At 71.8% G+C, this 57,671-nt stretch carries 44 protein-coding genes and 6 pseudogenes (2 of these 50 running past the window's edge); 29 read left to right on the top strand and 21 right to left on the bottom strand.

Going from position 1 to position 57,671, the window contains the following annotated elements; all coding sequences use genetic code 11:
- Nucleotides 1-1,071: the 5' portion of a mechanosensitive ion channel family protein gene (locus tag ACQEV8_RS11455; RefSeq protein WP_432959496.1), read on the bottom strand. It extends 60 nt beyond the left edge of the window; only the first 1,071 of its 1,131 coding nucleotides appear in the window; its start codon is at nt 1,069-1,071; its stop codon lies beyond the left edge, outside the window.
- Between the two features lie 108 nt (nt 1,072-1,179).
- On the opposite strand from ACQEV8_RS11455, the gene ACQEV8_RS11450 reads away from it, so the two are divergent.
- Nucleotides 1,180-1,749: a dienelactone hydrolase family protein gene (locus tag ACQEV8_RS11450; RefSeq protein WP_432959495.1), complete on the top strand. Its 570-nt coding sequence runs from the start codon at nt 1,180-1,182 to the stop codon at nt 1,747-1,749.
- A gap of 6 nt (nt 1,750-1,755) precedes the next feature.
- Here the strand turns inward: ACQEV8_RS11450 and ACQEV8_RS11445 are convergent, their stop codons facing one another.
- From ACQEV8_RS11445 to ACQEV8_RS11425, 5 genes are all read right to left on the bottom strand, one after another.
- The gene (locus tag ACQEV8_RS11445; protein WP_432959493.1) at nt 1,756-3,426 is read right to left on the bottom strand and encodes an alkaline phosphatase D family protein; all 1,671 of its coding nucleotides are present in this window, start codon (nt 3,424-3,426) and stop codon (nt 1,756-1,758) included.
- Nucleotides 3,427-3,981: 555 nt separating this feature from the next.
- Nucleotides 3,982-4,326, bottom strand: a complete 345-nt coding sequence (locus tag ACQEV8_RS11440; RefSeq protein WP_432959492.1) for a hypothetical protein — start codon at nt 4,324-4,326, stop codon at nt 3,982-3,984.
- Nucleotides 4,327-4,540: 214 nt separating this feature from the next.
- Nucleotides 4,541-5,365 carry a thioredoxin domain-containing protein gene (locus ACQEV8_RS11435; RefSeq protein ID WP_432959490.1) on the bottom strand — a complete coding sequence of 275 codons (825 nt, stop codon included), beginning with the start codon at nt 5,363-5,365 and terminating at the stop codon, nt 4,541-4,543.
- A 76-nt stretch (nt 5,366-5,441) separates the two neighbouring features.
- Complete coding sequence (locus ACQEV8_RS11430; protein WP_432959488.1) at nt 5,442-6,140, bottom strand: hypothetical protein; 699 nt, start codon at nt 6,138-6,140, stop codon at nt 5,442-5,444.
- Between the two features lie 81 nt (nt 6,141-6,221).
- Nucleotides 6,222-7,547: a DUF2252 domain-containing protein gene (locus ACQEV8_RS11425; RefSeq protein WP_432959486.1), complete on the bottom strand. Its 1,326-nt coding sequence runs from the start codon at nt 7,545-7,547 to the stop codon at nt 6,222-6,224.
- A 216-nt stretch (nt 7,548-7,763) separates the two neighbouring features.
- Here ACQEV8_RS11425 and dnaE point away from each other — a divergent pair.
- Nucleotides 7,764-11,305 (top strand): annotated as a pseudogene (gene dnaE, locus ACQEV8_RS11420) (DNA polymerase III subunit alpha).
- A gap of 96 nt (nt 11,306-11,401) precedes the next feature.
- Here the strand turns inward: dnaE and ACQEV8_RS11415 are convergent.
- Nucleotides 11,402-11,569: a hypothetical protein gene (locus ACQEV8_RS11415; protein WP_251057969.1), complete on the bottom strand. Its 168-nt coding sequence runs from the start codon at nt 11,567-11,569 to the stop codon at nt 11,402-11,404.
- 222 nt (nt 11,570-11,791) lie between these two features.
- On the opposite strand from ACQEV8_RS11415, the gene ACQEV8_RS11410 reads away from it, so the two are divergent.
- The 4 genes from ACQEV8_RS11410 to ACQEV8_RS11395 all read left to right on the top strand — a co-directional run bounded on the left by ACQEV8_RS11410 (nt 11,792) and on the right by ACQEV8_RS11395 (nt 15,797).
- On the top strand, nt 11,792-13,000 hold the full coding sequence (locus tag ACQEV8_RS11410; RefSeq protein ID WP_432959484.1) for an NYN domain-containing protein: 1,209 nt from the start codon (nt 11,792-11,794) through the stop codon (nt 12,998-13,000).
- Nucleotides 13,001-13,123: 123 nt separating this feature from the next.
- On the top strand, nt 13,124-14,098 hold the full coding sequence (locus ACQEV8_RS11405; protein WP_432959483.1) for an ABC transporter ATP-binding protein: 975 nt from the start codon (nt 13,124-13,126) through the stop codon (nt 14,096-14,098).
- 107 nt (nt 14,099-14,205) lie between these two features.
- Nucleotides 14,206-15,027: an ABC transporter permease gene (locus tag ACQEV8_RS11400; protein ID WP_432959481.1), complete on the top strand. Its 822-nt coding sequence runs from the start codon at nt 14,206-14,208 to the stop codon at nt 15,025-15,027.
- 56 nt (nt 15,028-15,083) lie between these two features.
- The gene (locus ACQEV8_RS11395) at nt 15,084-15,797 is read left to right on the top strand and encodes an AAA family ATPase (RefSeq protein WP_432959479.1); all 714 of its coding nucleotides are present in this window, start codon (nt 15,084-15,086) and stop codon (nt 15,795-15,797) included.
- A 172-nt stretch (nt 15,798-15,969) separates the two neighbouring features.
- Here ACQEV8_RS11395 and ybaK read toward each other — a convergent pair whose 3' ends face one another.
- From ybaK to ACQEV8_RS11375, 4 genes are all read right to left on the bottom strand, one after another.
- Entirely contained in the window at nt 15,970-16,473 is a 504-nt protein-coding gene (gene ybaK, locus ACQEV8_RS11390; RefSeq protein WP_432959477.1) for a Cys-tRNA(Pro) deacylase, read from the bottom strand.
- A gap of 11 nt (nt 16,474-16,484) precedes the next feature.
- Complete coding sequence (locus ACQEV8_RS11385) at nt 16,485-17,225, bottom strand: LON peptidase substrate-binding domain-containing protein (protein WP_432959476.1); 741 nt, start codon at nt 17,223-17,225, stop codon at nt 16,485-16,487.
- 11 nt (nt 17,226-17,236) lie between these two features.
- Nucleotides 17,237-18,268: a hypothetical protein gene (locus tag ACQEV8_RS11380; RefSeq protein ID WP_432959474.1), complete on the bottom strand. Its 1,032-nt coding sequence runs from the start codon at nt 18,266-18,268 to the stop codon at nt 17,237-17,239.
- Nucleotides 18,269-18,389: 121 nt separating this feature from the next.
- Nucleotides 18,390-19,967 (bottom strand): oxidoreductase, encoded by a 1,578-nt coding sequence (locus ACQEV8_RS11375; protein WP_432959472.1) that lies wholly within the window; start codon nt 19,965-19,967, stop codon nt 18,390-18,392.
- Nucleotides 19,968-20,163: 196 nt separating this feature from the next.
- Here ACQEV8_RS11375 and hisD point away from each other — a divergent pair, with 196 nt between their 5' ends.
- The 8 genes and pseudogenes from hisD (at nt 20,164) to hisF (ending at nt 25,873) form a co-directional block, all read left to right on the top strand.
- Nucleotides 20,164-21,489, top strand: a complete 1,326-nt coding sequence (gene hisD / locus ACQEV8_RS11370; protein ID WP_432959470.1) for a histidinol dehydrogenase — start codon at nt 20,164-20,166, stop codon at nt 21,487-21,489.
- Nucleotides 21,486-22,598, top strand: a complete 1,113-nt coding sequence (locus ACQEV8_RS11365; RefSeq protein WP_432959469.1) for a histidinol-phosphate transaminase — start codon at nt 21,486-21,488, stop codon at nt 22,596-22,598. Before hisD ends, ACQEV8_RS11365 begins: the two co-directional genes overlap by 4 nt.
- Nucleotides 22,595-23,188 (top strand): imidazoleglycerol-phosphate dehydratase HisB, encoded by a 594-nt coding sequence (hisB, locus tag ACQEV8_RS11360; protein WP_030248649.1) that lies wholly within the window; start codon nt 22,595-22,597, stop codon nt 23,186-23,188. The genes ACQEV8_RS11365 and hisB overlap by 4 nt, the downstream gene beginning before the upstream one ends.
- Nucleotides 23,185-23,349, top strand: coding sequence for a hypothetical protein (locus ACQEV8_RS11355; protein ID WP_355826654.1), 165 nt, complete (start codon nt 23,185-23,187; stop codon nt 23,347-23,349). Before hisB ends, ACQEV8_RS11355 begins: the two co-directional genes overlap by 4 nt.
- Nucleotides 23,340-23,989 (top strand): annotated as a pseudogene (gene hisH, locus ACQEV8_RS11350) (imidazole glycerol phosphate synthase subunit HisH). The gene ACQEV8_RS11355 and the pseudogene hisH overlap by 10 nt, the downstream one beginning before the upstream one ends.
- A 17-nt stretch (nt 23,990-24,006) precedes the next feature.
- Nucleotides 24,007-24,729, top strand: coding sequence for a bifunctional 1-(5-phosphoribosyl)-5-((5-phosphoribosylamino)methylideneamino)imidazole-4-carboxamide isomerase/phosphoribosylanthranilate isomerase PriA (priA, locus tag ACQEV8_RS11345; protein WP_432959466.1), 723 nt, complete (start codon nt 24,007-24,009; stop codon nt 24,727-24,729).
- Nucleotides 24,726-25,121 carry a RidA family protein gene (locus ACQEV8_RS11340; RefSeq protein ID WP_432959465.1) on the top strand — a complete coding sequence of 132 codons (396 nt, stop codon included), beginning with the start codon at nt 24,726-24,728 and terminating at the stop codon, nt 25,119-25,121. Before priA ends, ACQEV8_RS11340 begins: the two co-directional genes overlap by 4 nt.
- Nucleotides 25,118-25,873: an imidazole glycerol phosphate synthase subunit HisF gene (gene hisF, locus ACQEV8_RS11335; protein WP_432959463.1), complete on the top strand. Its 756-nt coding sequence runs from the start codon at nt 25,118-25,120 to the stop codon at nt 25,871-25,873. Before ACQEV8_RS11340 ends, hisF begins: the two co-directional genes overlap by 4 nt.
- A gap of 50 nt (nt 25,874-25,923) precedes the next feature.
- Here the strand turns inward: hisF and ACQEV8_RS11330 are convergent, their stop codons facing one another.
- A complete protein-coding gene (locus tag ACQEV8_RS11330; protein ID WP_432959462.1) occupies nt 25,924-26,559 on the bottom strand; it encodes a TIGR03085 family metal-binding protein in 636 nt (211 codons plus the stop codon).
- Between the two features lie 84 nt (nt 26,560-26,643).
- On the opposite strand from ACQEV8_RS11330, the gene hisI reads away from it, so the two are divergent.
- The 11 genes from hisI (at nt 26,644) to lgt (ending at nt 35,363) form a co-directional block, all read left to right on the top strand.
- On the top strand, nt 26,644-27,039 hold the full coding sequence (hisI, locus tag ACQEV8_RS11325; protein WP_432959460.1) for a phosphoribosyl-AMP cyclohydrolase: 396 nt from the start codon (nt 26,644-26,646) through the stop codon (nt 27,037-27,039).
- Nucleotides 27,040-27,050: 11 nt separating this feature from the next.
- Complete coding sequence (locus tag ACQEV8_RS11320) at nt 27,051-28,532, top strand: anthranilate synthase component I (RefSeq protein WP_432959459.1); 1,482 nt, start codon at nt 27,051-27,053, stop codon at nt 28,530-28,532.
- Between the two features lie 41 nt (nt 28,533-28,573).
- Complete coding sequence (locus tag ACQEV8_RS11315) at nt 28,574-29,215, top strand: TIGR02234 family membrane protein (RefSeq protein WP_432959458.1); 642 nt, start codon at nt 28,574-28,576, stop codon at nt 29,213-29,215.
- A gap of 119 nt (nt 29,216-29,334) precedes the next feature.
- Nucleotides 29,335-29,586, top strand: coding sequence for an HGxxPAAW family protein (locus tag ACQEV8_RS11310; RefSeq protein WP_432959456.1), 252 nt, complete (start codon nt 29,335-29,337; stop codon nt 29,584-29,586).
- An 82-nt stretch (nt 29,587-29,668) separates the two neighbouring features.
- Nucleotides 29,669-30,103, top strand: coding sequence for a DUF2752 domain-containing protein (locus ACQEV8_RS11305; protein ID WP_432959454.1), 435 nt, complete (start codon nt 29,669-29,671; stop codon nt 30,101-30,103).
- A gap of 138 nt (nt 30,104-30,241) precedes the next feature.
- Entirely contained in the window at nt 30,242-31,051 is an 810-nt protein-coding gene (gene trpC, locus ACQEV8_RS11300; protein WP_086601770.1) for an indole-3-glycerol phosphate synthase TrpC, read from the top strand.
- A gap of 21 nt (nt 31,052-31,072) precedes the next feature.
- Complete coding sequence (gene trpM, locus ACQEV8_RS11295; RefSeq protein ID WP_432959452.1) at nt 31,073-31,240, top strand: tryptophan biosynthesis modulator TrpM; 168 nt, start codon at nt 31,073-31,075, stop codon at nt 31,238-31,240.
- 108 nt (nt 31,241-31,348) lie between these two features.
- The gene (gene trpB, locus ACQEV8_RS11290) at nt 31,349-32,635 is read left to right on the top strand and encodes a tryptophan synthase subunit beta (protein ID WP_432959450.1); all 1,287 of its coding nucleotides are present in this window, start codon (nt 31,349-31,351) and stop codon (nt 32,633-32,635) included.
- Nucleotides 32,632-33,450, top strand: coding sequence for a tryptophan synthase subunit alpha (gene trpA / locus ACQEV8_RS11285; protein ID WP_432959449.1), 819 nt, complete (start codon nt 32,632-32,634; stop codon nt 33,448-33,450). The genes trpB and trpA overlap by 4 nt, the downstream gene beginning before the upstream one ends.
- Nucleotides 33,451-33,536: 86 nt before the next feature.
- Nucleotides 33,537-34,313 carry a DsbA family protein gene (locus ACQEV8_RS11280; RefSeq protein ID WP_432959448.1) on the top strand — a complete coding sequence of 259 codons (777 nt, stop codon included), beginning with the start codon at nt 33,537-33,539 and terminating at the stop codon, nt 34,311-34,313.
- A gap of 84 nt (nt 34,314-34,397) precedes the next feature.
- On the top strand, nt 34,398-35,363 hold the full coding sequence (gene lgt, locus ACQEV8_RS11275) for a prolipoprotein diacylglyceryl transferase (RefSeq protein WP_432959447.1): 966 nt from the start codon (nt 34,398-34,400) through the stop codon (nt 35,361-35,363).
- 65 nt (nt 35,364-35,428) lie between these two features.
- On the opposite strand, the pseudogene ACQEV8_RS11270 reads toward lgt, so the two are convergent.
- The 6 genes and pseudogenes from ACQEV8_RS11270 to ACQEV8_RS11245 all read right to left on the bottom strand — a co-directional run bounded on the left by ACQEV8_RS11270 (nt 35,429) and on the right by ACQEV8_RS11245 (nt 42,279).
- Nucleotides 35,429-36,252: pseudogene (locus ACQEV8_RS11270) on the bottom strand (HpcH/HpaI aldolase/citrate lyase family protein).
- Entirely contained in the window at nt 36,249-37,442 is a 1,194-nt protein-coding gene (locus ACQEV8_RS11265; protein ID WP_432959446.1) for a CaiB/BaiF CoA transferase family protein, read from the bottom strand. Before ACQEV8_RS11265 ends, ACQEV8_RS11270 begins: the two are co-directional and overlap by 4 nt.
- Nucleotides 37,439-38,803 (bottom strand): ADP-ribosylglycohydrolase family protein, encoded by a 1,365-nt coding sequence (locus ACQEV8_RS11260; RefSeq protein ID WP_432959445.1) that lies wholly within the window; start codon nt 38,801-38,803, stop codon nt 37,439-37,441. The genes ACQEV8_RS11265 and ACQEV8_RS11260 overlap by 4 nt, the downstream gene beginning before the upstream one ends.
- A complete protein-coding gene (locus tag ACQEV8_RS11255; protein WP_432959444.1) occupies nt 38,791-39,960 on the bottom strand; it encodes an ADP-ribosylglycohydrolase family protein in 1,170 nt (389 codons plus the stop codon). Before ACQEV8_RS11255 ends, ACQEV8_RS11260 begins: the two co-directional genes overlap by 13 nt.
- Nucleotides 39,961-39,967: 7 nt before the next feature.
- Nucleotides 39,968-41,221, bottom strand: a complete 1,254-nt coding sequence (locus tag ACQEV8_RS11250; protein ID WP_432959443.1) for an ADP-ribosylglycohydrolase family protein — start codon at nt 41,219-41,221, stop codon at nt 39,968-39,970.
- The gene (locus tag ACQEV8_RS11245) at nt 41,218-42,279 is read right to left on the bottom strand and encodes an ADP-ribosylglycohydrolase family protein (RefSeq protein WP_432959442.1); all 1,062 of its coding nucleotides are present in this window, start codon (nt 42,277-42,279) and stop codon (nt 41,218-41,220) included. Before ACQEV8_RS11245 ends, ACQEV8_RS11250 begins: the two co-directional genes overlap by 4 nt.
- 214 nt (nt 42,280-42,493) lie before the next feature.
- Here ACQEV8_RS11245 and ACQEV8_RS11240 point away from each other — a divergent pair, with 214 nt between their 5' ends.
- From ACQEV8_RS11240 to ACQEV8_RS11230, 3 genes and pseudogenes are all read left to right on the top strand, one after another.
- Nucleotides 42,494-43,225 carry a VIT1/CCC1 transporter family protein gene (locus ACQEV8_RS11240; RefSeq protein WP_432959441.1) on the top strand — a complete coding sequence of 244 codons (732 nt, stop codon included), beginning with the start codon at nt 42,494-42,496 and terminating at the stop codon, nt 43,223-43,225.
- Between the two features lie 384 nt (nt 43,226-43,609).
- Entirely contained in the window at nt 43,610-48,208 is a 4,599-nt protein-coding gene (gltB, locus tag ACQEV8_RS11235) for a glutamate synthase large subunit (protein WP_432972610.1), read from the top strand.
- Nucleotides 48,201-49,663: pseudogene (locus ACQEV8_RS11230) on the top strand (glutamate synthase subunit beta). The gene gltB and the pseudogene ACQEV8_RS11230 overlap by 8 nt, the downstream one beginning before the upstream one ends.
- A gap of 135 nt (nt 49,664-49,798) precedes the next feature.
- Here ACQEV8_RS11230 and ACQEV8_RS11225 read toward each other — a convergent pair.
- From ACQEV8_RS11225 to ACQEV8_RS11215, 3 genes and pseudogenes are all read right to left on the bottom strand, one after another.
- A pseudogene (locus ACQEV8_RS11225) lies at nt 49,799-50,754 on the bottom strand (ABC transporter ATP-binding protein).
- Entirely contained in the window at nt 50,751-53,486 is a 2,736-nt protein-coding gene (locus tag ACQEV8_RS11220; RefSeq protein ID WP_432959439.1) for an ABC transporter permease, read from the bottom strand. Before ACQEV8_RS11220 ends, ACQEV8_RS11225 begins: the two are co-directional and overlap by 4 nt.
- Before the next feature lies 1 nt (nt 53,487).
- Nucleotides 53,488-56,822, bottom strand: a pseudogene (locus tag ACQEV8_RS11215) (FtsX-like permease family protein).
- 137 nt (nt 56,823-56,959) lie between these two features.
- Between ACQEV8_RS11215 and ACQEV8_RS11210 the strand changes: the two are divergent.
- Nucleotides 56,960-57,671: the 5' portion of an ABC transporter ATP-binding protein gene (locus ACQEV8_RS11210; RefSeq protein ID WP_432959437.1), read on the top strand. Its footprint extends 20 nt past the window's final position; the window shows 712 of its 732 coding nt (coding positions 1-712); it begins with the start codon at nt 56,960-56,962; its stop codon lies off the right edge, out of view.

Genomic DNA, 57,671 nt, shown 5'->3' with positions numbered 1-57,671 from the left:
CGACGGGCGGTGGCCGTTGCCGTTCGAGGACGGCGGCAGGATCGCGTCCGCCGTGTTGACCCGGGGCAGGGCGTACGGATGCTCGTCGGCCAGCCAGCCGACCATCTGCTCGCGGACCGCGACCCGCACCGTCCAGATGTCGTCCGCGTCCTTGGCCGTCACCAGGGCCCGCACCTGCATGGTGCTCGGGGTGCTGTCCGTGACGCACAGGTTGTAGGCGCGCCCGTCCCAGGCCGGGCACTCCCGCAGGATGTCGCGGAGCTTCTCGCGCATCGCCTCCACGGGGGCGGAGTGATCGACGTGCCAGAAGACGATGCCCGTCATCTGCGGGGTGCCGCGCGACCAGTTCTCGAACGGCTTGGACGTGAAGTACGAGACCGGCATGGTGATCCGGCGCTCGTCCCAGGTGTGGACGGTCAGGAACGTCAGTGTGATCTCCTCGACCGTGCCCCACTCGCCGTCCACCACCACGGTGTCCCCGATGCGCACCATGTCGCCGAAGGCGATCTGGAACCCCGCGAACATGTTGCTCAGCGTGGACTGGGCGGCGACACCGGCGACGATGCCGAGGATGCCGGCCGAGGCCAGCAGCGAGGCCCCTGCCGCCCGGAACGCCGGGAACGTCAGCAGCATGCTCGCCGCGGCCACCACGCCGACGACCGCGGACACCACCCGCATGATCAGCGTCACCTGGGTGCGCACCCGGCGGACCCTGGCGGGGTCGCGGTGGGCCCGGGCGCTGGCGTACCGGCTGTAGGACGTCTCGACGATCGCCCCCGCGATACGGATCACCAGCCAGGCGGCCGACCCGATGAGCAGCAGCGTCAGCGCCTGTCCCAGGCCCTCGCGGCGGTCCTCCAGCAGTTGCGCCGCGTCGTACGACCCTCTCAGGAGGGCCGCGAAGAGCACGAGCTGGTAGGGGATGCGGCCGCGGCGGAGCAGACCCCACAGCTGGGTCTCGTGGTGTCGTTCGTCGGCCTTGCGCAGCAGGTAGTCGGTCGCCCAGCCGATCACCACCGTGAGGACGACCGAGCCACCGACCACGATCAGCGGTCGCAGCAGGTTCTCCATGCCCCCGAACCTAACCGGCTCCCGGCGGACATGAACATGTGACTTCCGTCCGGTCGTGGGTACTGCCGTGAAGTCGGGGTGTCACACCCGGCTGGCACCATGGCTTCCATGAACATCATGCTCTTTCACTCGACCCAGGGGTTGCGGCCCGCGGTGCTCCAGGCCGCTGACCGGCTGCGCACGGCCGGACACGAGGTGTGGGCGCCCGACCTCTTCGAGGGGCGCACCTTCGAGACGGTCGAGGAGGGCATGGAGCAACAGGAGAAGATCGGCAAGGACGAGCTGCTGAAGCGGGCCGTGCTGGCCGCCGCGCCCTATTCCGAGCGCGGGCTGGTGTACGCGGGGTTCTCGCTCGGCGCGTCGATCGCCCAGACCCTCGCCCTCGGCGACGACAAGGCCCGCGGGCTGCTGCTCCTGCACGGCACGTCGGACATCGCGCCGGATGTCACGGCGGACGACCTGCCGGTCCAGCTGCACGTGGCGGAGCCGGATCCCTTCGAGACGGACGACTGGCTCAGCGCCTGGTATCTGCAGATGGGCCGGACCGGCGCGGACGTCGAGGTGTACCGGTACGCCGGGGCCGGCCACCTCTACACCGACCCCGACCTGCCGGACTACGACGAGGAGGCCGCCGAGTCCACCTGGCGGGTGGCGCTCGGCTTCCTCGAAACCCTGTAGCGGCGGTTACACCGGGTCGTAGGAGCGCTCGACCTTCTGCGTACCGCTGCGGGTGCGGTACGAGCGGGACCACTTGGCGGTCGCGTCGCGCTTCGTGCGGTCGGAGACGACGTAGTAGTCCATCTGCGCGCGCTCGGCCGTGATGTCCAGGACGCCGAAGCCGTGCCGGTCGGTGTCGACCCAGTGGACATGGCGGTTGGCGGCACGGATGACGGGGGAGGCGACCGCGGAGACCGTGCCCTCCGGGACCTTGACGATGTCGTCGAGGTTGTCCGAGGTGACCGACGTGACGACGAACTCCGTGGCGGCCGACGGGGACAGCGGGTACGTGCCGGCGTCCACCGGCACGTCGTTGGCCCAGGCCATGTGGATGTCGCCGGTGAGGAAGACGGTGTTGCGGATCGCGTTCGTCCGCAGATGCGCGAGGATTTCGCGGCGGTCGTCGGTGTAGCCGTCCCACTGGTCGGTGTTGAGGGCTAGGCCCTCCTGGGGCAGGCCCAGTAGCTTGGCCAGCGGCTTCAGCAGGTCGGCGGAGAGCGAGCCGATGGCGAACGGCGAGATCATCACCGAGTTGCCGACCAGCCGCCAGGTGGTGTCGGAGGACTTCAGCCCCGTCTTGAGCCAGTCCAGCTGGGCGCGGCCGGTGAGCGTGCGGTCCGGGTCGTCGACCTCGCCGTTGCCGACCTTGACCTGCTGCGAGCGGAAGGAGCGCAGGTCCAGCAGGGAGAGGTCGGCGAGCTTGCCGAAGCGCAGCCGGCGGTAGGTGGTGCCCGCGATCGCCGGGCGCACCGGCATCCACTCGAAGTAGGCCTGCTTGGCGGCGGCCTGACGGGCGGACCAGGTGCCCTCGGCGCCCTCCGTGTGGTTCTCCGCGCCGCCCGAGAAGGCGTCGTTGGCGAACTCGTGGTCGTCCCAGATCGCGACGACCGGGGCCGTGGCGTGCAGCGCCTGGAGGTCCGGGTCGGCCTTGTAGTGGGCGTGCCGGGTGCGGTAGTCGGCGAGCGTGACGATCTCGTGGGCCGGGGCGTGCGGGCGGACGACCTTGCCGCGGGTGCCGTACTCGCCGGTGCCGTACTCGTAGATGTAGTCGCCCAGGTGCAGCCAGGCGTCCAGGTCGCCGCGGGCCGCGAGGTGGCGGTACGGGGAGAAGTAGCCGGCCTCCCAGTTCGCGCAGGAGACCACGCCGAAACGGAGGCCGGGGACGGCTGCGTCCGCCGCCGGCGCGGTGCGGGTGCGCGCCGCCGGGGAATCGGTGCCGCCGGCCGAGAAGCGGAACCAGTAGTCGGTGGCCGGCTGCAGGCCGCGGATGTCGGCCTTGACGGTGTGGTCCGAGGCCGCGGTCGCGGTGGTGGAGCCCTTGGCGACGACGTTGCTGAACGCCTTGTCCCTGGCGACGACCCAGCTCACCTCGGTGTCGGGGCCGGCGCCGGAGCCGGGTATCGCCTCCGGGACAGGGGTGACGCGGGTCCACAGCAGGATGCCGTCGGGCAGCGGGTCACCGGAGGCGACGCCGTGCAGGAAGGCGGGGGCCTGGTCGACGGCGCGCGCCGGCAGGGTCGCCGCCAGCGGCCCGGCCAGGACAGCGGTCGCCGCCGCGGCCTTGACGACCGTACGGCGGCGGGGGGCGAGGGAGTTGAGGCCCTCTGACGATGTGGAGGATCTGTATCGACTGGTCACGGCGCATCAGGTTACTGATGGGTATGCCATGCGCGCGAGTGAACTCCCACATGTGCCCCTTGTTCGGTTGGGGTTTCCGAGGAATCCAGATCGACATCGAGCCAGGTACCGTTCCGGACGATGATCCGGGTGCCGTCGGGGTGACCTTCCAGGTCGAGCATGCCGGTCAGCTCCGCCACCTCGGCTGAGCCGCGCAGGGATCCGTCCTGACCCAGGGTCCGGGTGCCAGACCTGCTGGGGCAGGGGCCGGATCGCGCGGCGGACCGGTTCGGTGACCGGATGCCCGACGGAGAAGGAGGCGGGGAGGCCGCGGGTGCGCAGGGACCGCACATGGGCCCCGGATCCAGTCGGCCCTGCCGGATTCCACCTTTCCGCGCCCCGCCCCGCTGTCGGTCCATCATGTACAGCGGAACGTGATCTGTGTCACGGTTCGCATTCGCCGTGCGGTGCCGCTCCCACCACGACGAAGCGCCCCCTCGGCCTTGTTGAAGGAATTCCGAGGGGGCGTTTCAAGTAATTGCGGAACTGGCCGGACGTCAGCCGATTCGGGCGCGGTCAGCAGTGCTTCACCGTGCCCGACTTGAGAGCCAGGTGTCCATTGTAGATCCACCCCTCGCTCACGCGGGTCCACTGGTTGCCGTATTGATTCGTGATGTAGCACCAGGCGTTCAGGTCGTGGCCCGGCGCCATGCTCTTCACCGCCGTGCACTTCGACGAGGGCTCGTTGTACGCCTTCGCGCCGCCCACGACCACGACAACCCCGTTGGATATGTTCTTCGCCGACACATGATCGCAGGCTGCAGCAGCCGCCGTGCCCGCGGTCGCCACGTTCAGCGCGATGCCGCTCATGGTCAGCGCGGTCGCTCCCAGTGCCGCCGCCAACTTCTTGTGGAACCCCATGTGTACCCCTCGTGGTCTTACCAAGATCGTTTTGCAAACCTTGATTCAACTGGCAGTCGATGGAGTCCACCACAGGGTTTCCGGAAAACATCTGGCCGAAATTTTGCCTGGCGGGAGCTGGATGGCGGACATATCGGGTGACGATGGGGCGTGTTGTGTCCCGGGACTGAAGCCGGCCCGGGACACTTCCCCTTCTTCACGTGGGCTGTCGGAACTAAGACTTGAGAGCCTTCTGTATTGCCGTATTGAAGTCGGGGACCGACATGGGCGCGCTCTTGCCGTCGCTGCCGGTGACCTTCTTTCCGTCCATCACCAGCGACGGCGTGCCCTGGAAATCGTACTTGGCGCCGTCGGTGTCGAACTTCTTGCTCATGACCAGCGCCCACTTGTCGTACGTGCCGTCCTTCACGGCCGTCTGGAACTTCTTGTTGCCCTTCAGGCCGTCGACGGAATTCGCAACGTCGATCAGGTAGTCGTCGTCCTTGAACTTGTCTTCGGTCTCTTCGGGGTGGTACTTCGTCGAGTAAAGCGCGGACTTGTACTTGAGGAAGGCCTCGGGGCTGACATTGAGGGCGGCCCCCAGCGCGCTGAGGGCGTTCTTGGAGCCCACTCCCGGAACGTTGTTGTCGATGAACGTCGCGCCGACGAACTGGATCTTGTACTTGCCGTCCTCGACGTCCTTGTCGAGGGTCGAGCCGACGGTCTGCTCGAACTGGGCGCAGGCCGGGCAGCGTGGGTCCTCGTAAACGGCCAAGGTCTTCTTGGCGCTGTCCTTGCCGATGACGACAGTGGTGCCGTCCTTGCCCGAGCTGTTGGCCGGCTTGACGAGCTTGGCGTTCTTCGCGGCCTCCCAGCTATCGGGCTTGTTGGCCTGGACGATCGCGTAACCCACGCCGCCCGCCGCCGCCAGGACGCCGACGACCGAGAGGGCGACGACGACCTGCCGCTTGGTCTTGGCCCGCTTGGCCTCGCGCTCACGCTCGATGCGCAGTCGCTCTCGGGCCGCCGTCTTCGCCGCCTGGCTGTTCCGCTTACTCATGTTGGTGATCTCCGTGGGACGAGCACACAGGTGTGTGCGGGATACGTATGGGTGGGCCGTCGTGCTCAGGTGCTGTTCACGCGCGGGTGAACGCGGGCGAGCACGGCGGACCACGCCGTCCCAGGGAGTACACGAGGAGGAGACTGCGGGCGGAGGCCGCACGGTGGGCGGGGCGGGGCAGGCGCCGGACCGGAGTGGCCCGGCGCACGGTCACCGCGGCGACCGCCAGCAGCAGTGGACGGAACGTGGTCGCCGCCACTGCCCGCACCAATTGGGTCAGTGCCCGCTCCCCACGGCGCAGCCACGCGGCGGCGACGAGTCCGACGCCGACGTGCGCCCCGAGCAGGAGCCAGGCTGTGGCCGGGTCGGCGTGGGCCAGGAGACCGCCGAGCCTGTCGGGTTCGGCGCCGGCGACCTGCGCCAGCGGGGTTCCCACCCGGGTTCCATCGCCGCACAGCACGTCCCAGCCGACCGAGGCCAGCGGGCCGGCGACCGGCCCGCCCGCCTTGCCGTAGCAGACGTGCTGGCCTGTGGTGAGGATCGTGTCGGCGGCCAGCTCCAACGGGATCAACAGGGCGGCGATCCGGCCGAAGGTCCGCTCACGTCCGGCCAGGGCGTACGCGAGGGCGAACACAGCGGCCGTGAGCAGAGCCACCGTGTTCAACGGCAGCGGTGCGCGCGACAGCAGCACGTGCGACGCGGTGCTGAGTGTCACGACCACTGCCGTGAACAGCGCCGCGCGTACGGCTCTGAGCTGGATCCCGGATATGTCCATAGCGAAAGGAGAGTCTGTCATGGGGGCCGGTAAGGGACCCCTAAAGGATGCCTGTGGGGGAGCGGATGGCGAAAGCCCCGGCTACAGGCCCGGGATCCGGCCGTTGCGGAACAGGTCCACGAAGGCCTGGTGGTCGGCACGGGCGCGTGCGCCGTAGCTGTGCGCGAAGTCGACCAGCAGGGGCGGGAAGCCGTCCTCGTCGGCCGCGATCGCCGCGTCGATGGCCCGCTCCGTGGAGAACGGCACCAGGGACTCCCCGGACTGGTCGTCCGCCGCCGAGTGCATCGTGGCCGTCGCCCGGCCGAGGTCGGCCACCACCTGGGCGATCTCCTCCGGGTCGTCGATGTCGCCCCAGTCGAGATCCACGGCGTACGGCGAGACCTCGGCGACCAGCTGGCCCGAGCCGTCCAGCTCCGTCCAGCCCAGCCACGGGTCGGCGTGCGCCTGGAGGGCGCGCTGGGAGATGACTGTGCGGTGCCCCTCGTGCTGGAAGTAGCCGCGGATCGCCTGGTCCGTGATGTGCCGGGAGACGGCCGGGGTCTGGGCCTGCTTGATGTAGATCACGACATCGTTCTCCAGGGCGTCGCTGTGGCCCTCCAGGAGGATGTTGTACGACGGCAGCCCCGCCGAGCCGATGCCGATGCCGCGCCGGCCGACGACGTCCTTCACCCGGTAGGAGTCCGGGCGGGCCAGGGAGCTGTCCGGCAGCGTCTCCAGGTAGCCGTCGAAGGCGGCGAGGACCTTGTAGCGCGTGGCCGCGTCCAGCTCGACGGAGCCGCCGCCCGGCGCGAAGCGGCGCTCGAAGTCGCGGATCTCCGTCATCGACTCCAGCAGTCCGAACCGGGTCAGCGAGCGGGCGTCGCGCAGCGCGTCCAGCAGCGGGCCCTGCGCGGTGTCCAGCGTGAACGGCGGCACCTCGTCGCTCTTCGCACCCGTGGCCAGGGCGTGGATCCGCTCGCGGTAGGCCACCGCGTAGATCGTCACCAGCTCGGAGATCTGCTCGTCGCTGAGCGCCTTCGCGTACCCGATCAGCGCGATCGACGCGGCGAAGCGCTTCAGGTCCCAGGTGAAGGGGCCGACGTAGGCCTCGTCGAAGTCGTTGACGTTGAAGATCAGCCGGCCGTTCGCGTCCATGTACGTGCCGAAGTTCTCCGCGTGGAGGTCTCCGTGGATCCACACGCGCGAGGTGCGCTCGTCCAGGTACGGTCCGCCCCGCTTCTCAGCGTCGAGGTCCTTGTAGAAGAGGCACGCCGTGCCCCGGTAGAAGGCGAAGGCCGAGGCCGCCATCTTCCGGAACTTCACACGGAACGCGGCCGGGTCGGCGGCCAGCAGCTGGCCGAAGGCGGTGTCGAAGACGGCGAGGATCTCCTCACCGCGGTGCTCGTCGTCGAGCGGCGGGAACGACATCGCTGGGTGCCTCCTGGTGCAGACGTTTCAAGGCGGCAGGTCCGCCCTCTGACTAACGTGCGGAGGGCCGCGGGAGTGCCCGCGGCCGTCGCCTGAAGGTACGCGGGTCAGGCCTCGGAGTGTCAGTGCCGAGGCATAGACTTCGACGCTGTCCCCCAGACTCTCCGCAGCCTGCCGGACCCCGTTCGACCCACGTTCTCTCTGGAGGCCGAAGCCGTGTCAAAGCCGCCGTTCACGCACCTGCACGTCCACACCCAGTACTCGCTGCTGGACGGTGCCGCGCGGCTGAAGGACATGTTCAACGCGTGCAACGAGATGGGCATGTCCCACATCGCCATGTCCGACCACGGCAACCTCCACGGGGCGTACGACTTCTTCCACACCGCGCAGAAGGCCGGGGTCACGCCGATCATCGGCATCGAGGCGTACGTCGCGCCCGAGTCCCGCCGCAACAAGCGCAAGATCCAGTGGGGCCAGCCCCACCAGAAGCGGGACGACGTCTCCGGCTCCGGTGGTTACACCCACAAGACCATGTGGGCGGTGAACAGCACCGGCCTGCACAACATCTTCCGCCTGTCCTCCGACGCCTACGCGGAGGGCTGGCTGCAGAAATGGCCCCGGATGGACAAGGAGACCATCTCCCAGTGGTCCGAGGGCATCGTCGCCTCCACCGGCTGCCCCTCCGGCGAGGTCCAGACCCGGCTGCGCCTCGGCCACTTCGACGAGGCCCTCAAGGCCGCCGCCGACTACCAGGACATCTTCGGCAAGGAGCGCTACTTCCTGGAGCTGATGGACCACGGCATCGAGATCGAGCGCCGGGTCCGTGACGGCCTGCTGGAGATCGGCAAGAAGCTCGGCATCCCCCCGCTGGTCACCAACGACTCGCACTACACCTACTCGCACGAGGCGTCCGCCCACGACGCCCTGCTGTGCATCCAGACCGGCAAGAACCTCTCCGACCCCGACCGCTTCCGGTTCGACGGCACCGGCTACTACCTGAAGTCCACCGACGAGATGTACGCCATCGACTCCTCGGACGCCTGGCAGGAGGGCTGCGCCAACACCCGGCTGATCGCCGAGATGGTCGACACCACGGGCATGTTCGAGAAGCGCGACCTGATGCCCAAGTTCGACATCCCGGAGGGGTACACGGAGGTCAGCTGGTTCCGCGAGGAGACCCTGCGCGGCATGCAGCGCCGCTTCCCGGACGGCATCCCGGACGACCGCACCAAGCAGGTCGAGTACGAGATGGACACCATCATCTCGATGGGCTTCCCGGGCTACTTCCTCGTGGTCGCCGACTTCATCATGTGGGCCAAGAAGCAGGGCATCGCGGTCGGCCCCGGCCGAGGCTCCGCGGCCGGCTCGATCGTCGCCTACGCCCTCGGCATCACCGACCTCGACCCCATCCCGCACGGCCTGATCTTCGAGCGGTTCCTCAACCCCGAGCGCATCTCCATGCCCGATGTCGACATCGACTTCGACGAGCGCCGGCGCGTCGAGGTGATCCGGTACGTGACGGAGAAGTACGGCGCCGACAAGGTCGCCATGATCGGCACCTACGGCACCATCAAGGCCAAGAACGCGATCAAGGACTCCGCGCGCGTGCTGGGCTACCCGTATGCGATGGGTGACCGCCTCACCAAGGCCATGCCCGCCGACGTCCTCGGCAAGGGCATCAACCTCGACGGCATCACCAACCCCGAGCACCCCCGGTACTCGGAGGCTGGCGAGATCCGGGGATGTACGAGAACGAGCCGGACGTGAAGAAGGTCATCGACACCGCCAAGGGCGTCGAGGGCCTGGTCCGCCAGATGGGTGTGCACGCCGCCGGCGTGATCATGTCCAGCGAGACGATCACCGACCACGTCCCCGTCTGGGTCAGGCACACGGACAAGGTCACCATCACCCAGTGGGACTACCCGAGCTGTGAGTCGCTCGGCCTGCTGAAGATGGACTTCCTCGGCCTGCGCAACCTGACGATCATGGACGACGCCGTCAAGATGGTGAAGTCCAACAAGGGGATCGACATCGATCTCCTGAGCCTCCCGCTCGACGACCCCACGACCTTCGAACTGCTCCAGCGCGGCGACACCCTCGGTGTGTTCCAGTTCGACGGCGGCCCGATGCGCTCCCTGCTCCGGCTGATGAAGCCGGACAACTTCGAAGACATCTCCGCCGTGTCGGCCCTGTACCGCCCGGGCCCGATGGGCATGAACTCCCACACGAACTACGCGCTGCGCAAGAACGGCCAGCAGGACATCACGCCCATCCACAAGGAGCTCGAGGAGCCCCTCAGGGAGGTCCTGGACGTCACCCACGGCCTGATCGTCTACCAGGAGCAGGTGCAGAAGGCCGCCCAGATCATCGCCGGGTACTCGCTCGGCGAGGCCGACATCCTCCGCCGCGTCATGGGCAAGAAGAAGCCCGAGGAGCTGGCGAAGAACTTCGTCCTCTTCCAGGAGGGCGCCCGCAAGAAGGGCTTCAGCGACGAAGCCATCCAGGCCCTGTGGGACGTGCTGGTCCCCTTCGCCGGCTACGCGTTCAACAAGGCGCACTCCGCCGCGTACGGCCTGGTCTCGTACTGGACCGCGTACCTCAAGGCCAACCACCCCGCCGAGTACATGGCCGCCCTGCTCACCTCGGTGAAGGACGACAAGGACAAGTCGGCCGTCTACCTCAACGAGTGCCGCCGCATGGGCATCAAGGTCCTCCCGCCGGACGTCAACGAGTCGATGTCCAACTTCGCGGCCCAGGGCGACGACGTGATCCTCTTCGGCCTCTCCGCCGTCCGCAACGTCGGTACGAACGTCGTCGAGTCGATCATCAGGTGCCGCAAGGCCAAGGGGAAGTACGTCTCCTTCCCCGACTACCTCGACAAGGTGGAGGCGGTGGTCTGCAACAAGCGCACCACCGAATCGCTGATCAAGGCCGGCGCCTTCGACGCCATGAACCACACCCGCAAGGGCCTGACCGCGCACTACGAGCCGATGATCGACAACGTGGTCGCGGTCAAGCGCAAGGAGGCCGAGGGCCAGTTCGACCTCTTCGGGGGGATGGGCGAGGCGGCCGAGACCAGCGAGCCGGGCTTCGGTCTCGACGTGGAGTTCTCCCCCGAGGAGTGGGACAAGACGTATCTTCTCGCCCAGGAGCGGGAGATGCTCGGTCTGTACGTCTCCGACCACCCGCTGTTCGGTCTGGAGCACATCCTGTCCGACAAGGCGGACGCGGGCATCTCCCAGCTGACCGGAGGTGACTACTCCGACGGTTCCGTGGTGACCATCGGCGGCATCATCTCGGGCCTCCAGCGCAAGATGACCAAGCAGGGCAACGCCTGGGCCATCGCCACCGTCGAGGACCTCGCCGGCTCGATCGAGTGCATGTTCTTCCCCGCGACCTACCAGCTGGTCTCGACCCAACTCGTCGAGGATGCCGTGGTGTTCGTCAAGGGCCGCCTCGACAAGCGCGAGGACATTCCACGGCTCGTCGCGATGGAGCTGATGGTCCCGGACCTGTCGAACGCGGGTACCAACGCGCCCGTGATCCTCACCATCCCGGCCACCCGGGTCACCCCGCCGCTGGTCAGCCGCCTCGGCGAGGTGCTCAGCCACCACAAGGGCGACAGCGAGGTCCGGATCAAGCTCCAGGGACCGACCAAGACCACCGTGCTGCGTCTGGACCGGCACCGGGTGAAGCCGGACCCGGCGCTCTTCGGTGATCTGAAGGTGCTGCTGGGGCCGGCCTGCCTGGCCGGCTGAGGGCTCTTGATGCGCGTGAGGGGCGTACCCGGTACCGGGTACGCCCCTCACGCGCATGCGCATACGGGTGGGTCTCAACGACCCGTCACGCAGATGTCAGTTGTGGCCGAAGCTGCGCTTCCGCTTGCGGGTCGCGATGTCGCCGGGGGCGGCCACCTCGACCTCGGGCTGGGGTTCCGTCTGCGCCGCGGGGCTGCGGTCCGCCCGCTGGCCACGCTCGGTGGGACGCTGCTGCTTACGGTCACGGTTCTTGTTCTTGGCCATGGTGATGCCTCCTGTGGGGGATCTAGGGGCCAGGGCCGCGTCCAGATTCACACAGGCCGACAACGATCGCATGTCGGACAATTACCGTGCGTGACAGGGCTGGTCGGAGCGGGAACCCCCGAAACGCCACGCCGAAGATCGAGTTCCGGCCGTTAACCTCCGCACCGTCGGGCAGACTCGAAGCAAGCCCGAAGCAAACCTCCTGGGAAGAGGGTGAGTCGTGTGGACCGCTGCATCGTCCTGGTGGACGCCGGGTATCTGCTGGGAGCGGCGGCGAGTCTCCTCGCCGGGGAGCCCTCACGATCTCGCATCACCGTCGACCACACGGCCCTCATCCAGGGGCTGCGCGAACGCGCCGAATCCGATACGCAGCAGCCCCTGCTGCGCATCTACTGGTTCGACGGCGCCCCCGACCGCGTCCCGCAGCCCGAGCACCGCCGGCTGCGCGTGATGCCCCGGGTCACCGTCAGGCTGGGCGCGCTGACCCGCAGCGACGGCCGCTGGGCGCAGAAGGGCGTGGACGCCGCGATGCACGCCGAGCTCACCGAGCTGGCCCGCAACCGCGCCTGCTCCGACATCGTCCTCGTCACCGGCGACGGCGATCTGCTGCCCGGCATGATGGCCGCCAAGGAGCACGGCGTCGCGGTCCATCTGTGGGCCGTCCAGGCCGCCGACGGCGACTACAACCAGTCCGAGGACCTGGTCGCCGAGGCCGACGAGCGACGCGTCCTGGACCGCACGTGGATCACCAAGGCGGTCCGCGCCAAGGAGTACACCGGCGTGTGCGCCCCGCAGCCCGTGCCCCGGCCCGAGATCGCCGCGATCCTCTCCGCGCCGCTGCCCGAGTCCTCGCTCGCCGCGGCCGAGCGGCCCGCCCCGCCGCCCCCGCACTCGGTGGCCGGCCCCGGGCAGAACGGCACCGAGGAGCGGGTTCCCGCCCCCAAAGGCGTTCCCACGCCCAAAGACCTGGCGGCCCTGCGCGCCCCCGGAGCCCAGCCCGCCCAGCCCCCTGCCTCAGCCACCCTTCGCTGGTCTTCCGACAAGGGCTGGGTCGACCGGCCCACGGCCGAGCCCCCGGAGGCCGCCTCGATGCCGACGCTCGCCCAGCTGACCACGGCCGAGCAGCGGTGGGCCGACCGCGAGGAGGACATCACCACGGTCGGCGGCGACCCGTACGAGGTGGGGCAGGTCTTCGCACGGCGCTGGGTGGAGCGCCTCGGCGACCAGGGCCAGCTGCCGAAACTCTCCGGTATGTACCCGCGCATCCCGCACCGGGTCGACGGGGAGCTGCTGCGCTACGCCGCCCGCTTCGGCCTGCTCGCCCACAAGGACGACCAGATCGACGAGCGGGACCGGTACGCCATCCGGGCCGGTTTCTGGCGGGAGATCGGCGTGCGCACGGGCGTGGAGCACACGCCTGTCGGCGACTGAGATCCTTGCGAGCGGATTTCCCGGAACGGACCGACCCGAGAGCCGGGCGGGGTTCCCGACCCCGTAGTCTCGTCCCTTGTGAGTAAGCGCGCGGCACAGGCATTTCGGCACGATGGTGACGTCGTGTGCGCGGTCCGCGGGCTGACCAAGACCTATCCGGCGGTCCGGGGCCGGCGCGGCGCGCCCGGAACACCCGAGGTCCGGGCCACGGACGACGTACGGCTGAACATCCGGCGCGGCGAGATCTTCGGCCTGCTCGGGCCGAACGGCGCCGGCAAGTCCACCCTCGTACGGCAGCTCACCGGGCTGATGCGGCCCGACCGCGGCAGTGTGGAGATCCTCGGGCACGACATCGTGCGCCACCCGGAACGGGCCGCGCGCATCCTCGCCTACCTCGGTCAGGAGTCGACCGCCCTCGACGAACTGACCGTGTCGCTCGCCGCCGAGACCACCGGGCGGCTGCGCGGCCTGGACGTACGGGCCGCGCGGGCCGAGCGGGACGACGTCCTCGACGAGCTGGGGCTCGCGTCCCTCGCCGGACGGCCGCTGAAGAAGCTCTCCGGGGGCCAGCGGCGCCTGGCGTGCTTCGCCGCGGCGCTGGTGGGGGAGCGGTCGCTGCTCGTGCTCGACGAGCCGACCTCCGGCATGGACCCGGTGGCGCGGCGGGCCGTGTGGTCCGCCGTCGACCGGCGACGCGCCGAACGGGGGACGACGGTGCTGCTCGTCACCCACAACGTCATCGAGGCCGAGACCGTACTGGACCGGGTGGCCGTCCTCGACCGGGGGAAGGTGATCGCCTGCGACACCCCGGCCGGGCTCAAGGAACAGGTCGCCGGCGAGGTGCGGGTGGAGCTGGTCTGGCGGGACGCGCCGCCGCTGCACGTCCCCGAGGTCGCCGCGCTGCGGGACCGCGTCGTGGAGTCGGGCCGCCGCTGGACGCTCCGGCTCGGGCCCGAGGAGGCCCGGGCGGTCGTCGCCACCGTCACCGGCGGGGCCGCCTTCGCCGCCCTGGACGACTTCACGCTCGCCACGCCGAGCCTGGAGGACGTGTACCTGGCCCTGGGCGGTGCCGTGCAGCAGGGGCTGGTGAAGGCGTGAGGAGTACCCGGGCCCTGAGCGCGGGGGGCTTGAGCGCACAGGCCGCCGCATACGTACCGAACAGGGCGACTGCCGCAGTGGACCCGAGCGAAGGGGAGCAGCGCGACGTGAGTGTCGTACCCGCCGATGTCCTGCCGGGCAGTGCCCTGGCCGTGGAGGAGCCCGCCGCGTGCGCGGCCGAGCTCGGGCCCAGGGCGCGGCTGTGGCCCTCGCTGGCGGCCGTGTACCGGGCCCAGCTGTCCCGGGCGCGGGTCGCGCGGATCCCGCTGCTGTTCGTGGCGACCTTCCAGTCGATCGGGATCATGATCCTTATGCGCGGGGTCGTGGACGACGGGGCGGAGGCGCAGGCGGTCGTCGCCGGGTCTTCGGTCCTGGTCGTCGCCTTCGTCGCGCTGAACCTGCTCGCGCAGTACTTCGGGCAGCTGCGGGCCAGTGGCGGACTCGACCACTACGCGACCCTGCCGGTGCCGCCGGCGGCGGTGGTGCTGGGCGCGGCGGGTGCGTACGCCTCGTTCACCGTGCCGGGGACCATCGTGACGGCGGTGTTCGGCTGCGCCCTGTTCGGGCTGCCGCTGACCCATCTGTGGGTCCTCATGGCCGTGATCCCGCTCGCGGGCGCCGCGCTCGCCGGCCTGGGGGCGGCGCTGGGGCTGCTCGCGCCCCGGCCGGAGCTGGCCACGCTGCTCGGGCAGCTGGGCATGTCGGCGGCGCTGCTGCTGGGCGTGCTGCCGGCGGACAGGATGCCGGAGGTCGTGCGCTTCGCGCGGGATCTGCTGCCGTCGACCTACGGGGTCGAGGCCTTCGCGCGGACGTTCGGGCCGCATCCCGACTGGGCCTTCGTGCTCGGTGACCTCGCCGTGTGCGGGGTGGTGGGTGTCGTCTCGCTGGCCGTGGCGACCTGGGCGTACCGCCGGGCGGCCGTCCGTTGAGCGCGGAGCGGTCGTCCGGTGACGCGGCGCACAGTCGGGACTGGCACGATGGCAGGGTGACCGCACCACTGACTCCGCCACCGCCACCGCATGAACGTTCCGCGCAGGACGCATGGCAGCCGCCGGCCACCGGGCCCGGGGCGAACGGGCCCCAGGCTCCCGGGTCTCAGCACGCCGAGTACGCCGAGGGCGCCGGGCACGGCTGGTACGGACAGGACGGCCCCGGCATGAAGACCGAAGTGCGGGAAGCCGCCGTGATCTCCCTGGCTGTGGCGCTCGGCGGGGTGCTGCTCGGGGTGCTGTGGTGGTGGCTCGCGCCGCACGTGCCGCTGGTGGGTGACGTGGTGGAGGGCAACTGGGTCGTCTACCTCAAGGACACCGAGGGCGAGCAGGCGGTCGGGGTCGACGGCACGTTCACGCTTCTCGGGCTGGGCCTCGGGGTCGTCAGCGCGCTGGTCGTGTTCCTGCTGCGGCGGCGCGGGGGCGTGCCGCTGGTGGTGGGACTGGCCGTCGGCGGGCTCCTCGGGTCGCTGCTGGCATGGCGGCTCGGGGTGTGGCTCGGGCCCGCGGAGGATGTCATCGCGCGGGCGAGGGATGTGGGGCGGGGGGTGACGTTCTCCGCGCCGCTGAAGCTGGGCGCGAAGGGGGCGTTGCTGGCCTGGCCGCTTGCCGCGCTGGTGTTGCATCTGGGGCTTACGGCGTTGTTCGGGCCTCGGGATCCGGAGCCGGAGTTCGAGCACGGGCCTTATGAGGCACCGCCTGCCGCGTAGGTGCTCGGCGTTGGGGCTGGGGGCGGGGGGTTTCGCAGCCCGGCGTAGCGGGGTGCCTCCCCCACTCTCGGCTTCGCTCGAGCGGGAGGGACCCCCACCGCCCACCCGTGCCGCCCTGGGGGCACCTCCCAGGCCCTTAAGGCACTGGGGGAGGCACGCATGCCCGCAGACTCTAAGCCCGACCGACCGGTGCGAGTACCGCCTCCGTCAGCTTGGCCAAGTCCTCCGGCGACAGTTCCACCTCCAAGCCCCTGCGGCCCGCCGAGACGCAGATCGTGGGGTGGGAGGACGCCGACTCGTCGAGGACCGTCGGGAGCTTCTTGCGCTGGCCCAGCGGTGAGATGCCGCCCCTGACATAGCCCGTCGTGCGTTCCGCCAGGGTCGGGTCGGCCATCGTGGCGCGCTTGCCGCCGACCGCTGACGCCAGGGACTTGAGGTCCAGTTGGCCTGCCACCGGGACCACCGCGACCGTCAGCGCGCCGTCGACGTCCGCCACCAGGGTCTTGAACACCCGGTCAGGTGAGACGCCCATCGCCTCGGCCGCCTCCTCGCCGTAGGAGGGATGGGCGGGGTCGTGGTCGTAGGAGTGGACGGTGAAGTCCACGCCCGCCGTCGTGAGCGCGACCGTCGCGGGCGTGCCCCCCGGCTGCTGTTGCTTCTTCGACTTCTTCGCCATGCCGGTCCGCTTCAGTTGAGGCTCATCGGGCCGCGCGTCAGTTCCGACGCCGGCAACGACGGCAGACTACGGATGATGGCCGTCTCGGAGCGAAGGAGTTTCAGCTCGTCGCGCAGGCGGGACGCCGTGTCGGGGGCCTGGAGCAGGCGTTGCTTGGACGGGGTGTCCAGCATCATCGCCGCCGCCACCAGATACGACACCACGCCTGGCTCGTCGGGCAGCTCGGCACCGGTCGCCAGGGAGCGTTCCCGCGCGCCGGCCAGCCGCTTCTGGTACTGGCGGAAGGACCGCAGCACCCCTTCGGCCAACGGCGCGGCCTCGTCGCCGGGCTCCTCGGGCAGCGTCTCCAGCTCGGCCGTCAGAAAGGGGCCGGAGGCGTCGACGGACAGCAGCCGGGCCCGCGAGGTGCCGGTCGCCAGCACTTCGAAGGAGCCGTCGGTCCGCTCCCGGATCGTCGCCGCGTCCGCCACACAGCCCACCTTGTGGAACGCCTTGACCGGGTCCGCGCCGAAACCGGCCAGCGGGCCCTTCTCGGGCAGGGCAGTCGGGTCGGGCATGCCGGGTGCGCTCGGGGCCACCTCGTGGCCGTCGCGGATCGCCACGACGGCGAACCGGCGCGGCTCGTCCTCCGGGGTCTTCAGCAGCTCGCGCATCATGGCGCGATACCGCTCCTCGAAGACGTTGAGCGGGAGCACGAGCCCCGGGAACAGCACCGAGTTCAGGGGGAAGAGGGGGAGCCGGACGGTGGTCACGACGCAAAAGCCTAATGGTCGCCGGAGCGGACTCGTCCGCCCCGTTCACTCCGTGGATGCCAGGACGGCCGGCCTGCCGTCTCGGCCCGGACCTCGTCGCGTACCCGCAGGAAGTGTCCGAGGGGGTCCTCCGACACCTGGTCCCAGGGGAACGAGGTGGCGTACGGGCCGTTCAGCCGCAGCTGCTCGGCGGCGTCCGGCCAGCGCTCCAGGCGCACCAGGACGAAGATCAGCAGGTTCCGCATTCGGGCGGGCCAGGGGTCGGCCGCCGGCAGCAGCGGGGACAGCGCGATCGCCCGGTCGGCCGCCGCGTCCAGCCGCTCGCGGGGCACCTCGGGCCCGCACCCGTCGGTCAGGTAGCCGAAGGCCGCACGCAGCGGGAGTGCCTGGGCGAGCGCGTCGGCGGGCGCGTCCTGGGCGGCCCGGTCGGCGAAGTCGAAGCACTCCTGGTGCGAGCCGTGCCAGAAGGCGGCCAGATAGCGCAGGGCGGCCACATGAGAGCCGTAGTGGTGCGGGGCACGGCGTACGGCCGCCGCCCACAGCTCCTCGAAGTACTTGTGCCCCGCCCGTGCTCCCCGCGCATGGTGGAGCGCGAGCCGCCAGGGCACCGGGTCCCGCTGGTCGCCCCGGGCCGCGGCCGTGAGCAGCGGGCTCACCTCGCGCAGCAGCTCGGTGCGGGCCGGTGAGAGCCAGGCGCGGTCCACCGCCAGCTGGGCCCCGACCAGCAGCGCGTCGGGGTCGTGCGGGGCGGTGGCGAGCCAGGCGTCCAGCCATTCGGGGCGTGAGCGGGCGAAGGCGGCCAGCCGGGTCACGTACCGGTCGCGCCGTTCCCACTCGGCCACCGCGCGGGTGGCCTGGAGCAGCCCGGCGGCCGGTCCGTGATCGCCGCGGGCGGCGGCGACCAGCGCCGGACTCAGCCGCGCGTCGGGCGCGTCGAGCAGCACCTCGTCGTCGGCGAAAGGCCCGCTGACGAGGTGGCGGGCGGTCCTTGTCATCCGGCTCGCGCGGATGAACGGGAGCTGCAGAGCCATGGTGTCGACCATTGAAAGACCGCTGGTCACAGTGGCGCCAGAGGGTTCGGGGAACTCGCCGAAAGTTGTACGCCTCATGGTCAAGAGAAGGTAAAGGTGTGACGGTTCAACAACTGTGGCCACACCGGCACCATCAGTTGCGCCGCAGCAGTCGTGTGGCCCCCGCCGCCACCGTCGTCGCCAGGATCCAGCCCAGAAGGATCATCGCCGTCGCCAGCCACTGCCAGCCCCCGCGCAACTGCCAGAAACCCACCTGGCCCAGGTCGATGACCGGCAGCAGCAGATCGAGCGTGAAGAGCGTGGGGCTCCACTCCGGATGCTCGCCCCGCTTCAGCGGCGGATGGCCGGCCTGCGCGAAGGCGAACGAGCCCGCCGCCCACAGCACCGCCATCCACACGGCGGCCCGGCCCGGCCGGTACCCGTAGGCGACCGTCCAGTCCTGCACATAGCCCCACAGCTTGGCCGCCGGCGGCAGGCTCTCGCGGTGCCGGCGCTGCTTGGCGAGCAGCACCTCGCGGGCCTCCTGGTCCTCCCCGCCGGCCCGCAGCACGGACGCGAGACGCTCGTACGGCTCCGGGTTGTACTCGGCGGTCGCCGCCGCCACCCAGTCCAGCCGCTCGGCCAGCGGGAACGGGCCGCGCGGCACGAGATTCTCGTAGGCGAAGCCGCCCATGTGCAGCCGCCCCGGGCCGGGCCAGGCGTCCGCCCGGTCCATCAGGTTGATGACCTTCGCCCCCGACAGGACCACCCGCCCGCGCGCCGGATGCTCCCCGAGGAACCGCAGCTCAGGCGTCTGCACCCGGCGCAGTGACAGCTCCTGGTCCTCGGTGAGGTCGAACCGGGCCCGCTCGAAGTCGACGGCGTCGCCGAACCGCCCGTCGTCGAGCCGGATACCGCCCTCGCACTCGAACCGCTGGATCCGCGTGCCGCGTGCCGGGGTCATCCCGCTCATCGCCTGGGCGCCGACCCCCGCCGGGGTGAGGTACAGGCTGCGTTCGACGGTCAGCTGCGGGGCGTTCAGCGCGAGCCGCTCGTAGGGGTTGGCCAGGCGCGCGCCGCGCAGGCTCAGCGACACGCCGATGGTGGCGGCGCGCAGACTCAGCTCCCCGTTCGACTCCAGCAGCTCCGCCTGTAAGTCCTGGCCGACGGTCAGGCCGTCCGCGGCGATCGACCGGCCGCTGCGATCCGGGTGCGCGATCGCCTGGTTGAGCATCAGGTCCGTGCCGACCTGCGCGTCCGTGATCCGGATGCCGCGATGAAAGCGGCAGCGCGGCAGATGCAGATCGCCCTCGGTGTGCACCCGGGCGGCCTCGAGCCGCGGCACGGAGCAGTCCACCATCCGCAGGGTCGTGAAGCGGGCCTCCGGCAGCAGCACGTCCTGCTCGAACCGGCACTGGCGCATCTCGACGTACGGCACCACCGTGCCCCCCGCGAGATCCAGCGAGCCGCTGATCCGTATGCCCGCCAGCTTCAGCGCCGGCACCCGGCCTGCCAGGGCGGGCGGGCCGTCCAGGAGCAGCCAGCAGACGACCCGGGCCCGCACGGTCCGCTCCTCGCCCCACGGCCGGCCGCCGTGCGGATCGTCCACCAGCGGGTCACCGCTGCTCAGGTCGTACACGCTGCCGTCGCGGAAGGCCTGCCACATGCCGGCCTCGACCGCGGTCAGGTCCTCGGGCACATCCCCGGCACGCACGCCGGCCCCCTCGGTCACACTCTTCCCTTCCTCCCCGGGTACTCGCGGGTTGGTTGCTTCGTACAACAGTTCATGCCCGCTGGGTGACACCCCGAACGCGAAACGTGCTGTGCTTTGTGGGGGACGCCCCCACAGCCCCGGGATCTTCGCCGTTCTGTATCAGCCATTGATACGCGCGGACGACGCCTCAACCAGGTCTGAGAGAATTGGGCACGTGATCTCCCGAATCGATCTGCGCGGCGACGCCCTCCCCGAGGGCACCGCTCTGCGTGACCTGCTGCCCCGAGCCGAATTCGACGTAGCGGCCGCCCTGGAGAAGGTGCGTCCGATCTGCGAGGACGTGCATCATCGGGGCGACGCGGCGCTGATCGACTTCGCCGAGCGGTTCGACGGGGTCAGGCTCGACCGGGTGCGGGTACCGGCCGCCGCCCTCACCCGCGCGCTGGAGGAGCTCGACCCGGCCGTGCGCGCGGCCCTGGAGGAGTCCGTCCGCCGCGCCCGGATCGTCCACCGCGCACAGCGCCGCGACACGCACACCACCCAGGTCGTGCCCGGCGGCGCGGTCACCGAGAAGTGGGTACCGGTCCAGCGGGTCGGGCTGTACGCGCCCGGCGGCCGCTCGGTGTACCCGTCCTCCGTGATCATGAACGTGGTGCCCGCGCAGGAGGCCGGCGTCGAGTCGATCGCGCTCGCCTCACCAGCCCAGGCCCAGTTCGACGGCCTGCCGCACCCCACCATCCTCGCCGCCTGCGCGCTGCTCGGCGTCGACGAGGTGTACGCGGCCGGCGGGGCCACGGCCGTCGCGATGTTCGCCTACGGCACCGAGTCCTGCGCGCCCGCCGACATGGTCACCGGCCCCGGCAACATCTGGGTCGCCGCCGCCAAGCGCTACTTCACCGGAAAGATCGGCATCGACGCCGAGGCCGGCCCGACCGAGATCGCGGTCCTCGCCGACGACACGGCCGACCCGGTGCACGTCGCCTCCGACCTGATCAGCCAGGCCGAGCACGACCCGCTGGCCGCCGCCGTGCTCGTCACCGACTCCGTCGAGCTGGCGGACGCCGTGGAGAAGGAACTGGAGCCGCAGGTCGCGGCCACTCGGCACGTCGAGGACCGGATCGTCCCCGCCCTGTCCGGCAAGCAGTCCGCGATCGTGCTGGTCGACGGCGTCGACGAGGGCCTCAGGGTCGTCGACGCGTACGGCGCCGAGCACCTGGAGATCCAGACGGCCGACGCCGCCGCGGTGGCCGACCGGGTCCGCAACGCCGGCGCGATCTTCATCGGCCCCTGGGCCCCCGTCTCCCTCGGCGACTACGCGGCGGGATCCAACCACGTCCTGCCCACCGGCGGCTGCGCCTGCCACTCCTCGGGCCTGTCCGTCCAGTCCTTCCTGCGCGGCATCCACATCGTCGACTACACGAAGGACGCCCTGGCCGAGGTCGCGCACCATGTGGTGACGCTGGCGGAGGCGGAGGACCTGCCCGCGCACGGCGCGGCGATCAAGGCAAGGTTCGGCTGGAAGGTGCCGGAGAGCAAGTGAGCGACGTACGTATCGACGATCTCCCCGTACGGGACGAGCTGCGCGGCAAGTCCCCCTACGGCGCGCCCCAGCTGGACGTACCCGTACGGCTGAACACCAACGAGAACCCCTACCCGCTGCCCGAGCCGCTGGTCGAGCGCATCGCCGAGCGGGTCCGTGAGGCGGCGCGGAACCTCAACCGCTACCCGGACCGGGACGCGGTCGAGCTGCGCACCAGGCTCGCCGAGTACCTGACGGACACCTCCGGCCACGAGGTCGGACTGGCCAACGTCTGGGCCGCCAACGGCTCCAACGAGGTCATCCAGCAGCTGCTGCAGACCTTCGGCGGGCCGGGCCGCACCGCGATCGGCTTCGAGCCGTCGTACTCGATGCACGGGCTCATCTCGCGCGGCACGGGCACGGGCTGGATCTCCGGCCCGCGGTGCGACGACTTCACGATCGATCTCGCCGCCGCCCAGCAGGCCATCGCCGAGCACCGGCCGGACGTCGTCTTCGTCACCACCCCCAACAACCCCACGGGCAACGCGGTCCCGCCCGAGACGGTCCTCGCGCTGTACGAGGCCGCGCAGGCGGCCAAGCCGTCGATGGTCGTGGTGGACGAGGCGTACATCGAGTTCAGCCACGGCGACTCGCTGCTGCCGCTGATCGAGGGCCGCCCGAACCTCGTCGTCTCGCGCACGATGTCGAAGGCGTTCGGCGCGGCGGGCCTGCGTCTCGGCTACCTCGCCGCGCACCCGGCCGTCGTGGACGCCGTGCAGCTGGTCCGCCTGCCGTACCACCTGTCGGCCGTCACCCAGGCGACCGCCCTGGCCGCCCTGGAGCACACCGGCACCCTGCTGGGCTACGTCGAACAGCTCAAGGCCGAGCGGGACCGGCTGGTCACCGAACTGCGCGCGACCGGCTACGAGGTCGTCGAGTCCGATGCCAACTTCGTGCAGTTCGGCCGGTTCGAGGACGCGCACACGGCCTGGCAGAAGATCCTCGACCAGGGTGTCCTGGTACGGGACAACGGCATCCCCGGGTGGCTGCGGGTGTCGGCCGGAACCCCCGAAGAGAACGACGCGTTCCTCGACGCGGTCCGTGCACTGAAGAAGGAGCAGAGTCAATGAGCCGCACCGGACGCGTGGAGCGGACGACCAAGGAGACCACGGTCCTCGTCGAGATCGACCTCGACGGCACCGGCAAGACGGAGATCTCCACCGGCGTCGGCTTCTACGACCACATGCTCGACCAGCTCGGCCGGCACGGTCTGTTCGACCTGACCGTGAAGACCGAGGGCGATCTGCACATCGACTCGCACCACACCATCGAGGACACCGCCCTCGCGCTGGGTGCCGCCTTCAAGCAGGCCCTCGGCGACAAGGTGGGCATCTACCGCTTCGGCAACTGCACGGTCCCGCTGGACGAGTCCCTCGCGCAGGTCACCGTCGACCTGTCCGGCCGCCCCTACCTCGTGCACACCGAGCCCGAGAAGATGGCGCCGATGATCGGCGAGTACGACACCACGATGACGCGGCACATCCTGGAGTCCTTCGTGGCCCAGGCCCAGATCGCGCTGCACGTGCACGTGCCCTACGGGCGCAACGCACACCACATCGTGGAGTGCCAGTTCAAGGCGCTGGCCCGGGCCCTGCGCTACGCGTCCGAGCGTGACCCGCGCGCGGCCGGCATCCTCCCCTCCACGAAGGGCGCCCTGTGAACGGCATCTCGACCCTGCTGATCGTCGTCGGCCTGTTCCTCGCCGGCGGGATCTACTCCTTCGTCAAGCAGAAGATGCCCAAGGGCCTGATCGTGCTGCTGTCGATCGGCGCCGCGATGTGCCTGGTGGCCGGCGTCGTGAGGCTGGAGGTGTGGAATTGAGCACCCCTCAGAAAAGGGTGGTGGTCTTCGACTACGGCTTCGGCAACGTCCGCTCCGCCGAGCGTGCCCTCGCGCGCGCGGGAGCCGATGTCGAGATCACGCGTGACTACGACAAGGCCATGAACGCCGACGGGCTGCTCGTCCCGGGCGTCGGCGCCTTCGCCTCCTGCATGAAGGGCCTGCGCGAGGCGCGCGGCGACTGGATCGTCGACCGCAGGCTGTCCGGCGGCCGCCCGGTGATGGGCATCTGCGTCGGCATGCAGATCCTCTTCGCGCGCGGCATCGAGCACGGCGTGGAGACCGACGGCCTCGACGAGTGGCCCGGCTCGGTCGAGCCGCTCCAGGCCGACGTAGTGCCCCACATGGGCTGGAACACCGTGGAGGCCGCGGCCGGCTCGCAGCTGTTCGCCGGTCTGGACGCGGACGCGCGCTTCTACTTCGTGCACTCCTACGCCGTCCAGGACTGGTCGCTGGAGACCCACAACCCGACCATCGAGCCCCCAAGGTGACCTGGTCGACCCACGGCGAGCCGTTCGTCGCGGCCGTCGAGAACGGCGCCCTGTGGGCCACGCAGTTCCACCCCGAGAAGTCCGGCGACGCCGGAGCGCAGCTGCTGAACAACTGGATCGGAACCCTCTGATGTCCCCGAAGTCTTCCGTGAGGCTCGAACTCCTCCCCGCCGTCGACGTCCGTGACGGCCAGGCCGTCCGCCTGGTGCACGGCGAGTCCGGTTCGGAGACCTCCTACGGCTCCCCCCTGGAGGCCGCCCTCGCCTGGCAGCGCTCCGGTGCCGAGTGGCTGCACCTGGTCGACCTGGACGCCGCGTTCGGCACCGGGAACAACCGCGAGCTGATCGCCGAGGTCGCGCAGGCCATGGACATCAAGGTGGAGCTGTCCGGCGGCATCCGCGACGACGACACCCTCGCCGCCGCCCTGGCCACCGGCTGCAGGCGCGTGAACCTCGGCACGGCCGCCCTGGAGACTCCCGAGTGGGTCGCCAAGGTCATCGCCGAGCACGGCGACCAGATCGCCGTCGGCCTCGACGTACGCGGCACGACCCTGCGCGGCCGGGGCTGGACCCGCGACGGCGGCGACCTCTACGAGACGCTGGAGCGCCTCGACCAGGAGGGCTGCGCGCGGTACGTCGTCACGGACATCGCCAAGGACGGCACGCTCCAGGGCCCGAACCTGGAGCTGCTGCGCAACGTGTGCGCCGCCACCGACCGCCCGGTCGTGGCCTCCGGCGGCGTGTCCTCGCTGGACGACCTGCGGGCCATCGCCGAGCTCGTCCCCCTCGGTGTCGAGGGCGCGATCGTAGGGAAGGCGCTGTACGCGAAGGCGTTCACCCTGGAAGAGGCCTTGGAGGCTGTGTCGTCATGACCACCCGGCGCGTGCAGAGCGGAAGTCCCTGGGAAGAGTCCTTCGGTTTTGCACGCGCCGTCGAGGCGGGCGACCGGGTGCTGGTCGCGGGCACGACCGCCTTCAAGGGCGACGTGCTCTACGGCGAGGGCGACCCGTACGAGCAGGCCAAGGTGGCCTTCACCACCGCCCTGGAGGCGATCGCCGAGTTCGGACTCACCGCCGAAACCGTGATCCGCACCCGGGTGTATCTGGCCCACGCCCGGGACGTCGACGCGGTGGGCCGGGCCCACAAGGAACTGTTCGACACCGTACGGCCGGTCACGACCCTGCTGGTCGTGGAGGGTTTCATCGACTCCCGGGTCCTGGTATCGGTCGAAGTGGAAGCGTATAGAGGAGCCGTGGATTCATGACCCTGGCGGTCCGAGTCATCCCCTGCCTGGACGTGGACAACGGCCGGGTCGTCAAGGGCGTCAACTTCCAGAACCTGCGCGACGCGGGCGACCCCGTCGAGATGGCCAAGGTGTACGACGCCGAGGGCGCCGACGAGCTGACGTTCCTGGACATCACCGCCTCGTCGGGCAACCGCGAGACGACGTACGACGTGGTGCGCCGCACCGCCGAGCAGGTCTTCATCCCGCTCACGGTCGGCGGTGGCGTCCGTACGGCCGAGGACGTGGACAAGCTGCTGCGGGCGGGCGCGGACAAGGTCGGCGTCAACACGGCGGCGATCGCCCGGCCCGACCTGATCCGCGAGATCGCCGAGCGCTTCGGCCGGCAGGTCCTGGTCCTCTCGGTGGACGCCCGCCGCACCGAGTCGGGCTCCTTCGAGGTGACCACCCACGGCGGCCGTCGCGGCACCGGCATCGACGCCGTCGAGTGGGCGCACCGGGCCGCCGAGCTGGGCGCGGGCGAGATCCTGCTCAACTCGATGGACGCGGACGGCACGAAGGACGGCTACGACCTGGAGATGATCCAGGCCGTACGCAAGCACGTGACCGTCCCCGTCATCGCCTCGGGCGGCGCCGGCAAGCTCACCGACTTCCCACCGGCCGTCGCGGCGGGCGCGGACGCGGTGCTGGCCGCGTCCGTCTTCCACTTCGGTGACCTGCGCATCGGCCAGGTCAAGGAGACGCTGCGGGAGGCGGGTCACCCGGTGCGGTGACCCTGTCCCGGGCCCCGGCCACGCGGCCGGGGCTGTTTCCTGTCCTGCCCTCAGATCCCCAGCTGCTTCGTCTCGTGCAGCTTGGCGATCGCGTCCTCGTCGCCGTCCAGGTCGACCTTGGCCGCGCTCTGCCGGCCGTAGGAGAACAGGACCAGCTCGGACGGCTCGCCGGTCACCGTGACCACCGGGGTGCCGCGCTGGGCGACTGTCGTCTGGCCGTCGGGGCGGCGCAGGACCAGACCCGTCGGGACGCCGCGGCCCATCAGCCGGGCGGTGCGTTCCAGACGGGACCACAGGGCGTCCTGGAAGACCGCGTCGAGTTCGCGCGTCGACCAGTCGGGCTGGGCGCGCCGGATGTCCTCCGTGTGGACGTAGAACTCGACGATGTTCGACATCTCGTCGACCGGCTTGAGGGAGAAGGGCGAGAAGCGCGGCGGGCCCGTACGGATCAGCTGGATCAGCTCCTCGTACGGCTTGCCGGTGTACTCGGCCATCACCCGGTCCAGGCGGGACGCGAGCTGTTTGATCAGTATCCCGCCGGCGGCGTCCGGGCGGCGCTCGCGCACCACCACGTGCGCGGCGAGGTCCCGGGTCGTCCAGCCCTCGCACAGGGTGGGCGCGTCCGGGCCCGCGGTCTCCAACAGGTCGGCGAGGAGAAGTCGTTCACGCTTGGCATGGGTCGACATGCGGCCCAGCCTACGACCGCCCCGACGGTCCGCACAGCGGACACTCCACCCAGCCTGTCAGTGGCGCGCGGCACAATGGACGGCATGACCAGCATGTCCCCCCGGCCCAGCCGCCTCGACCCGGAGATCGCCGTGCGCCTCAAGCACAGCGCTGACGGCCTCCTGCCCGCCATCGCCCAGCAGTACGACACCGGAGAGGTGCTGATGCTCGGCTGGATGGACGACGAGGCACTGCATCGCACCCTGACCACCGGCCGCTGCACGTACTGGTCCCGCAGCCGCCAGGAGTACTGGGTCAAAGGCGACACCTCCGGCCACTTCCAGCGGGTCAGGTCCGTCGCCCTGGACTGCGACGCCGACACCGTGCTCGTCAAGGTCGACCAGGTAGGCGCCGCCTGCCACACCGGAGCCCGCACCTGCTTCGACGAGGACGTGCTGCTCAAGGACGGCGGTTCGGACGCCGCCGCCGCGGATCAGTAAGGTCAGCCGCCATGGACCTCGAGACGTTCCGCAAGCTCGCCACCGACCGGCGGGTCATCCCCGTCACCCGCAAGCTCCTCGCCGACGGCGACACCCCGGTCGCGCTGTACCGCAAGCTCGCCGCCGAGCGCCCCGGCACCTTCCTGCTGGAGTCCGCCGAGAACGGCCGCTCCTGGTCCCGGTACTCCTTCGTCGGAGTCCGCAGCGCCGGCGCCCTGACCACGCGTGACGGGCAGGCGCACTGGCTCGGCACCCCGCCCGTCGGCGTCCCCACCGACGGCGACCCGCTCGCCGCCCTGCGCGCGACCATCGAGGCCCTGCACACCCCGCACCAGGAGGGCATGCCGCCCTTCACCGGCGGCATGGTCGGCTACCTCGGCTACGACATCGTCCGCCGCCTGGAGAAGATCGGCCCCGGCGAGCGCGACGACCTGCAGCTGCCCGAGCTGACCATGCTCCTCACCAGCGACCTCGCCGTCATGGACCACTGGGAGGGCTCGGTCCTGCTGATCGCCAACGCGATCAACCACAACGACCTCGACACCGGTGTCGACGAGGCTCACGCGGACGCGATCGCCCGCCTCGACGCCATGGAGGCGGACCTCACGCGCGCGGTGGCCCAGCCCCCCGCCGTCCTGCCGCCCTCCGAAGTCCCCGAGTACTCCGCGCTCTGGGGCGGCCCCGATTTCCAGGAGGCCGTCGAGGACATCAAGGAGCGCATCCGGGCCGGTGAGGCCTTCCAGGTCGTCCCCTCCCAGCGCTTCGAGACGCCGTGCACGGCGAGCGCGCTGGACGTCTACCGGGTCCTGCGGGCCACCAACCCGTCGCCCTACATGTACCTGTTCCGCTTCGACGGGTTCGACGTCGTCGGCTCGTCCCCCGAGGCCCTGGTCAAGGTCGAGGACGGGCGGGCCATGGTCCACCCCATCGCCGGCACCCGCTGGCGCGGCGCCACCCCGCAGGAGGACCAGGCCCTCGCCGACGAACTCCTCGCCGACCCCAAGGAGCGCGCCGAGCACCTCATGCTCGTCGACCTGGGCCGCAACGACCTGGGGCGGGTCTGCGAGCCCGGCTCGGTCGAGGTCGTCGACTTCATGTCCGTCGAGCGGTACTCGCACGTCATGCACATCGTCTCGACGGTGACGGGCCGCGTCGCCCCGGGCCGCACGGCCTTCGACGTCCTCACCGCCTGCTTCCCGGCCGGCACCCTCTCCGGTGCCCCGAAGCCCCGCGCCATGCAGATCATCGACGAACTCGAACCGTCCCGGCGCGGGCTGTACGGCGGCTGCGTCGGCTATCTCGACTTCGCGGGCGACTCCGACACCGCGATCGCCATCCGCACGGCCCTGCTGCGCGACGGCACCGCCTACGTCCAGGCCGGCGCGGGCATCGTCGCCGACTCCGACCCGGTCGCCGAGGACACCGAGTGCCGCAACAAGGCGGCGGCGGTCCTGCGGGCCGTCCACACGGCGAACCGGCTGGGAAAGGCCTGAGATGCACCCCGGGTGACGGTTCGCCCGGGGTTCAGGCGATAGTGGGGTACGTGACTGCCGTACCGCACCCACGTTCCCAAGCCTCCGGATCCGCCCGGGCCGGCCGCCTGAGCCTCGCCGTCGCACTGCTGTGCGGCGCACTCGGCGCGGCCGTGGCGCTGCTCGCCACCCGGCAGAGCTGGTCGGAGGGCACCGCGACGGTGGCCGGTGGCGCCTTCCCCCTGACCGCCACGGGCAGCGACGTCACGGGCGTCCCCGCGGCGCTCGCCATAGTGGGCCTCGCCGCGCTTGTCGCCGTCTTCGCCGTCCGCCGGAGCGGCCGCGTCGTCGTGGCCGCCCTGCTGGCGCTCTCCGGCGCGGGCACCGTCGCCGCCGCCATCCTCGGCGCCTCCGACAGCTCCGCACTCGACGAGAAGGCCGCCGAGGTCTCCGGCGACACCTCCGCCTCCGTGGCGGCCCTCAGCCACACCGCCTGGCCCTACGTCGCGGCCGTCGGCGGCGTCCTGCTCCTGCTGGCCGGACTGCTCGCCCTGCGCTATGGCCGGCTGTGGCCCGCGATGTCCGGCCGCTACGAGCGGGACGGCACGCCCCGGCCGCGCCGCAAGGCCCCCGCCGTCGACCCCGACCGGCCCGAGGACCTGTGGAAGGCACTCGACCGGGGCGAGGACCCGACCGGGGCGTAAGCCGCACGGGCAGGGCACGGAAGCGGAGGGACCACCCCCGCTCACCGGACACGCGTCCGTGCGGGACAATGGGCGCGAGCGTCCTGCTCAGACACGCACACAGCAACGAGGAGCAAGCAATGGCGGGCAGCAGCCACGGTCACACCCCGGCCGCCTGGACCGGTGTCACGATCGCCTTCATCGGTTTCTGCGTCGCGGGCGCGTTCATGGTGTTGGACCAGCCGCTGGGCTTCTGGGCGGGCATGGTGGTCGTGCTGCTCGGCGGTGTCGTCGGCGCGGCCATGCGGGCGATGGGCATGGGCCAGCCCAAGGACCTGCACCAGCCGCACGAGATGACAGGCGACCGCGAGCCGGCGCGCGCCCAGGGCTGATCCCAGGAACACCGCGTTTGTCGCGTGAGGGGCGGCCGGCACTCGGGTGCCGGGACCGCCCCTCACGCGTGTGCGGGGCACAATGCGTACCGTGAACACCGACAGCCGAAGGGTGACGCGCGGCGTCCCGAGCCGCCTGGCCGCTCCCGCTGGGGTGCTCGCGGCCGTCGCCGCCGCCTTCGCCTACGTGGGCACGGTGGACCCCAACGAACCCGGCCACTACCCTGTCTGCCCGCTGCTGCGTTACACCGGCCTGTACTGCCCCGGCTGCGGCGGACTGCGCAGCGCGCACGCCTTCGTCCACGGAGACCTCGCGGCGGCGCTCCAGGACAACGCCCTCGCCGTCCTCGGCTATCTGGGCTTCGCCGTACTGTGGACCGTATGGGTGGTCCAAGCGGTCCGAGGACGCCCGCTGCGGATCGATCCCCGGCCGGCGCAGGTGTGGAGCCTCGGCGCGTTGCTGCTGGTCTTCACGGTTGTCCGGAACCTGCCCTTCGGTGGCTGGCTCCACCCTTGATCACGGGCAGACGTCCAGGTACTGGGACCGGCGTCAACCGGATGTGAGGCCTACGCCCCGCTGCGGATACCATCGCAGTGACCATCGGTTTTCGATCGGTCGCTGGAACTGTCAAGAGTCTGGAAGGGGGCCGCTCGCGTGAGTGTGCTCGACGAGATCATCGACGGAGTCCGTGCCGACCTCGCGGAGCGGCAGGCGCGCGTCAGCCTCGACGAGCTCAAGGAGCGCGCGGCGAAGGCTCCCGCGGCCAAGGACGGCGCGGCGGCCCTGCGCGGCGACGGTGTCAAGGTCATCTGCGAGGTCAAGCGCTCCAGCCCGTCCAAGGGCGCGCTGGCCGCGATCGCCGACCCGGCCGGGCTCGCCGCGGACTACGAGGCGGGCGGCGCGGCCGTCATCTCGGTCCTCACGGAGCAGCGGCGCTTCGGCGGCTCGCTCGCCGACCTCGAAGCGGTCCGCGCCCGTGTCGACATCCCGGTCCTGCGCAAGGACTTCGTCGTCACGTCGTACCAGCTCTGGGAGGCCCGGGCCTACGGCGCCGACGTCGTCCTGCTGATCGTCGCGGCCCTCGACCAGCCCGCCCTGGAGTCCCTCATCGAGCGCGCCGAGTCCATCGGTCTCACCCCGCTCGTCGAGGTGCACGACGAGGACGAGGTCGAGCGGGCGGTCGACGCGGGTGCCCGCGTGATCGGCGTCAACGCGCGCAACCTCAAGACCCTCGAGGTCGACCGCGGCACCTTCGAGCGCGTGGCCCCCGAGATCCCCGACCACATCATCAAGATCGCCGAGTCCGGCGTCCGCGGCCCGCACGACCTCATCGCCTACGCCAACGCCGGCGCCGACGCGGTCCTGGTCGGCGAGTCCCTCGTCACCGGCAAGGACCCCAAGACGGCGGTCTCCGACCTGGTGGCAGCGGGCGAACACCCCGCACTCCGGCACGGCCGGGGCTGATCTCCCGCTAGGCTTGCCCCGATGACTCTCACCATGACGGCCGTGGACCGGTACGCCCGCCTCGCGCGCGGCTGCCGCCCCCGCGGCTGCCGCGCCCCGGCCCGCCGGGTCCACGGCCGCCGGGTCCGGTATGTCATCGGTGACGAGCCGGGCCAGGTCAACGGCATGCGATGGCAGCGCGCCCCTTAGGGGCGCGGGGAACTGCGCGAGCGACCACACAACGCCCGCAGTCAACAGACGATCCCCGCCCCCACGGCGATTAGTGCATTCCACACACACTCACCGTGAGGTATTCGCATGCCCAGCCAGTTCTTCATCCCCGACCCCGAGGGTCAAACCCCCAGCCCCGAAGGCTACTTCGGGGCGTTCGGCGGCAAGTTCATCCCCGAGGCCCTCGTCGCCGCAGTCGACGAGGTGGCCGTCGAGTACGACAAGGCCAAGCACGACCCCGAGTTCGCCACGGAACTCGACGACCTCCTGGTCAACTACACCGGCCGCCCCTCGGCCCTCACCGAGGTCCCCCGCTTCGCCGAGCACGCCGGCGGCGCCCGGATCTTCCTGAAGCGGGAAGACCTCAACCACACCGGCTCCCACAAGATCAACAACGTGCTCGGCCAGGCCCTGCTCACCAAGCGCATGGGCAAGACCCGCGTCATCGCCGAGACGGGCGCCGGCCAGCACGGCGTCGCCACGGCCACCGCCTGCGCGCTCTTCGGCCTCGAGTGCACGATCTACATGGGCGAGATCGACACCCAGCGCCAGGCCCTCAACGTCGCCCGCATGCGCATGCTCGGCGCCGAGGTCATCGCCGTGAAGTCCGGCAGCCGCACGCTGAAGGACGCCATCAACGAGGCCTTCCGCGACTGGGTCGCCAACGTCGACCACACGCACTACCTCTTCGGTACGGTCGCCGGCCCGCACCCCTTCCCGGCCATGGTCCGCGACTTCCACCGGGTCATCGGCGTCGAGACCCGGCGCCAGCTCCTGGAGCGCGCCGGGCGCCTCCCCGACGCGGCCGTCGCCTGCGTCGGCGGCGGCTCCAACGCCATCGGCCTCTTCCACGCCTTCATCCCGGACACGGACGTACGCCTCATCGGCTGCGAGCCGGCGGGCCACGGCGTCGAGACCGGCGAGCACGCGGCCACCCTGACCGCCGGCGAGCCCGGCATCCTGCACGGCTCCCGCTCCTACGTCCTCCAGGACGAGGAGGGCCAGATCACCGAGCCGTACTCGATCTCGGCCGGTCTGGACTACCCGGGCATCGGCCCCGAGCACTCCTACCTCAAGGACTCCGGCCGCGGCGAGTACCGCGCGGTCACGGACGACGCGGCCATGCAGGCCCTGCGCCTGCTGTCCCGCACCGAGGGCATCATCCCGGCCATCGAGAGCGCCCACGCGCTGGCCGGCGCCCTCCAGGTCGGCAAGGAGCTGGGCAAGGACGGGCTGATCGTGGTCAACCTGTCCGGCCGCGGCGACAAGGACATGGACACCGCCGCCCGCTACTTCGGCCTGTACGACACCGACGCCGAGGTCGCCGCCGACGCGGACACCGACACCGCCGAGATCGAGGGGGATGCCAAGTGAGCGGCAACATCGAGCTGTTGAGCGACGCTCTCGCCGCGGCCAAGTCCGAGGGGCGCTCGGCGCTCATCGCCTACCTCCCGGCCGGGTTCCCGACCGTGGACGGCGGCATCGAGGCGATCAAGGCCGTCATCGACGGCGGCGCCGATGTCGTCGAGGTGGGCCTGCCGCACAGCGACCCCGTCCTCGACGGCCCCGTCATCCAGACCGCCGACGACATCGCGCTGCGCGGCGGCGTGAAGATCGCCGACGTGATGCGCACCGTCCGCGAGGCCCACCGGGCCACCGGCAAGCCCATCCTGGTCATGACGTACTGGAACCCCATCGACCGCTACGGCGTCGAGCGCTTCACCGCAGAGCTCGCCGAGGCGGGCGGCGCCGGGTGCATCCTGCCCGACCTGCCCGTGCAGGAGTCGGCGCTGTGGAGGGAGCACGCGGAGAAGCACGGGCTCGCCACGGTCTTCGTCGTCGCCCCCAGCAGCAAGGACGAGCGGCTCGCGGACATCACCGCCGCGGGCAGCGGCTTCGTCTACGCCGCCTCCCTCATGGGCGTCACCGGCACCCGCGCGACCGTCAGCTCGCAGGCCGAGAACCTGGTGGAACGCACCCGCGCCACCGGAACCGGCCTGCCGGTCTGTGTGGGGCTCGGCGTCTCCAACGCCACCCAGGCCGCCGAGGTCGCCCGCTTCGCCGACGGCGTGATCGTGGGCTCGGCGTTCGTCAAGGCCATGCTGGACGCGCCGGACGACGCGGCCGGTGTCGAGGCCGTCCGCGCGCTCGCCGGCGACCTCGCGAAGGGCGTGCGCCGACAGGCGTAAGAAACCGGGAAGTCATATCGGTCCCTCGTACGGGTGGACCTGGGGCTGGGGAGGCGCGGTGCGCCTCCCCGGTTCGTTTCCGGGGTGTGAGCGAGAAGAACCGTGAGGGAAAGCGCACCGCCCGGGAGAAGCTGGCGGTCGAGCGCGAGAAGCAGAAGTCCGCGGACAAGCGCCGGCGCGCGTTGATCGTGGGCGGGGCAGTCGTCGCCGTCCTGGGTCTCGCGGCGGTGATCGGAGTCGTCGCCGCCAACGCCGGCAAGGAGGACGACAGCGAGGCGTCGGGCCCGGTCGTGGCTCCCTCGGGAGCCCAGGGCAAGGACAGCCTCGCCATCCCGGTCGGCAAGGACAGCGCCAAGTCCACGCTCACGGTGTGGGAGGACTTCCGCTGCCCGGCCTGTCAGTCCTTCGAGACGAGGTACCGGCCGGTGATCCACGAGCTGACGAAGGCCGGCGAGCTGAAGGTGGAGTACCACCTGGTCACCCTCATCGACGGCAACATGGGCGGCACGGGCTCCCGCAACGCGGCCAACGCCGCGGCCTGCGCCCAGGATGCCGGAAAGTACCCCGCGTACCACGACGTGCTCTTCGACGACCAGCCCCCCGAGGTCGAGGACGCCTACGCCGACAACGACAAGCTGATCGAGCTGGCCGGCAAGGTCGACGGCCTGGACACTCCGGCTTTCCGCAAGTGTGTGCAGGACGGCACGCACAACGGCTGGGTCGCCAAGTCCCACCAGGCCTTCAACAAGGGCGGCTTCTCGGGCACGCCGACCGTGCTGTTCAAGGGCGAGAACATCTACCAGGACCGGGCGATGACCCCGGCGAAGCTGAAGCAGATGGTGCTGGAGGCGAACAAGGGCTGAAGGCTTTTCTCACGCCCCTGTTATGGACCCGTAGCCGGGCTGCCTGCCGTGGGCCCGGTGCGGCAGGGTAGCGTCGACCTTGCCATGGAACTTGCCTTCATTCCCAGCCCGTCACGCGGGGTGCTGTACCTCGGCCCCATTCCGCTGCGCGGCTACGCGTTCTGCATCATCATCGGCGTCTTCGTTGCCGTCTGGCTCGGCAACAAGCGCTGGATCGCCCGCGGTGGGCGGGCCGGCACAGTGGCCGACATCGCGGTCTGGGCCGTGCCCTTCGGCCTGGTCGGCGGCCGGCTCTACCACGTGATCACGGACTACGAGCTGTACTTCAGCGAGGGCCGTGACTGGGTGGACGCCTTCAAGATCTGGGAGGGCGGTCTCGGCATCTGGGGCGCGATCGCGCTGGGTGCGCTGGGCGCGTGGATCGGCTGCCGCCGCCGGGGCATCCCGATGCCGGCCTACGCCGACGCCGTCGCCCCGGGCATCGCCCTCGCCCAGGCCATCGGCCGCTGGGGCAACTGGTTCAACCAGGAGCTGTACGGCAAGCCGACCGACCTGCCGTGGGCCCTGGAGATCACCTCCTCGTCGGACGGGCGGGTGCCGGGCACCTACCACCCGACGTTCCTGTACGAGTCGCTGTGGTGCATCGGCGTCGCGGTCCTGGTCATCTGGGCCGACCGCCGCTTCCGGCTCGGACACGGGCGGGCGTTCGCGCTGTACGTCGCCGCGTACTGCGCGGGGCGCGGGTGGATCGAGTACATGCGCGTCGACGACGCCCACCACATCCTGGGCCTCCGGCTGAACGTGTGGACCGCGATCTTCGTGTTCCTGCTCGCGGTCGCCTACCTGGTGGTCTCGTCGAAGAAGAGCCCCGGCCGGGAAGAGGTCGTGGAGCCCGGTGCGGAGGCCTCCGGCGGTGAAGCCGACGGTGGCGAGAAGGCCAAGGCCTCTGACACCGACAAGGCCGCTGACGCCGACAAGGACGACGAAGCAGAGGACAAGGCCGAGGACGACGAGGCCAAGGACGGGGCCGGGTCGGCGAAGAAGACCTGACCGTCTGCCGTAGACGTACATGCGACCGAGGGCGCCCGGAGATCTCCGGGCGCCCTCGGTGTGTCTCAGCGGCGGCGGGCCAGGGACAGGGTGCGCTGGGCCGCCGTCACCACCGCCGCGTCGACGAAGCAGCCGTCCGGGAGAGCCTGGGCGCCCTGCCGCGTCGCCGCCGCCTTGAGGATCGTCTCCGCGTGTTCGAGCTCCGCCTCGGTGGGCAGATAGGCACGTTCGATGACCGGCAGCTGACGGGGGTGGATCGCGGCGCGGCCCAGGAAGCCCAGGGCGCGGCCGTGGGCGCAGGAGGCGGCGAGGCCCGCCAGGTCGCGGACGTCCGGGTGGACCGACTGCGCAGGCGGGGGCAGACCTGCCGCCCGGGCTGCCACGATCACCCGGGAGCGGGACCAGTCGAGACCCGCGTCGTCCCGTACGCCCAGGTCGGCCCGCAGGTCGGCCTCCCCGAGCGCGATGCCCCGCAGGGACGGATGGGCGCCGGCGACGGCGTATGCCTGTTCCACCCCGAGGGCTGACTCCAGAAGGGCGTACAGGGGCAGCCCCGGGGGACGGCGCGTTCGGCGATCCGGACGACCTCGGCGGGTGAGGTGATCTTGGGGAGGCGCAGGGCGCAGAGGCCGGGAGCGCGGGACACGGCCGCGATGTCCGGCGCGGCCCAAGGGGTGTCCAGGGCGTTGACGCGGACGTGGACCGGGATCGCCGGCAGGTCGCCGAGCAGGTCGGCGGTGGCGGCGCGGGCGTAGGCCTTGCGGTCCGGGGCGACCGCGTCCTCCAGGTCGACGACGACGATGTCGGCGCCGGAGGCGAGGGCCTTCGCCACCACCTGCGGGCGGTCGCCCGGGGCGTACAGCCAGGTGAGTGGGTACGCCGCCGTCACAGGGCGCCCTCCGCGCGCAGCGCCGTGAGGTCGGCCGGGGCGAGGCCCAGCTCGGTCAGGACCTCGTCCGTGTCGGCGCCGTGCGGGCGGCCGGCCCAGCGGATCGCGCCGGGCGTGGCCGAGAGACGGAAGAGGACGTTCTGCATGCGCAGGGGGCCCAGTTCCGGGTCGTCGACCGTGGTGATGGTGTTCAGGGCCTGGTACTGCGGGTCCGCCATCACGTCCCGGACGTCCTGGACCGGGGCCACCGCCGCCTCCGCCTTCTCGAAGGCCGCCAGGACGTCCGCGCGGGTGCGCGCGGCGATCCAGGAGCCGACCGCCTCGTCCAGCAGGTCGGCGTGGCGGGCGCGGTCGGCGCCCGTGGCGAACCACGGTTCGTCGATCAGTTCCGGGCGGCCCACCAGGTGCATCACGCGCTCGGCGACCGACTGGGCCGACGTGGACACGGCGACCCAGGTGCCGTCCGCCGTGCGGTAGACGCCGCGCGGGGCGTTGTTGGGGGAGCGGTTGCCGGTGCGGGGCTGGACGTGGCCGAGCTGGTCGTACCAGAGGGGCTGGGGGCCCAGGGCGGCCAGGATCGGTTCGATCAGGGCCATGTCGACGACCTGGCCCTCGCCGGTGCGCTCGCGTGCCGCCAGCGCCGTCATCACCGCGTACGCCGTCGTCAGGCCCGCGATGGAGTCGGCCAGGCCGAAGGGCGGGAGGGTCGGGGGCGCGTCGGGTTCTCCGGTGATCGCGGCGAAACCGCTCATCGCCTCGGCGAGGGTGCCGAAGCCGGGGCGATGAGCGTAGGGGCCGAACTGGCCGAACGCGGTGACGCGGGCCAGGACCAGGCGGGGGTTGGCGGCCGACAGCTCCGGCCAGCCCAGGTCCCACTTCTCCAGGGTGCCGGGGCGGAAGTTCTCGATGACCACGTCGGCGGTGGCGGCGAGGCGCAGGAGGGTGCTGCGGCCGCCGGGCTTCGACAGGTCCAGGGTGATGGTGCGCTTGTTGCGGCCGAGCGTCTTCCACCACAGGCCGACGCCGTCCTTCGACGGGCCGTGGCCGCGGGAGGGGTCGGGTTTCGCCGGGTGCTCGACCTTGACGACCTCGGCGCCGAAATCGCCGAGCAGGGTGGCGGCGAGCGGGCCGGCGAAGAGGGTGGCGAGGTCGAGGACGCGGAGGCCGGTGAGGGGAGCGGGCGCGGTCATGGGCGGTGAGTCTCCCGGTGCGTGAGGTGGGCGAGGGCGTCGAAACCGATGCCGTTGAAGTCGCCGATGGACGTGGACAGCCGGTTCTTCAGGGGGGTCGTCCACCGGTCGGGAAGCGCGGCGGGGTCCGCGGCCAGCAGGCCGGCGATGCTGCCGGCTGTGGCGCCGTTCGAGTCGGTGTCCCAACCGCCGCTGACCGCACGGCAGACGGAGCCGGAGAAGCCGCCGTCGGCGTGGGTGAGGGCGGCGGCGATCAGGGCGGTGTTGGGGACGGCGTGGACCCAGTGGTACGTCCGGGCGTGGGTGGTGTGGAGTTCGTCGACGACGGTGGCGAAGTCCTCGTGGGTGTGCGCCAGCCGGATCGCGTGGTCGACGGCCCGTGCCAGGCGAGAGCGTGGCGGGACGACGGTGAGGCCGGTGCGGAGGCATGCGTGGACATCGGTGGTTCCGGTGGCCGCCGTCGCGATGGTGGCTGCCGTGAACATCGCCGCGTAGACGCCGTTGGCGGTGTGGGTGAGGGTGGCGTCGCGGTGGGCCCGTTCCGCGGCGGCGGCCGGGTCGCCGGGGTGGGTCCAGCCGTGGACGTCGGCGCGGATCAGGGCGCCGATCCATTCGCGGAACGGGTTGCGGTGGCGGGCGGTGTGCGGGGGTTCCAGGCCGGTGAGGAGGTTGCGGTAGGCGATGCGTTCGGCGGTGAAGGTGCGGCCGGCGGGGAGTGCGTCGAGCCAGGTGCGGGCCACGTCCGTGGTGGTGAAGGTGCTGCCGTGGCGTTGGAGGACGAGGAGGTTGAGGAGGGGGTAGTTGAGGTCGTCGTCCTCGGGCATGCCGTCGATGTTCTCGGCGAGCGAGGTGGTCGCCGAGCGGCGGTTCCAGGGGTGCTTCCGCAGGAGGTCCTCGGGGACGCCTCGGGCTGTGAAGTAGGTGGTGAGGGGCCAGTTGCCGGTGGACTGGGCCAGTTGGCGGATCGCTTCGAAGGGGAGCTTCTCCACCGGCTTGCCCAGGAGGCAGCCGACGGCTCGGCCCAGCCAGGCGGCTTCGAGGCGCTGTGGCGTGGCGGCGGCCCGACTGCCCGCAGGCGGCGGCCAGTTCGCGCAAGCCGACTTGATTCCCTCCAGGTCCGTCGGCTCGTCGTCCGTCAAGGCGCTCGGCAGGTCCGCCAGTTCGTCCAGGAGGTCTTCTGCCAGCTGGCGGAGGTAGCGGGACGCGGGGGTCGGGGACGCGCCTGCCGTGAGGGGGGCCTCGGGGCCGCCTGCCGCTCGCCAGCGGGCCGCGATCGCCTTCGGCTCGCGGCCGTCCTGGGATGCCTGGCGGAGTTCGTGGCCGATCAGGTCCTCCGGCTGGACCCAGGTCAGTCGGAGCATTCCGGGCCTCCGAGGGCGGCGAAGGTCTGTTCGTGGGTGCGGCGGCGGGACACGTCCCGGGCGAAGATCTCGCGGGTGACGGCGGTGAGGGTCGTGGCCGGTTCCCAGAGGTCCAGGCGGCTGGCCTCGGCGACCGTCTTGGACCAGTCCTCGGGGACCGGCGAGCCGAGGGCGCCGGCCATGGCCCCTGCCATCGTGGCGATGGAGTCGCAGTCGCGGCCGTAGTTCACCGCGCCGAGGACCGCGTGGCGGTAGTCGCCCCGCGCCACGAGCAACATGCCCAGCGCTACGGGGAGTTCCTCGATCGCGTGCAGGCGGGAAGGGCGGCGGGCGCCGAGGGAGGGGGACCGGTAGTCGGGGCCGACCGTGTCGTAGGGGGCGACCGCCTCGCGCAGGGGGCGCAGCGCCGACTCGAAGTCCGTGTGCCGGGAGGCCTCCTCGCAGACCCGCTCGATGGCGGCGCGGGTGCCGTCCTTCGCCAGGGAGAGGCACGTCGAGACGACCGAGTCCGGGGTCGCCCCGGGCGCGCACGCCGCCGCGACCGCCGCGGCCAGGACGCCCGCCGCCTCACGGCCGTACGACGACTGGTGCGCGCCCGCGATGTCGAGGGCCTCGGCGTAGGCGGCACGGGGGTCTGCCGCGTTGACCAGGCCGACCGGGGCCATGTACATCGCCGCACCGCAGTTGACGATGTTGCCGGTGCCGGCCTCGCGCGGGTCGGCATGGCCGTAGTGGATCCTCGCCACCAGCCATTTCTCGGCCAGGAAGATCCGTTGGAGAGGGAGGGCGTCGGTCTCCAGTTCCGGGATCCAGCGGGGCTCGGTCATCAGGTCGGGTACCAGGTGGTCGGCGACCGCGTAGGCGTCGAGGTGGTCGCGGACCCGGGCGTAGACACGGACCAGGGCGTGGGTCATCAAGGTGTCGTCGGTGACGTGGCCGTCGCCCTTGTGGTACGGGGCGAGGGGGCGGGCCGTGCGCCAGGCGTCGCCGTGCCAGGGGCCGACGATGCCGTGGACGCGGCCGCCGTGGCGTTCGGCGATCTGCTCGGGGGAGTAACCCTCGACCGGGCCGCCGAGGGCGTCGCCCACGGCGGCTCCTACCAGGGCACCGGTGATCCGGTCGCCCAGCGGGGCGTTTTGGGGTGATTCAGGCTTCATGGCCGCATCATCCACCTGGGCGGGCCGGTAGTGCCGCTTCCAGGAGTTCGGCGAGTTCTACGAGGTCGGTGCCGGTGAGACGGGGGAGGACGCAGCCGGAGAGCGTGCGGCAGGTCTCCCGCCAGGAGGCCGGGATCGAGGCGCCGCCGCCCAGCGCGCCGGTGAGGGCGCCCGCCAGGGCCGGGGCGGAGTCCGCGACCCGGGACAGACAGGCAGCCGCCGGTACCGCTTCCGCGATGCGGCCGCGGGCGGCGGTGGCCAGGGCGAGGGCGACCGGGACCGTTTCGGCGGCGGCGATGCCGTAGCTGTAGACGTGGTCGACGATCTGGTGTTCCAGGTGCGGGACCAGGGCGAAGGCGCTGTCCGCGGCGGCGGCGAGACGCAGTGCGTGCCGGGCGTTGCGGCCGATCTCCGTCTCCTCGGGGAGTTCGGCCAGGGCCGCCGTGACGCAGGCGTCGACGTTCGCGCCGGCCAGGGCGAGGGCGAGGGCCGCCGCCATCGCGCGGGCGCCGTGCACGCCGTCGCCGTCCTGGGTGTAGCGGGCGTCGAACTCGGCGAGCGCGGCGGCGCGGCCCGGGTCGCCCGGGTGGGCCATGGCCAGGACGCAGGCGCGTACGCAGGCCGCGTCGTCGAAGTAGTGCGGGTTGTCGTGGCCGGTGGCGGGTGGTCGCAGGCCGGTGGCGAGGTTGCCGAGGCCGGCGCGGACGGAGATGCGGGCGCGCAGGGGGAGTACGGCGGACTCGATCTCGGGGGCGCGGTCCGCCGCGGCGGCTACCTCGCTCGCGATGGCGTTCCAGGTGAGGTCGATCGCGGCTCGGGTGCGGCGTTCTCGGCTGAGGTCGTTCAGGACGGTGTCGTCGCCGGCGCGGAGGAGGGCTTCCGCGGCGAAGGCAGCCCATTCGGCGTCATCGGAAGGGCCGAGGCGGAGGGGCTCGGGGGGCTGGTTCAGGGCGATGGGGACGGGGAGGGTGGTGGTGGCGTTGCGTTCGGCGAAGGTGTCCAGTTCGCGGGTGAGGCGGCGGGTCCAGTCGGGCATGCGGGCGGCTCTGTGGCGGGCGGCGGGCCAGCCGGCGGCGTCTCCGGCTGCCAGTCCGAGCAGGAGGCCTTCGGTCCTTCTTGTGGCCTCGGCTTCGCCTTCGGCTTGTTCGTCTCCTACCCGCGCACCGCCCGTAACTGTCAGCCGAGGGGTCCTGGTCTCCCGTGGGGCGCCCTCGCCGTCGGCGGCTGCCGGTGCGTGGGCTGTCGGTTCGTACGGCGTCATGCGGGGGCCTCCGTTCCGTCGCCCGCCGCCAACGCGAAGTCCGTCAGTGCCGGGGCCTCGTCCTCCGCCGGTGTCAGCAGGTCCGCCACGTCCCGTACGTGGTAGCCCGCCATCGCCGGCAGGCATCTGCCGCGGACCGGGCCGATGGGGTCGGTCCAGGCCACGGGGATCGCCGACACCCCCTGCGTCGCGCCCGCCAGCGCCCCCGCCACCGCCGCCGTCGTGTCCGCGTCGCGGCCCATGTTCACCGCGGTCAGGACGGACTGCTCGAAGTCGCCGTCGGCAGCCGCGTACGCGCCGAAGGCCAGGGCGACCGCCTCGGGGGCCAGGTCGGTCCAGGGGTAGCCGCCGATGACGACGGCGGAGCGGACCGCGCGTTCGCCGCGATGGGCCACCGCCACCGCGCGGCGCAGACTGCGGGCCGTCCACGAGTCGTCGGGGACGACCGCGAGGGCGGCGGCCACCACCGCGATCGCCGGAGCGCCCGCCATCGCCGCCGCCACGCCTGCCGCCACCGCCTGGCCGCCGTAGATGCCCTCGCCGTCGTGGCTCACCGAGCCGTCGATCGCCACCAGGCGGGCAGCTTCCGCCGGGCGGCCCGCGGCGAACACCCCGAAGGGGGCCGCGCGCATGGCCAGGCCGTCGCTCCAGGCGTGCCGGTGCTGGGCGGAGATGGGTGCGGCAAGTCCTCGGCGGAGGTTCTCCAGCGTGCCGCGTTCGCTGAAGCCGGCGCCCCGGAAGGGGCCCTCGTCGCGGTCGGCGATCCACTCGTGCCAGGCCGCCTCCACATGCGCCGGGGTGAGTGCGGAGCCGTGCCGGGCCAGGAGGAGACCGGAGAAGATCGCGTACTCGGTGTCGTCCGTGCCGGACGGGTTGTCGGTGACGTAGCCGGTGATACGGCCCCACCGGGCGCGGATCTCGGACGGTTTCATGTTCTCGGCCGGGGCCCCGAGGGCGTCACCCACGGCCAGGCCCAGCAGCGCGCCCCGTGCCCGTTCGCGGAGCTCGGCGGCGTCCCCGGGCGCCGGTGCGGAGGGGATGCAGGCGATCGATGCCATACGGCATGTGTCCCACTCCGGCGAGGCGCACGAGCCTCCAGAACCCCAGCATCACCCGGTCGACATCTGTGCAAGATCGTTATCAAGTGAGCAAGAAGAGGTAAAAGCGCAGGTTAGCGCAGCCTTTCCTTGCTGGCGGGAGCGGAATGAGGAGCGTACTTTGAGTGTTGTAAAAAATTGGAACTTGTCCAAATAGGGGGAGTGGGGATCTTTCATGGCCATCATCGAGACCGAGGCGACGCTGCACGAGGCGCACCGGGACAACCACACGCACCGGGACGTGAACGGCGGCTGGCTGCGTCCCGCGGTGTTCGGTGCGATGGACGGCCTCGTCTCCAACCTGGCCCTGATGACCGGCGTCGCGGGCGGGGCCGTGAGTCAGCAGACCGTGGTCCTCAGCGGACTCGCGGGTCTGGCCGCCGGCGCCTTCTCCATGGCCGCCGGTGAATACACCTCCGTGGCCTCGCAGCGAGAACTCGTCGAGGCCGAGCTGGACGTGGAGCGACGCGAGCTGCGCAAGCACCCGAAGGACGAGGAGGCCGAGCTCGCCTCGCTCTATGAGGGGAGAGGCGTCGAGCCGGAGCTGGCCCGTGAGGTCGCCCGGCAGCTGTCGAAGGACCCCGAGCAGGCGCTGGAGATCCACGCCCGGGAGGAGCTGGGCATCGACCCGGGGGATCTGCCCTCGCCCACCGTCGCCGCGGTGTCGAGCTTCGGCTCCTTCGCGCTGGGCGCGCTGATTCCCGTGCTTCCGTATCTGCTCGGCGCGAGCACCATGTGGCCGGCCGTGCTGCTGGCGCTGCTGGGGCTCTTCCTGTGCGGTGCGGTGGTGGCCAAGGTGACGGCCCGCACCTGGTGGTACAGCGGGCTGCGGCAGCTGTTCCTGGGGGGTGCGGCGGCCGGTGTGACGTACGCCCTGGGCACTCTGTTCGGAACGGCCGTAGGATAGCTCGGCTCGGACTTATGCAATGGGCCGTATAAGTAGCCGTTACTCGCTGGTTTCGGATGTGCGACCACGGGGCATGAGCCGTAAGCGCTGCGGGCAACGACGCTCGCCGCGCACCCCCAGCGGGATGGGTGAAGGCGCCTGTTCCCGCCATCGGGCCCGACGGGCATCGATCTCACCCGGTCGTTCCGTGCTGGCCCCCATAGCTTCCACCGTCAGCGCGGAACCCCCACCGCGCACCTGCGGTGTCCGCATGTTGGAACGGATTATCCCGCTTCCCGAGAACCGCTCCATCATGTAACCTGCACGAAATTTTGCGATCACGCAGAGGGCCAACGTCGTCCCTCGGCACTTTGCATATGCCACATGACGACGACGGGAGAGCCGATGCGTACGCCGCGCCAGCCGTCCCAGCACTCCGCGAATGGCCAGAACTGGTCGTTCATGGATGCTCGCCCTGCTGCGCAGGGTATGTACGACCCCCGCAACGAGCACGACGCCTGCGGCGTCGGCTTCGTCGCCACCCTCACAGGCGAGGCGTCCCACACCCTGGTCGAGCAGGCTCTGACCGTCCTGCGCAACCTCGAACACCGCGGTGCCACCGGCTCCGAGCCCGACTCCGGTGACGGCGCCGGCATCCTGTCGCAGGTCCCGGACGCCTTCTTCCGTGACGTGGCCGGATTCGAACTGCCCGAGGCCGGCGGATACGCCGTCGGTATCGCCTTCCTGCCGGAGGACTCCACCGCCGACGCCGTCTCGAAGATCGAGACGATCGCGTCCGAAGAGGGCCTCACCGTGCTCGGCTGGCGTGAGGTGCCGGTCGCTCCCCAGCTCCTGGGCGCCACCGCCCGGTCGACGATGCCGGTCTTCCGCCAGATCTTCGTCGCGGACGGGTCCTCGACGGGCATCGCCCTCGACCGCAAGGCCTTCGTGCTGCGCAAGCGCGCCGAGCGCGAGGCCGGCGTGTACTTCCCGTCGCTGTCCGCGCGGACCATCGTCTACAAGGGCATGCTGACCACCGGCCAGCTCGAGCCGTTCTTCCCGGACCTGTCCGACCGCCGCTTCGCCTCCGCGGTCGCGCTCGTGCACTCCCGGTTCTCGACGAACACGTTCCCGTCGTGGCCGCTGGCCCACCCGTACCGCTTCGTCGCGCACAACGGTGAGATCAACACCGTCAAGGGCAACCGCAACTGGATGGTCGCCCGCGAGTCGCAGCTGGTCTCCGACCTGTTCGGGTCCGACGACAAGGCCATAGAGCGGATCTTCCCGGTCTGCACGCCGGACGCCTCCGACTCCGCCTCCTTCGACGAGGTCCTCGAACTCCTGCACCTGGGCGGCCGTTCCCTGCCGCACTCCGTGCTGATGATGATCCCGGAGGCGTGGGAGAACCACGACTCCATGGACCCGGCCCGGCGCGCCTTCTACCAGTACCACTCCACGATGATGGAGCCCTGGGACGGCCCGGCCTGTGTCACCTTCACCGACGGCGTCCAGGTCGGCGCCGTGCTCGACCGCAACGGCCTGCGCCCCGGCCGCTACTGGGTCACCGACGACGGCCTCGTCGTCCTCGGCTCCGAGGTCGGCGTCCTGGACATCGACCCGGCCAAGGTCGTCCGCAAGGGCCGCCTCCAGCCCGGCCGCATGTTCCTCGTGGACACCGCCGAGCACCGCATCATCGAGGACGACGAGATCAAGGCCGAGCTCGCCGCCGAGAACCCGTACGCGGAGTGGCTGGAGGCCGGCGAGATCGAGCTGGGCGACCTGCCCGAGCGCGAGCACATCGTCCACACCCACGCCTCGGTCACCCGCCGTCAGCAGACCTTCGGCTACACCGAGGAGGAGCTGCGCGTCCTCGTCGCGCCGATGGCCAAGGCCGGTGCCGAGCCGATCGGCTCGATGGGCACCGACTCGCCGATCGCGGCGCTCTCGGACCGCCCGCGGCTGCTCTTCGACTACTTCACCCAGCTGTTCGCGCAGGTCACCAACCCGCCGCTGGACGCCATCCGCGAGGAGCTCGTCACCTCGCTGCGCTCCGCGCTGGGCCCGCAGGGCAACCTGCTCGACCCGACCGCGGCCTCCTGCCGCAGCGTCCTGCTGCCCTTCCCGGTGATCGACAACGACGAGCTGGCCAAGCTCATCCACATCAACGCCGACGGCGACATGCCCGGCTTCAAGGCCGCGACGCTGTCCGGCCTGTACCGGGTGCACGGCGGCGGTGACAGCCTGGCCGCACGCATCGAGGAGATCTGCGCCGAGGCCGACGCCGCGATAGAGAACGGCGCCCGGCTGATCGTCCTGTCGGACCGCCACTCGGACGCCGAGCACGCGCCGATCCCGTCGCTGCTGCTCACCGCGGCCGTCCACCACCACCTCATCCGCACCAAGCAGCGCACCCAGGTGGGCCTGCTGGTCGAGGCCGGCGACGTCCGCGAGGTGCACCACGTCGCCCTGCTCATCGGCTACGGCGCCGCCGCCGTCAACCCGTACCTGGCGATGGAGTCCGTCGAGGACCTGGTCCGTGCCGGCACCTTCCTGCCCGGCATCGAGGCCGAGAAGGCCATCCGCAACCTCATCTACGCCCTCGGCAAGGGCGTGCTGAAGGTCATGTCCAAGATGGGCATCTCGACCGTCGCCTCCTACCGAGGCGCCCAGGTCTTCGAGGCCGTCGGCCTGGACGAGACCTTCGTCGAGAAGTACTTCAACGGCACCGCCACCAAGATCGGCGGCGTCGGCATCGACGTCGTCGCCAAGGAGGTCGCCGCCCGCCACGCCAAGGCCTACCCGGCCTCCGGCATCGCCCCGGCGCACCGCGCGCTGGAGATAGGCGGCGAGTACCAGTGGCGCCGCGAGGGCGAGCCGCACCTGTTCGACCCGGACACGGTCTTCCGCCTCCAGCACTCCACGCGCTCCGGCCGCTACGACATCTTCAAGAAGTACACCGAGCGCGTGAACGAGCAGTCCGAGCGGCTGATGACGCTGCGCGGTCTCTTCGGCTTCAAGTCGGGCCGCGAGCCGATCTCCATCGACGAGGTCGAGCCGGTCTCCGAGATCGTCAAGCGGTTCTCGACGGGCGCCATGTCGTACGGCTCCATCTCCCAGGAGGCGCACGAGACCCTCGCCATCGCCATGAACCAGCTGGGCGGCAAGTCCAACACCGGTGAGGGCGGCGAGGACGCGGAGCGGCTGTACGACCCGGCCCGCCGGTCGTCCATCAAGCAGGTCGCCTCCGGCCGCTTCGGTGTGACCTCCGAGTACCTGGTCAACGCGGACGACATCCAGATCAAGATGGCCCAGGGCGCCAAGCCCGGCGAGGGCGGCCAGCTGCCCGGCCACAAGGTCTACCCGTGGGTCGCCAAGACGCGTCACTCGACGCCGGGCGTCGGCCTCATCTCGCCGCCCCCGCACCACGACATCTACTCCATCGAGGACCTGGCCCAGCTGATCCACGACCTGAAGAACGCGAACCCGCAGGCGCGGATTCACGTGAAGCTGGTCTCGGAGGTCGGTGTCGGCACGGTCGCCGCGGGTGTCTCCAAGGCGCACGCGGACGTCGTCCTGATCTCCGGCCACGACGGTGGTACGGGTGCCTCGCCGCTGACGTCGCTCAAGCACGCCGGCGGTCCCTGGGAGCTCGGCCTCGCCGAGACCCAGCAGACGCTGCTGCTCAACGGCCTGCGCGACCGCATCGTCGTGCAGACCGACGGCCAGCTGAAGACCGGCCGTGACGTGGTCATCGCCGCGCTGCTCGGCGCCGAGGAGTTCGGTTTCGCGACCGCGCCGCTCGTCGTCTCCGGCTGCGTCATGATGCGCGTCTGCCACCTGGACACCTGCCCGGTCGGCATCGCCACCCAGAACCCGACCCTGCGCGAGCGCTACGCCGGCAAGGCCGAGTACGTCGTGAACTTCTTCAAGTACATCGCCGAAGAGGTCCGCGAGATCCTCGCCGAGCTGGGCTTCCGCTCCATCGAGGAGGCCGTCGGCCACGCCGAGACCCTCGACGTCACCCGCGCGGTCGACCACTGGAAGGCGCAGGGCCTGGACCTGGAGCCGCTGTTCCACGTGCCCGAGCTGCCCGAGGGCGCGGTCCGCCACCAGCTGATCGCCCAGGACCACGGTCTGGAGAAGGCGCTCGACAACCAGCTGATCAAGCTGGCCGCCGACGCCCTGTCCGCCACGGACGCCACCGAGGCCCAGCCGGTCCGCGCCCAGGTGCAGATCCGCAACATCAACCGCACGGTCGGCACCATGCTCGGCCACGAGGTGACGAAGAAGTTCGGCGGTGCGGGCCTGCCCGAGGACACCGTCGACATCACCTTCACCGGCTCCGCCGGCCAGTCCTTCGGCGCGTTCGTGCCGCGCGGTGTCACGCTGCGCCTGGAGGGCGACGCCAACGACTACGTCGGCAAGGGCCTCTCCGGCGGCCGTGTGATCGTCCGCCCGGACCGCGGCGCCGACCACCTCGCCGAGTACTCGACGATCGCGGGCAACACCATCGCCTACGGCGCGACCGGCGGCGAGCTGTTCCTGCGCGGTCGTACCGGCGAGCGGTTCTGTGTCCGCAACTCCGGCGCGACGGTCGTCTCCGAAGGCGTGGGCGACCACGGCTGCGAGTACATGACCGGTGGTCACGCGGTGGTGCTCGGCGAGACGGGCCGCAACTTCGCGGCCGGTATGTCCGGCGGTATCGCGTACGTCATCGACCTGGACCGCGACAACGTCAACGTCGGCAACGTGGACGCCGTGGAGCCGCTGGACGACACCGACAAGCAGTGGCTGCACGACGTGGTCCGCCGCCACCAGGAGGAGACGGGCTCGACCGTCGCCGAGAAGCTCCTGGCCGAGTGGGACACCGCCGTCGAGCGCTTCAGCAGGATCATCCCCAGCACGTACAAGGCAGTGCTCGCCGCCAAGGACGCCGCCGAGCGAGCCGGTCTCTCCGAGACCGAGACCCACGAGAAGATGATGGAGGCGGCGATCAATGGCTGACCCGAAGGGCTTTCTGAACCACGGCCGCGAGGTCGCCAAGTCCCGCCCGGTCGAGGAGCGCCTCAAGGACTGGAACGAGGTCTACGTCCCCGGCTCCCTGCTGCCCATCATCAGCAAGCAGGCCAGCCGCTGCATGGACTGCGGCATCCCGTTCTGCCACAACGGCTGTCCGCTGGGGAACCTCATCCCCGAGTGGAACGACTACGCCTACCGCGAGGACTGGGCCGCCGCCTCGGAGCGGCTGCACGCGACGAACAACTTCCCGGAGTTCACGGGCCGTCTGTGCCCCGCTCCCTGTGAGTCGGCGTGTGTGCTCGGCATCAACCAGCCGGCCGTCACCATCAAGAACGTCGAGGTCTCGATCATCGACAAGGCGTGGGAGACCGGGGACGTCGCCCCGCAGATCCCGGAGCGCCTGTCCGGCAAGACGGTCGCGGTCATCGGCTCGGGCCCGGCCGGTCTGGCCGCCGCCCAGCAGCTGACCCGGGCCGGTCACACGGTCGCCGTCTACGAGCGCGCGGACCGCATCGGAGGCCTCCTCCGCTACGGCATCCCCGAGTTCAAGATGGAGAAGCGGCACATCAACCGCCGTATCGAGCAGATGCGCGCGGAGGGCACCCGCTTCCGTACGGGCATCGAGATCGGCCGCGACCTGAAGGCGACGGACCTGAAGAAGCGCTACGACGCGGTCGTCCTGGCCGTCGGCGCGACCACGGCCCGCGACCTGCCGGCGCCCGGCCGTGAGCTCAAGGGCATCTACCAGGCCATGGAGTACCTGCCCCTGTCCAACAAGGTCCAGGAGGGCGACTTCGTGGCGCCCCCATCACGGCCGAGGGCAAGCACGTCGTGGTCATCGGCGGCGGCGACACCGGCGCGGACTGCGTGGGCACCGCCCACCGCCAGGGCGCGGCCTCCGTCACGCAGCTGGAGATCATGCCCCGCCCGGGCGAGGACCGGAACACGGCCACTCAGCCGTGGCCGACCTTCCCGATGCTGTACAAGGTCACCTCGGCCCACGAGGAGGGCGGCGACCGCGTCTACTCGGTGTCGACGACCCACTTCGAGGGCGACGAGGACGGCAACGTCCAGTGGCTGCACCTCACCGAGGTGGAGTTCATCGACGGCAAGCTGACCCCGAAGCCGGGCACCGAGCGCAAGATCCCCGCCCAGCTGGTCACCCTCGCCATGGGCTTCACCGGCACCGACCGGGACAACGGCCTCGTCGACCAGTTCGGCCTGGACCTCGACGAGCGGGGCAACATCGCCCGCGACGCCGACTTCCAGACCAACGTGCCGGGCGTGTTCGTCGCCGGTGACGCGGGCCGCGGCCAGTCGCTCATCGTGTGGGCGATCGCGGAGGGCCGCTCGGCCGCGCGCGGGGTGGACCGCCGCCTCAACGGCGCCAGCGAGCTGCCGGCTCCGATCCGCCCGACGGACCGCGCGCTGATGGTCTGACGCGCACCCCCAGAACGTCCCGTACAAAGGCGTGCGGAACACAGACGGCGCCTGCCCCTTGTCCCCGACCGGACGAACGGGCAGGCGCTGTCGCATGTCCCCAGCAGTCAGCAGTCAGCAGTCAGCAGTCAGCCGTCAGTCGTGACCGTCCGGCCACACCTGGATGTGGTCCTCCTCCAGCTCCAGCAGCACCCGGTCCGCCATGCCCAGCGCCGTCGTGTACTCGTCCGGCAGCTGCAGGCGGCCCGCGCGGTCGAGCATCGCGTACTCCCGGGCCACCACGGACTCCTGACCCGTCTCGTCGACCTCCGTGCGGCGCAGTACCTCCGTCGAGGTGCGGCCGTCGCGGATCGCGACCGTGCGGCGGACCTCGCCGGCGACCGCCTGGTCGTGCGTGACGATGACGATCGTCGTGCCCAGTTCCTCGTTGGCCCGGCGGAACGCAGCGAAGACCTGCTGCCCGGTCGCCGAGTCCAGTTCGCCGGTCGGCTCGTCGGCGAGCAGGACGGCGGGTGCGTTGGCCAGGCCGACGGCGATGGCGACGCGCTGCTGCTGACCGCCGGAGATCTGGTGTGGACGCCGGTCCCGGCAGTCGGCGACACCGAGCATGGCCAGCAGGTCGTCCGCCCGCCCGGCCCGCTTCTTCCGCGAGCTGCCCGCCAGTTGCATGGGCAGGGCGACGTTCTGCGCCGCCGTCAGATACGGCAGCAGATTGCGTGCCGTCTGCTGCCAGACGAAGCCGACCACCTCACGCCGGTAGCGCAACCGCGCCTTCGCGTCCATCGCCAGCAGATCGCGGCCCGCGACCTTCGCCGCGCCCGCGGTCGGGACGTCCAGGCCCGCGAGGATGTTCATCAACGTCGACTTGCCGCTGCCGGACGCCCCACCAGGGCCATCAACTCGCCCTCCCGCACCAGGAGATCGAGCCCCTGGAGCGCCTGCACCTCCATGGCGTCCCGGCCTCCGCGCTTGGCGAAGATCCGCACCAGCCGGTCGCAGGCGATCAGGGCGTCGTGCCCGTACGCGGGCCGGTCGCGGTGGTGCGCCGCCCGCCGCTCCAGCTCCGCGAGCGACTCCGTCGTACCGCTCATCGCATGTCTCCTGCCCTGAGGTGAGTGATCGGTGTCCGGCGGCCCGCCCACCAAACCTGTGCGACGGCCACCGCCCCCGCCAGCAGCACCGCGCCCGCGGCGGGCAGGGCCAGCGACCACACATCGGCCCGCAGCGTGGCACCCCCCGGCGCCGTGACGCCGGAGGCGTCGGGCAGAGCCAGCCGGTCCAGGTCGACGCCGGGGGCGAGCAGTCCCACCGTGGCCCAGCCGACGGCCATGCCCCCGCCGGCCGCGAGCAGCGCCAGGGGCAGCGCCTCCAGGCCGAGCAGCCGTCGCCCCTGGCGGGCCGTCAGGCCCAGGGTGCGCAGCCGGGCCAGCAGCGCGGCCCGTTCCGGAGCGGACCGCAGCAGGCCGAGCACCAGGGCGAGCAGGGCGTACCCCGCGCCCGCCACGACGGCCCAGACGTAGATCCGTTCGGCGCCCGTCTGCAACGGCGAGTCGGACAGCGTCGCACGTACCTCGCCGCGCAGTGTCACGGAGAGGCCCGCACCGGCGCCGCTCACGGCTGCCCGCAGCGCCTTCGCGTCGAGCCCGGCACCGGTCGCCAGCAGGGTCGAAGGACCGCCGAAACCCTTCAGCCCCGCCGCGTCGACCAGCAGGAACTCGCCCTCGGGGACGGCCGGGGTACGGGGACGCACAGCGGTGATCCGCACCGTGACGGCTCCGCCCGGCAGCACGATCCGGTGCGGCGCCCGCCCCAGCCGCTCGGCGACCTCGGGGGAGGCGACGGCGTCCAGCACCCCGCCCCGGGACCCCAGCCGGTCGGCCGCGAAACCCCCGAGTCCTGTCTGCCGGGCCAGCCCCGCGTAGGTGTCCGGCTCGACCATGGCCACCGGCAGCGACCGCGTCTCGTCGGACGCGCCCTCCGCGGAGAACTCGAAGCCCACGCCCGTGACCTGCCGTACGCCCGCCACCTCCCGTACCGCCCGCGCGAGACCCGCCGGGAGTGTTGTGCCGTCGGTCGTGGAGATCCGTACGTCCGCGCCGGTCTCCAGCAGCGCGGCCCGGTCCCGGGCGTCCGCCACGCCCGCCAGCACGGATCCCCCGAACGCGGCCGTCGTCAGGGCCGTCAGCAGGGCGAGCAGCGGCAGCGTGGCGACCGCCGCCGGGGAGCGGCCCGCGCGGGCCAGCGACAGGAACCCGACCACACCGCGCAACCGCCCGGCCGGGCCGGCGGCCCACCGCAGAGGCAGCGGGTACAGCCGCACGAGGACCAGCGCGGCGACCAGACCGACGAGCACCGGGGCGGCGCTCACCAGCAGATCGCCCGACCCGGCCGTACCGCGGCGGCGCAACGCCGCCACCGAGCCGACGGCCAGCACCAGCAAGGTCAGTTCGGCGACGGTCCGGCGCCCGCCGGGCCTGGCGTGGGCGAGGTCGTCGCGCTCCTGGTGCGCCCGAGGCCTGCGGTGCGCCACGGCCGCGCGTACCGGCAGCCCGGCACAGGCGAGCAGGGCCACGGCGCCCGCCCCTAGCACGGCGGGCAGCGGCCGGGCCTCGTCCACGACGAGCACGGCGAGCAGCAGACCGCAGGCAGCGGCGGGCACCGCCGGTACCGCGGTCTCGGCCAGCAGCCGCCCGGCGATGCCGCGCAGGGAGCCGCCCCGGGCCCGCAGCAGGGCGAGTTCGACGTCGCGGCGGGCGGCCGCCACCCCCGCGCTCATCACCAGGACGACGACGGCGACCGCGGCGATCCCGAAAGCCGCGACGGCCACCACGGGCGTGATCGCGTCACGGGCCGCCGTACAGGAGTCGACGACCTGCTCCAGGCCGGTGGACAGCTGTGCCGTCGGACCGGCGGCGCCGCGCATCCGCACCAGCCCGGGCCCGTTCTCCAGGGACGCGATCCCGTCGACGAGCGCCGGGGCGTCCCCCGCGGTGAGCTCTCCGGCCGCGGGTGCGAACCGCCAGTACTTCTCCGGCTCGCCCTGGCCGCCGAGCAGCGCCGGTGCCGCCCCGGGCGCCAGCAGGACGCCCGCCTCCCAGTAGAACTGCGGCGGGCGTGCGCTGTTGCTGGCCAGGGCCGGAGTGCGCAGGACCGGTTCCGCGGACCAGTAACTCCGCTGCGGATGCCGGGGTTCGAGGATCCCCGTGATCCGCACGGTCAGCGGCCCGTCCGGGAAGCCGGCCAGGGTGAGCCCGGAGCCGGCCCGCAGCCGCAGCGTGCGGGCGGTCTCGGCGGTCACGGCTCCTTCCACCACCCGGGTGTCCACGGTCACCGGTTTGCCGGCGGTGGGCAGCCGGCCCTCCCGCACGGTGGCGTGGCCGGCCGCTCCCGACTGCGTGAGCAGGGTGAACCGGGGCGGCAGCCCGTCGGGCCGGGGCAACGACGGGTCCAGGGCATCCAGGCTCTTCGCGGTCCGTATCCCGTACGCCGACTCGGCCGGGTCCGCTCGCAGCGGCTCGGGCAGCAGCGCCCGCGCCGCACTCCCGACCGCCGCGAGCGCCTCCGGCCGGACCGCGTCCGCACGGGCCTCGTCAGGCCGTTCGAGACCGGGTGCCGGTGCCTTCAGCTCCAGCACGGTGGACTCGGGGGAGGCGGTGGTGAGGGCCTCGCGCAGGCCGTCCGTCTCGTACGCTTCGACGGCCCGGGGCAGGACGGCGGCGAGGAAGGCCGTGACCAGCACCAGCAGACCGAAGGCGACAGCGGACACCGGCGCGGTCCGCAGCCGGGTCCGCACCCAGGGCGCGCCCTGCTCCTTCGGCGGCATCTCAGTCCTCCCCCTGATGGCGGAGCGCGACGGCCGGCTCGGCACGGCGCAGCGCCGACGCGGCGGTGATCAGCAGCAGCGGGGCGGCCACCCCCGCGAGGAGCAGCGCCACCCGGAACAGCGGCAGTTCGACGAGGACGGGCGGGACCGGTCGCGCCGCGTCGGAGGTCAGCACGACCAACGGGACGACGGCCCGGGTCAGGACGGCACCGAGACCGAGCCCGGCGAGCAGACCGACGCCGATGAGCAGGCTCTGCTCCGTGGCGACCAGCCGGGCGAGATCGCGGCGGGGCGCGCCCAGGGCGCGCAAGACGGCGAACTCCGCGGACCGCTCCCGCCGCGCACCGGCGGCGCTCACCGCGAAACCCCCGGCGGCGAGGGCGGCGGCGGCCACCGCCACCGCCGTCAGCGCCGAGCGCGGCCCGGCGCCGAGCGGATCCCGCAGCAGCTCGGCCGCGGTCTCGTCCCGCACCAGCACCTGGTTCGGCCGGAGGTCGGGGCGCGCCCGCAGCGCGGCGGCGACCTCGGCGGCCTTGCCCGGGGCGGCGCTCACCCACCACTCGGTGGGGGAGAGCGGCGCGGCGGCCCGCTGGGCCAGCACGGCGTCGACGGCCCGCAGATCGAGCAGCAGCGCCCCGCCGTTCACGGCCTCTCCGGCCAGGTCGGCGGCCGCGGTCGGCAGCTCCTCGACCGACCGTACGATCCGCACCCGCAACTGCTCCCCGGACAGCGGTACGTCGATGGTGTCGCCGGGCCCGGCTCCCGCCGCCCGCAGGAAGTCCCGGGTGGCGACTGCGGCGAGGGTCCGCGGTGCCTCGGCCCGGCGGGGCCGACGCGGACGGTGTAGATCGGCGAGGCTCCGTAACCCTCGTCGCGGTCGGCGCCGGTGCCGTACGACACGGTCAGCGGCGCGTTCCCCGACACGGCGGGCTTCGCGGCCTTACGGGCGACGACCTCGCCGTTCTCCGTCACCACCCCCTCGCCCCGCCAGCGCGTCCCGGCGGGCACCGGAACGGGCCGCGCGGAGCCGTCGCGGCCGGTGGCGAGCAGCCGTTCGACGGTGAACCGGTGTTTCTCGGAGCGGCCGACGGGAGAGGTGTCGTCGAGCTGGAGTCCCGTCAGCCGCAACGGTCCGGCCGGGGCGGCGCGGCGGCCCGTCGCCGTCACGTCCAGGTCGAGCGTGATCCGGTGGGTCCGGCCGTCCACCGGGACGTTCCCGGCGCCCAGCCGGTACCCGATGCCGTACCGGTCCTCGACGACCACCGTGAGCTGGGGCTCCCGGCCCGAGGCGGAACGTCCCGTCCGGGCCCCCGCGTCGGTGATCCGCACGTCCAGGGCGAGCCGCCGGGTGTCGCCGGGGAGCCGTACCGGCCGGTGGGTGTCCCTCGCGGGCGGCGCCAGGGCCCGCAGCAGCTTCGCCGGGGGCTCGTCGGCGAGATCGCCGCGCATCAGCATCCCGTCCCCGGCGTGGGCCGTGTCCAGGGCGAGGACCGTGGCCTCACGGCCGCCGGAGAGGCCCAGGGCGGCGCGGTGGGCGGGAGCGGCGTCCCGGGCCCCGGGCAACGCGGTGTAGAGGCCGGTCTGCCCGGGACTGCCCGGCCGGTAGTCGAGGACCCGGACGGGGGCGCCCGTCCTGAAATCGGCCTGGTCGTCCTGCGACCGGTCCCAGGACGCGCCGTGCCCGATCGCCAGCATCCCGGTCGCCACGGCGATGACCAGCAGCAGCACCGGACCCGCCCCGCGCAACGGACGCCGGCTGAACTGCCACCCCGCCAGCGCCGCCGGCAGCCCGCGCCCGCTCGCGGACCGCCGCTCCGCGAGCCGGGCCGCGAGCGGCAGCAGACGCAGCGTCAGGACCGTGCCCGCCAGCAGCGCCAGCGCGGGCGACGCGACCAGCAGCGGATCGACGCCCAGCCCCCCGGCCCGGTCCCGGCTCAGCACCCCGCCGCCGGTCGCGTCGGTCTGCCGGTCGAGCTGCCAGTACGCCACGCCCGCGATCAGCAGCAGCGCGACATCGGCTCCGGCACGCACGGGCGCGGCCGACGTCGCGGCACGCACGCGCCGCAGCCGTACGGGCGTGCCCGCCGTCGCCGCCAGCGCGGGTGCCACGACCGCCACCGCGCAGGCCGCCGCCACCCCGCCCGCGACCAGCCAGACCCGGCCCGCCGGGACGGCGTCGAGCCGCAGCCCGAGCCGGTCGAGCGAGGACCACCGCGCCAGCAGCCGGGCCAGCGGGCCGGACAGCAGCGCGGCACAGACGGCGGCAGGCACCGCGAGCAGCATCGCCTCCAGCGCCGCGAGTCTCGCGATCCGGCCGCGTGATCCGCCCCTGGCCCGCAGCAGCTCGGTCTCACCCGCCCGCTCGCCGTCCAGCAGCCGGGCCACCAGCAGCAGCGCGTACCCGGCGAGCAGCACCAGCTGCACGGAGACGATCATCAGCGTGGACCGGGCCACCAGCAGGGCCCGTTCGGTCCGGTCGAGCGTCTCCGGCAGCGCGGTGCGCACGTCCGCGTCGCCCCCGAGGGCCGGGTCCTCGCGCAGCGCCCCGGCCGCGCGCACGGCGGCCGCGCGGAGCGCGCCGATGCCGTCGGTGGTGACGGTCCGGTAGTCGGCCGTCGCCACCCAGCCGGTGCCGTCCGCGGAGGTACGGCCGGAGGCGAGCACCGACGCGTCGGCCAGCAGCGGCCCGTACGTGGTGAAGACGACGGTGCGCACGCCCTGGCCGCCGAGGGCGTCCGCCTGCCAGTAGGGATCGGAGCTGTCGGCCGCCCGGTACACGCCGGTCACCCGTATCCGGAGCGGCTCGCCGCCCAGCCGGTCGGTGAGTGTGAGGCGTGTTCCGGGCCGCAGCTTCAGCCGGTCGGCCGCCGCCTCGGGCAGGGCGACGGGTACGGCTGTGCCCCGTGCCGCCGGCGCGGGGCCGGGCAGGCTGCCCGAGACCAGCCTGATCCGTGACCGGTCGAGGGCGGCGAGGTGCGTGAGGTCGGGCTCCCCGGTGCGGGCATCGGCGTTCTGGAGGGAACGGGGCAGCGCGTACGGCCCGGACCGCTCCAGTGCCCGCACGGTCACCGGCAGCCCGCCGAAGGCCTCCCGCGCCCCGCGCACCACCGCCCGCCGCGCCGCCTCCCGCCGTTCCAGGGGCACGTCCGTCTCGACGACGAGGGAGGCGGAGGCCGCGGCCCGTCCGCCCAGGGCGCCGCGCAGCGCCGCGTCCCCGACGGAGCCGGAGAAGGCCGCGAGGGCGGCGAGCACCGAGGTGGTCAGCAGGACGGCGAGCAGGGCGGCCACGAGGAGCAGCCGATGCGCACGCAGGCGCAGCAGCAGTAAGCCCGTCACGCTTCCCCCACCCGATGGCCGAGCCGCTCTTTCCCCAACTCGGCATGCATATCACGGAGTTACCGGCCCGGCACATGAGTTCGAAGGCGGGTTTTCCACTCTTGACCATCCGGGCCGGTTCCGTATGAGATGCGGTGATGACCGAGAACACCAGCCCGGGGCCCGGTGCGGCCCTCGCCGACGACGCGTCCGACGAGCCGATGCTGCGGGTGGCGGACCTGCACCACTCCTACGGCACGGGTGCCGCGACCGTGCACGCCCTGCGCGGGGCCTCCTTCGCCGTCCGGCGCGGTGAACTGGTCGCCCTCAAAGGCCGCTCGGGCTCCGGCAAGACGACCCTGCTCCACATGATCGGCGGCCTCGACTCCCCGCAGAGCGGCCGTGTCGTCGTGGGCGGCACCGACCTGTCGGCGCTGAGCGGGCACGAGTTGCTGGAACTGCGACGGGACCGGATCGGATTCGTCTTCCAGTCCTTCGGGCTGATCCCCATCCTCACCGCCGCCGAGAACGTGGGCGTGCCGCTGCGGCTGCGCCGGGCCGAACCGCGCGAACGCGACGAGCGGGTCGCGCTGCTCCTGGGCCTGGTGGGCCTCGCCGGCCACGAGACCCAGCGGCCCGCCGAGCTCTCCGGCGGACAGCAGCAGCGGGTCGCCATCGCCCGGGCCCTCGCCAACCGCCCGGCCCTGCTCCTCGCCGACGAGCCGACCGGTCAGCTCGACGCCGCGACCGGCCTTGCGGTGATGGAACTGCTGCGGGCCGTGGTCCGCAGCGAGGGCGTCACAGCCCTGGTCGCCACCCACGATCCCCAACTCCTCGGCCTGGCAGACCGGGTGCTGGAACTGAGCGACG

This window comes from Streptomyces sp. CA-179760 (genome assembly GCF_050937045.1).
Classification (GTDB): Bacteria; Actinomycetota; Actinomycetes; order Streptomycetales; family Streptomycetaceae; genus Streptomyces.
The sequence above is the reverse complement of the archived record's forward strand: the minus strand, read 5'-3'. Positions and strand labels throughout refer to the sequence as shown.

Excerpts from the sequence above, each read along its gene's own strand:
- ACQEV8_RS11450 (WP_432959495.1), top strand. The coding sequence starts at position 1,180 with ATGAACATCATGCTCTTTCACTCGACCCAGGGGTTGCGGCCCGCGGTG.
- ACQEV8_RS11440 (WP_432959492.1), bottom strand. The coding sequence starts at position 4,326 with ATGGGGTTCCACAAGAAGTTGGCGGCGGCACTGGGAGCGACCGCGCTG.
- ACQEV8_RS11435 (WP_432959490.1), bottom strand. The coding sequence starts at position 5,365 with ATGAGTAAGCGGAACAGCCAGGCGGCGAAGACGGCGGCCCGAGAGCGA.
- ACQEV8_RS11430 (WP_432959488.1), bottom strand. The coding sequence starts at position 6,140 with ATGGACATATCCGGGATCCAGCTCAGAGCCGTACGCGCGGCGCTGTTC.
- ACQEV8_RS11425 (WP_432959486.1), bottom strand. The coding sequence starts at position 7,547 with ATGTCGTTCCCGCCGCTCGACGACGAGCACCGCGGTGAGGAGATCCTC.
- ACQEV8_RS11415 (WP_251057969.1), bottom strand. The coding sequence starts at position 11,569 with ATGGCCAAGAACAAGAACCGTGACCGTAAGCAGCAGCGTCCCACCGAG.
- ybaK (WP_432959477.1), bottom strand. The coding sequence starts at position 16,473 with ATGGCGAAGAAGTCGAAGAAGCAACAGCAGCCGGGGGGCACGCCCGCG.
- ACQEV8_RS11380 (WP_432959474.1), bottom strand. The coding sequence starts at position 18,268 with ATGGTCGACACCATGGCTCTGCAGCTCCCGTTCATCCGCGCGAGCCGG.
- hisB (WP_030248649.1), top strand. The coding sequence starts at position 22,595 with ATGAGCCGCACCGGACGCGTGGAGCGGACGACCAAGGAGACCACGGTC.
- ACQEV8_RS11340 (WP_432959465.1), top strand. The coding sequence starts at position 24,726 with ATGACCACCCGGCGCGTGCAGAGCGGAAGTCCCTGGGAAGAGTCCTTC.
- hisF (WP_432959463.1), top strand. The coding sequence starts at position 25,118 with ATGACCCTGGCGGTCCGAGTCATCCCCTGCCTGGACGTGGACAACGGC.
- ACQEV8_RS11330 (WP_432959462.1), bottom strand. The coding sequence starts at position 26,559 with ATGTCGACCCATGCCAAGCGTGAACGACTTCTCCTCGCCGACCTGTTG.
- hisI (WP_432959460.1), top strand. The coding sequence starts at position 26,644 with ATGACCAGCATGTCCCCCCGGCCCAGCCGCCTCGACCCGGAGATCGCC.
- ACQEV8_RS11320 (WP_432959459.1), top strand. The coding sequence starts at position 27,051 with ATGGACCTCGAGACGTTCCGCAAGCTCGCCACCGACCGGCGGGTCATC.
- ACQEV8_RS11310 (WP_432959456.1), top strand. The coding sequence starts at position 29,335 with ATGGCGGGCAGCAGCCACGGTCACACCCCGGCCGCCTGGACCGGTGTC.
- ACQEV8_RS11305 (WP_432959454.1), top strand. The coding sequence starts at position 29,669 with ATGCGTACCGTGAACACCGACAGCCGAAGGGTGACGCGCGGCGTCCCG.
- trpM (WP_432959452.1), top strand. The coding sequence starts at position 31,073 with ATGACTCTCACCATGACGGCCGTGGACCGGTACGCCCGCCTCGCGCGC.
- trpB (WP_432959450.1), top strand. The coding sequence starts at position 31,349 with ATGCCCAGCCAGTTCTTCATCCCCGACCCCGAGGGTCAAACCCCCAGC.
- lgt (WP_432959447.1), top strand. The coding sequence starts at position 34,398 with ATGGAACTTGCCTTCATTCCCAGCCCGTCACGCGGGGTGCTGTACCTC.
- ACQEV8_RS11265 (WP_432959446.1), bottom strand. The coding sequence starts at position 37,442 with ATGACCGCGCCCGCTCCCCTCACCGGCCTCCGCGTCCTCGACCTCGCC.
- ACQEV8_RS11260 (WP_432959445.1), bottom strand. The coding sequence starts at position 38,803 with ATGCTCCGACTGACCTGGGTCCAGCCGGAGGACCTGATCGGCCACGAA.
- ACQEV8_RS11255 (WP_432959444.1), bottom strand. The coding sequence starts at position 39,960 with ATGAAGCCTGAATCACCCCAAAACGCCCCGCTGGGCGACCGGATCACC.
- ACQEV8_RS11250 (WP_432959443.1), bottom strand. The coding sequence starts at position 41,221 with ATGACGCCGTACGAACCGACAGCCCACGCACCGGCAGCCGCCGACGGC.
- ACQEV8_RS11245 (WP_432959442.1), bottom strand. The coding sequence starts at position 42,279 with ATGGCATCGATCGCCTGCATCCCCTCCGCACCGGCGCCCGGGGACGCC.
- ACQEV8_RS11240 (WP_432959441.1), top strand. The coding sequence starts at position 42,494 with ATGGCCATCATCGAGACCGAGGCGACGCTGCACGAGGCGCACCGGGAC.
- gltB (WP_432972610.1), top strand. The coding sequence starts at position 43,610 with ATGCGTACGCCGCGCCAGCCGTCCCAGCACTCCGCGAATGGCCAGAAC.
- ACQEV8_RS11220 (WP_432959439.1), bottom strand. The coding sequence starts at position 53,486 with ATGCCGCCGAAGGAGCAGGGCGCGCCCTGGGTGCGGACCCGGCTGCGG.